Source organism: Streptomyces sp. SID14436, assembly GCF_010548465.1.
Classification (GTDB): domain Bacteria; phylum Actinomycetota; class Actinomycetes; order Streptomycetales; family Streptomycetaceae; genus Streptomyces.
Map to the genome: position 1 here is coordinate 1 of NZ_JAAGMD010000234.1, position 43341 is coordinate 43341.

Annotated in this window: 45 protein-coding genes, 2 tRNA genes and 1 pseudogene; 39 read left to right on the top strand and 9 right to left on the bottom strand. The window is 71.1% G+C overall.

The annotated features are described in order from the left end of the window. Positions 1 to 16: 16 nt before the first annotated feature. A pseudogene (locus G3I53_RS33705) lies at positions 17 to 235 on the bottom strand (hypothetical protein); the annotation flags it as partial. A 151-nt stretch (positions 236 to 386) separates the two neighbouring features. Between G3I53_RS33705 and G3I53_RS08445 the strand changes: the two are divergent. Continuing rightward, positions 387 to 872 carry a ribose-5-phosphate isomerase gene (locus G3I53_RS08445; protein ID WP_164332606.1) on the top strand — a complete coding sequence of 162 codons (486 nt, stop codon included), beginning with the start codon at positions 387 to 389 and terminating at the stop codon, positions 870 to 872. A 214-nt stretch (positions 873 to 1086) separates the two neighbouring features. Continuing rightward, positions 1087 to 1914 carry an Fpg/Nei family DNA glycosylase gene (locus G3I53_RS08450; protein WP_164338783.1) on the top strand — a complete coding sequence of 276 codons (828 nt, stop codon included), beginning with the start codon at positions 1087 to 1089 and terminating at the stop codon, positions 1912 to 1914. A gap of 143 nt (positions 1915 to 2057) precedes the next feature. Here the strand turns inward: G3I53_RS08450 and G3I53_RS08455 are convergent, their stop codons facing one another. Then, on the bottom strand, positions 2058 to 3314 hold the full coding sequence (locus tag G3I53_RS08455) for a GNAT family N-acetyltransferase (RefSeq protein ID WP_164338781.1): 1257 nt from the start codon (positions 3312 to 3314) through the stop codon (positions 2058 to 2060). Positions 3315 to 3477: 163 nt separating this feature from the next. Here G3I53_RS08455 and G3I53_RS08460 point away from each other — a divergent pair, with 163 nt between their 5' ends. Further along, complete coding sequence (locus tag G3I53_RS08460; protein WP_164338780.1) at positions 3478 to 4656, top strand: PP2C family protein-serine/threonine phosphatase; 1179 nt, start codon at positions 3478 to 3480, stop codon at positions 4654 to 4656. Between the two features lie 28 nt (positions 4657 to 4684). Next, a complete protein-coding gene (locus tag G3I53_RS08465) occupies positions 4685 to 5164 on the top strand; it encodes an HD domain-containing protein (protein WP_343240574.1) in 480 nt (159 codons plus the stop codon). A gap of 30 nt (positions 5165 to 5194) precedes the next feature. Here G3I53_RS08465 and G3I53_RS08470 read toward each other — a convergent pair whose 3' ends face one another. After that, positions 5195 to 6397, bottom strand: a complete 1203-nt coding sequence (locus G3I53_RS08470; protein ID WP_164338779.1) for an acyltransferase family protein — start codon at positions 6395 to 6397, stop codon at positions 5195 to 5197. Between the two features lie 637 nt (positions 6398 to 7034). Between G3I53_RS08470 and G3I53_RS08475 the strand changes: the two genes are divergently transcribed. Then, complete coding sequence (locus tag G3I53_RS08475) at positions 7035 to 7229, top strand: hypothetical protein (protein WP_108014675.1); 195 nt, start codon at positions 7035 to 7037, stop codon at positions 7227 to 7229. Positions 7230 to 7379: 150 nt separating this feature from the next. Then, positions 7380 to 7727, top strand: coding sequence for a DUF1330 domain-containing protein (locus tag G3I53_RS08480; RefSeq protein WP_164338778.1), 348 nt, complete (start codon positions 7380 to 7382; stop codon positions 7725 to 7727). Between the two features lie 261 nt (positions 7728 to 7988). Here the strand turns inward: G3I53_RS08480 and G3I53_RS08485 are convergent, their stop codons facing one another. Then, positions 7989 to 8159, bottom strand: a complete 171-nt coding sequence (locus tag G3I53_RS08485) for a hypothetical protein (protein ID WP_164338777.1) — start codon at positions 8157 to 8159, stop codon at positions 7989 to 7991. A 476-nt stretch (positions 8160 to 8635) separates the two neighbouring features. Between G3I53_RS08485 and G3I53_RS08490 the strand changes: the two genes are divergently transcribed. Next, complete coding sequence (locus G3I53_RS08490) at positions 8636 to 9196, top strand: HDIG domain-containing metalloprotein (protein WP_164338776.1); 561 nt, start codon at positions 8636 to 8638, stop codon at positions 9194 to 9196. On the opposite strand, the gene G3I53_RS08495 is transcribed toward G3I53_RS08490, so the two are convergent. Together G3I53_RS08495 and G3I53_RS08500 are read right to left on the bottom strand one after the other, a co-directional pair. Next, the gene (locus tag G3I53_RS08495; RefSeq protein WP_164338775.1) at positions 9184 to 9654 is read right to left on the bottom strand and encodes an NUDIX domain-containing protein; all 471 of its coding nucleotides are present in this window, start codon (positions 9652 to 9654) and stop codon (positions 9184 to 9186) included. The two genes, G3I53_RS08490 and G3I53_RS08495, sit on opposite strands and share 13 nt — an antisense overlap. 28 nt (positions 9655 to 9682) lie before the next feature. After that, complete coding sequence (locus G3I53_RS08500) at positions 9683 to 10414, bottom strand: XRE family transcriptional regulator (RefSeq protein ID WP_164338774.1); 732 nt, start codon at positions 10412 to 10414, stop codon at positions 9683 to 9685. Positions 10415 to 10570: 156 nt separating this feature from the next. Between G3I53_RS08500 and G3I53_RS08505 the strand changes: the two genes are divergently transcribed. From G3I53_RS08505 to G3I53_RS08565, 13 genes are all read left to right on the top strand, one after another. Continuing rightward, positions 10571 to 10924 (top strand): hypothetical protein, encoded by a 354-nt coding sequence (locus tag G3I53_RS08505; protein WP_164338773.1) that lies wholly within the window; start codon positions 10571 to 10573, stop codon positions 10922 to 10924. A gap of 3 nt (positions 10925 to 10927) precedes the next feature. Beyond that, on the top strand, positions 10928 to 12277 hold the full coding sequence (locus tag G3I53_RS08510) for an FtsK/SpoIIIE domain-containing protein (protein WP_164338772.1): 1350 nt from the start codon (positions 10928 to 10930) through the stop codon (positions 12275 to 12277). Positions 12278 to 12320: 43 nt separating this feature from the next. Then, positions 12321 to 12527, top strand: a complete 207-nt coding sequence (locus G3I53_RS08515; protein ID WP_164338771.1) for a hypothetical protein — start codon at positions 12321 to 12323, stop codon at positions 12525 to 12527. Continuing rightward, positions 12527 to 13198: a DUF2637 domain-containing protein gene (locus tag G3I53_RS08520; protein ID WP_164338770.1), complete on the top strand. Its 672-nt coding sequence runs from the start codon at positions 12527 to 12529 to the stop codon at positions 13196 to 13198. The genes G3I53_RS08515 and G3I53_RS08520 overlap by 1 nt, the downstream gene beginning before the upstream one ends. Before the next feature lie 18 nt (positions 13199 to 13216). Next, on the top strand, positions 13217 to 13411 hold the full coding sequence (locus tag G3I53_RS08525) for a hypothetical protein (protein ID WP_164338769.1): 195 nt from the start codon (positions 13217 to 13219) through the stop codon (positions 13409 to 13411). A gap of 1 nt (position 13412) precedes the next feature. Further along, positions 13413 to 13604: a mobile element transfer protein gene (locus G3I53_RS08530; protein ID WP_164338768.1), complete on the top strand. Its 192-nt coding sequence runs from the start codon at positions 13413 to 13415 to the stop codon at positions 13602 to 13604. A gap of 10 nt (positions 13605 to 13614) precedes the next feature. Further along, the gene (locus tag G3I53_RS08535; protein ID WP_164338767.1) at positions 13615 to 13770 is read left to right on the top strand and encodes a DUF4175 domain-containing protein; all 156 of its coding nucleotides are present in this window, start codon (positions 13615 to 13617) and stop codon (positions 13768 to 13770) included. A gap of 21 nt (positions 13771 to 13791) precedes the next feature. After that, on the top strand, positions 13792 to 14124 hold the full coding sequence (locus G3I53_RS08540; protein ID WP_164338766.1) for a SpdD-like protein: 333 nt from the start codon (positions 13792 to 13794) through the stop codon (positions 14122 to 14124). Positions 14125 to 14219: 95 nt separating this feature from the next. Next, on the top strand, positions 14220 to 14771 hold the full coding sequence (locus tag G3I53_RS08545) for a GGDEF domain-containing protein (RefSeq protein WP_164338765.1): 552 nt from the start codon (positions 14220 to 14222) through the stop codon (positions 14769 to 14771). A gap of 85 nt (positions 14772 to 14856) precedes the next feature. Next, positions 14857 to 15042: a hypothetical protein gene (locus G3I53_RS08550; protein WP_164338764.1), complete on the top strand. Its 186-nt coding sequence runs from the start codon at positions 14857 to 14859 to the stop codon at positions 15040 to 15042. Next, positions 15035 to 16417, top strand: coding sequence for a replication initiator protein RepSA (repSA, locus tag G3I53_RS08555; RefSeq protein WP_164338763.1), 1383 nt, complete (start codon positions 15035 to 15037; stop codon positions 16415 to 16417). The genes G3I53_RS08550 and repSA overlap by 8 nt, the downstream gene beginning before the upstream one ends. Then, the gene (locus G3I53_RS08560) at positions 16410 to 16622 is read left to right on the top strand and encodes an excisionase family DNA-binding protein (RefSeq protein WP_164338762.1); all 213 of its coding nucleotides are present in this window, start codon (positions 16410 to 16412) and stop codon (positions 16620 to 16622) included. The genes repSA and G3I53_RS08560 overlap by 8 nt, the downstream gene beginning before the upstream one ends. Next, positions 16622 to 17791, top strand: a complete 1170-nt coding sequence (locus tag G3I53_RS08565) for a site-specific integrase (protein ID WP_164338761.1) — start codon at positions 16622 to 16624, stop codon at positions 17789 to 17791. The genes G3I53_RS08560 and G3I53_RS08565 overlap by 1 nt, the downstream gene beginning before the upstream one ends. 66 nt (positions 17792 to 17857) lie before the next feature. Here G3I53_RS08565 and G3I53_RS08570 read toward each other — a convergent pair. Beyond that, a tRNA-Gly gene (locus tag G3I53_RS08570) sits at positions 17858 to 17931 on the bottom strand. A gap of 163 nt (positions 17932 to 18094) precedes the next feature. On the opposite strand from G3I53_RS08570, the gene G3I53_RS08575 reads away from it, so the two are divergent. The 5 genes from G3I53_RS08575 (at position 18095) to clpX (ending at position 22974) form a co-directional block, all read left to right on the top strand. Continuing rightward, positions 18095 to 18171, top strand: a tRNA-Pro gene (locus G3I53_RS08575). A gap of 181 nt (positions 18172 to 18352) precedes the next feature. Continuing rightward, positions 18353 to 19753, top strand: coding sequence for a trigger factor (gene tig, locus G3I53_RS08580; protein WP_164338760.1), 1401 nt, complete (start codon positions 18353 to 18355; stop codon positions 19751 to 19753). A gap of 329 nt (positions 19754 to 20082) precedes the next feature. Beyond that, positions 20083 to 20688: an ATP-dependent Clp protease proteolytic subunit gene (locus G3I53_RS08585; RefSeq protein WP_030240055.1), complete on the top strand. Its 606-nt coding sequence runs from the start codon at positions 20083 to 20085 to the stop codon at positions 20686 to 20688. A gap of 112 nt (positions 20689 to 20800) precedes the next feature. After that, the gene (locus G3I53_RS08590; RefSeq protein ID WP_164336145.1) at positions 20801 to 21505 is read left to right on the top strand and encodes an ATP-dependent Clp protease proteolytic subunit; all 705 of its coding nucleotides are present in this window, start codon (positions 20801 to 20803) and stop codon (positions 21503 to 21505) included. A 182-nt stretch (positions 21506 to 21687) separates the two neighbouring features. Next, positions 21688 to 22974: an ATP-dependent Clp protease ATP-binding subunit ClpX gene (gene clpX / locus G3I53_RS08595; protein WP_164336149.1), complete on the top strand. Its 1287-nt coding sequence runs from the start codon at positions 21688 to 21690 to the stop codon at positions 22972 to 22974. 79 nt (positions 22975 to 23053) lie between these two features. On the opposite strand, the gene G3I53_RS08600 is transcribed toward clpX, so the two are convergent. Further along, on the bottom strand, positions 23054 to 23989 hold the full coding sequence (locus tag G3I53_RS08600; RefSeq protein ID WP_164336151.1) for a hypothetical protein: 936 nt from the start codon (positions 23987 to 23989) through the stop codon (positions 23054 to 23056). A gap of 138 nt (positions 23990 to 24127) precedes the next feature. Between G3I53_RS08600 and G3I53_RS08605 the strand changes: the two genes are divergently transcribed. From G3I53_RS08605 to G3I53_RS08655, 11 genes are all read left to right on the top strand, one after another. Continuing rightward, entirely contained in the window at positions 24128 to 26752 is a 2625-nt protein-coding gene (locus G3I53_RS08605) for a valine--tRNA ligase (RefSeq protein ID WP_164336153.1), read from the top strand. A 140-nt stretch (positions 26753 to 26892) separates the two neighbouring features. After that, entirely contained in the window at positions 26893 to 28413 is a 1521-nt protein-coding gene (locus tag G3I53_RS08610) for a folylpolyglutamate synthase/dihydrofolate synthase family protein (protein ID WP_164337669.1), read from the top strand. A 6-nt stretch (positions 28414 to 28419) separates the two neighbouring features. Continuing rightward, positions 28420 to 28770 (top strand): DUF4233 domain-containing protein, encoded by a 351-nt coding sequence (locus G3I53_RS08615; RefSeq protein ID WP_164337670.1) that lies wholly within the window; start codon positions 28420 to 28422, stop codon positions 28768 to 28770. Between the two features lie 66 nt (positions 28771 to 28836). Further along, entirely contained in the window at positions 28837 to 29250 is a 414-nt protein-coding gene (ndk, locus tag G3I53_RS08620) for a nucleoside-diphosphate kinase (protein WP_164337671.1), read from the top strand. Positions 29251 to 29544: 294 nt separating this feature from the next. Further along, entirely contained in the window at positions 29545 to 30564 is a 1020-nt protein-coding gene (locus tag G3I53_RS08625) for a rod shape-determining protein (RefSeq protein WP_006133575.1), read from the top strand. 223 nt (positions 30565 to 30787) lie between these two features. Beyond that, positions 30788 to 31729 (top strand): rod shape-determining protein MreC, encoded by a 942-nt coding sequence (gene mreC, locus G3I53_RS08630; RefSeq protein ID WP_164337672.1) that lies wholly within the window; start codon positions 30788 to 30790, stop codon positions 31727 to 31729. 13 nt (positions 31730 to 31742) lie between these two features. Then, positions 31743 to 32414: a rod shape-determining protein MreD gene (gene mreD / locus G3I53_RS08635; protein WP_164337673.1), complete on the top strand. Its 672-nt coding sequence runs from the start codon at positions 31743 to 31745 to the stop codon at positions 32412 to 32414. A gap of 115 nt (positions 32415 to 32529) precedes the next feature. Continuing rightward, complete coding sequence (gene mrdA, locus G3I53_RS08640) at positions 32530 to 34962, top strand: penicillin-binding protein 2 (protein ID WP_164337674.1); 2433 nt, start codon at positions 32530 to 32532, stop codon at positions 34960 to 34962. Beyond that, entirely contained in the window at positions 34959 to 36161 is a 1203-nt protein-coding gene (gene rodA / locus G3I53_RS08645; RefSeq protein WP_164337675.1) for a rod shape-determining protein RodA, read from the top strand. The genes mrdA and rodA overlap by 4 nt, the downstream gene beginning before the upstream one ends. Before the next feature lie 79 nt (positions 36162 to 36240). Continuing rightward, entirely contained in the window at positions 36241 to 37812 is a 1572-nt protein-coding gene (locus G3I53_RS08650; protein WP_164337676.1) for a CYTH and CHAD domain-containing protein, read from the top strand. A gap of 97 nt (positions 37813 to 37909) precedes the next feature. Beyond that, entirely contained in the window at positions 37910 to 39859 is a 1950-nt protein-coding gene (locus G3I53_RS08655) for a TIGR03960 family B12-binding radical SAM protein (protein WP_164337677.1), read from the top strand. A 45-nt stretch (positions 39860 to 39904) separates the two neighbouring features. Here G3I53_RS08655 and G3I53_RS08660 read toward each other — a convergent pair whose 3' ends face one another. Beyond that, on the bottom strand, positions 39905 to 40492 hold the full coding sequence (locus tag G3I53_RS08660) for a hypothetical protein (RefSeq protein WP_343240575.1): 588 nt from the start codon (positions 40490 to 40492) through the stop codon (positions 39905 to 39907). 143 nt (positions 40493 to 40635) lie between these two features. Between G3I53_RS08660 and G3I53_RS08665 the strand changes: the two genes are divergently transcribed. From G3I53_RS08665 to G3I53_RS08675, 3 genes are all read left to right on the top strand, one after another. Continuing rightward, the gene (locus tag G3I53_RS08665) at positions 40636 to 41796 is read left to right on the top strand and encodes a hypothetical protein (protein ID WP_164438191.1); all 1161 of its coding nucleotides are present in this window, start codon (positions 40636 to 40638) and stop codon (positions 41794 to 41796) included. A 156-nt stretch (positions 41797 to 41952) separates the two neighbouring features. Further along, positions 41953 to 42729 (top strand): TIGR03936 family radical SAM-associated protein, encoded by a 777-nt coding sequence (locus tag G3I53_RS08670; RefSeq protein WP_164333831.1) that lies wholly within the window; start codon positions 41953 to 41955, stop codon positions 42727 to 42729. 261 nt (positions 42730 to 42990) lie between these two features. Continuing rightward, positions 42991 to 43341 (top strand): hypothetical protein (locus tag G3I53_RS08675; RefSeq protein WP_164438190.1); only part of this gene is annotated, 351 nt, incomplete at its 3' end.

Consider the following 43341-nt stretch of genomic DNA (forward strand, 5'->3'; position numbering starts at 1 on the left):
CCCCGCCCGGTGCGGCCTACGGAGCCGTCCGGCCCGGCTGCCGCCGCGCCGACCACCACATCCCGGCCGCGCCCGCCGCGAGCAGGGACGCGCCGAGCGTGCCCAGCGGCACCAGGTCACGCGCCGCGCCGGTCCTCGGCAGCTCGTCCGCCCCCGGGTTCACCGGCTCGTTGTCGGTGCCGAGGAGCAGGGGAGTGGCGGGCGCGTCCGGCGAGGGGTTCGTGGTGCCGAACGGGCGGCTCCAGTGAATCCGAGGTGAGAGATTCTCAAGACCTTCGATTCTGGATTGATGCTTGAGGCTTGCCTGAGGTTCTCGATTTCTCCGCACGTTTTCGGCGATGCCACCCCGCGCGCCTTCCCGGACCGTCCCGTGCCACACTCTGTCCATGCGCGTGTACCTCGGTTCCGACCATGCCGGCTACGAACTCAAGAACCACCTCGTCGAGTGGCTCAAGGGCGCCGGGCATGAGCCCGTCGACTGCGGGCCCCACATCTACGACGCCCAGGACGACTACCCGCCCTTCTGTCTGCGCGCCGCCGAGCGCACCGCCGCGGACGCCGACGCCCTCGGCATCGTGATCGGCGGCTCCGGCAACGGCGAGCAGATCGCCGCCAACAAGGTCAAGGGCGTGCGGGCGGCCCTGGCGTGGAGCGAGGAGACCGCGGCTCTGGGCCGCCAGCACAACAACGCCAACGTCGTCGCGGTCGGGGCGCGCATGCACAGCCTCGACGAGGCGACGAAGTTCGTGGAGATCTTCCTGGCGACGCCGTTCTCGGGCGACGAGCGTCACATCCGCCGGATCGACATGCTCAGCGCCTACGAGACCACCGGCGACCTTCCCCCGGTCCCGGCCCACCACCCGCAGCAGTAACCCGGCCGCGCGCCGCCCCCGCCCGGACCGCACGGCCCCGGCGGGGGCGGCGGCGCGAGCGGGAGCGACGGCCCGGCGCGGACGGGACGGGCGGGACGGACGGGACGGGAGGGACGGACGGGACGGGCGGGACGGGCGGGACGGGAGGGACGGACGGGACGGGCGGGACGGACGGGACGGGCGGGGAAGAGGCGCGAGCGAGAAAGGGGACGCGGTGCCGGAGGGGCACACGATTCACCGGCTGGCCGAGGACTACGCGGCCGCCTTCGCGGGCCGCGGCCCGCTGCGGGTCACCAGCCCTCAGGGCAAGTTCAGCGACGCGGCCGCCCTGCTCGACCGCAGCCCCCTGCACACCGCCGACGCCCACGGCAAACACCTCTTCCTCGGCTTCCGCGACCCCGGCCCCGGGCACACCGACTGGGTCCACATCCACCTCGGCCTGTTCGGCAAGGTCGCCTTCGGACCGGCCCCCGCGCCGCCGCCCACCGACACCGTGCGCCTGCGCCTCGCCGGTGACCGCGGCTACGCCGACCTGCGCGGACCCACCACCTGCGCCCTCGTCACCGACGCCGAGAAGCAGGCCGTGCACGCCCGCCTCGGCCCCGACCCGCTCCGCCCCGACGCGGACCCGGCCGCCGCGTACCGCAGGATCAGCCGCAGCCGTACGACCGTCGCCGCGCTGCTGATGGACCAGAAGGTCATCGCCGGCGTGGGCAACGTCTACCGCGCCGAGGTCCTCTTCCGGCACGGCATCGACCCCTACCGCGCGGGCCGGGACATCACCCCGGCCGAGTGGGACGCGATCTGGGCCGACCTGGCCGCGCTCATGCGGGAGGGCGTACGGACCAACCGCATCGACACCGTGCGCCCCGAGCACACCCCGGAGGCGATGGGCCGCCCGCCGCGCGTCGACGACCACGGCGGCGAGGTCTACGTCTACCGCCGGGCCGCCCGGCCCTGCCACCTGTGCGGCGAGGAGATCCGCACGGCAGAGCTGGCCGCGCGCAACCTCTTCTGGTGCCCGGGCTGCCAGCGGACCTGACCCCGCACCCGGACCCCCTTTGGACCGGCGGCTCCACACCGGCCGGCCCTTCACCGGTCCGTTCCGCCGGCGCCGGCTCCACACCGGTCCTCTCCGCCCCGGCCGGTCCCGCACCGTCCCGGTCCGCCCGGGCCCGCGTGCGCTCAGAAGCCGTGCGGCAGCCAGGGGGTGACACCGCCGAACCCGACGGACGCCCCCGCCAGCGCGCCCCGCCCCAGCTCCCGCACCCGGCCCGACCGGGCCAGCGCCGCCAGGCTCACCCCGCCGAGATACGCCGCCGCCAACTCCCGTACCGACAGGGCGAGATCGGGCGCCTCGTCGGTCCGCTCGCAGGACGCCCCCTTGGCGTTGCCGCTGAGCCGCCAGCGCCCCGCGTTCCACGGGCAGAAGGCGTCCTCGACCTCCAGCACGACGTCCACCGGCGCCTGGTAGGTCCGCGCCGCCAGCGCCGCCCCCACGTCGACCAGCCGGACGTACAGGCTGTCCCGCAGCGTCGGCAGGCAGCGCCGCGGGTCGGACACCAGGTACTGCCAGGCGTCGTCCACCGGCCGGTTGTGGACCACCAGCGTCGACGTCAGGTCCACGTCGAACAGGAACCGCCACAGCGCCGCGTCCGCCGCCGGGTCCAGGGCGGCCATGTGCCGCAGCACCACCGTGCCGTCCGGCCCGGCCGGGCCCCAGCCCGGCTTCACGTGGAAGCGCGCGTACCCGACGACCTCGCCGTCCCGCTCGGCCACCACGCACTGCAGGGGCGACCCGCCGTCCCGGTCGCTCTCCGGGTCGAGCAGCGCCAACCGCTCCCAGCCGGGCCGCCGGGCCAGCATGCCCGGACGCAGCGGCACCAGCCGGGCGTAGACCGACTCGCACGCGTCCAGGACACTCGCGGGCTCCGCGTACCGCAGCCGTACGCCGTCCGTCCCGTCGGGCACGGACAGGGTGACCCGGGCGGTGTCGATCGTGGCGCCCAGCTGATGGGTGGCCGCCGCGTAGCCGAACCGGCCGTAGATCGGCGGCTCGGACGCCGTGAGCACCGCCAGCGGCTCCCCCCAGGACCGTACGTCGTCCAGCTGCCGCCGCATCATCGACGTCAGCAGCCCGCGCCGCCGGTGCGTGGCCGCCACACTCACCATCGTGACCCCCGCGGCCGGCACGGACGCCCCGCCGGGCACCGTCAGCCGGAACGAGAACGCCCCCGCCGTGCCCACGCACGTCTCCCCGTCCCACACACCGACGGACCGGCCGAACTCGGTCAGCGAGCGCCACAGCTCCCGTTCCTCCTCGGCCTCGGGTACCCCGCTGAAGGCCCGGACGAGGGTGCCGTACCACCGGTCCCACTCGTCCCGCCGCAGCACCCGTGGTGCGCTCACCGTGCCCGCCGTGCTCGTCCGTTCGCTCGCCATACGCCATGCCTACCAGTGCGATCCGGGAGGAGCGAGGCAATTTTTCCCGGGCGGCCACGCGACGGCGTCCGGTGAAGTTCACTGTGAAGTCGGTCCCCGCTACGAGGGACAACCAGGACCTCCCGTGCCAAGCGGCCGGTCCGATGGATAGGGTCCCGAACTAATGGCAGCAGGACGAGAACGGCGCGCGGCCGCCGAGACGTTCACGGCCCGGTGGAAGAAGCAGTGGCACCGGGCCCGCGTCGGCGTGCGCCGGGCCGCCGTCGACTACTTCCGGGGCAACGGCTCCGACTGGGTCGCCCTCGCCGGTCTGCTCCTGACCATCCCGCTGTTCACGGCGGGCACGCTCGCCAACTCCGTGTGGTGCCCGCCCGCCGCCCTCGTCCTGCCGATCGTCGCGGGCGGACTGCTGCTCCGCCCGGCCAGCCTCCTCGGCCTGTACGCCGTCGCGGCCACCGCGCTCATCGTCGAGGCCGTCCAGCTCGGCCCCTACACCGAGGGCGCCGCCCGGGTCACCCCCGGCGTCGTCCTGGTCGTCGCGGCCTGCGGGTTCTTCGGCCTCCTCGTGGCCCAGTTCCGCAGCCGCGTCGGCGTGCCCTGGCGGCGCGGCGGCACCATGCTGTTCGACCTGCGCGAACGCATCAGGGTGCAGAGCCAGCTGCCCGCGCTGCCCGGCGGATGGCACCAGGAGATGGCCCTGCGGCCCGCGGGCGGCCAGTCCTTCTCCGGCGACTTCGTCGTCGCGGCCCGCACCAACGGCGGCCGCACCCTGGAGGTCGTCCTCACCGACGTCTCCGGCAAGGGCATGGACGCCGGCTCCCGCGCCCTGCTGCTCTCCGGCGCCTTCGGCGGTCTGCTCGGCAGCCTGCCCCCGCACGCCTTCCTCCCGGCCGCCAACGGCTACCTCCTGCGCCAGGAATGGGACGAGGGCTTCGCCACCTCCATCCACCTCGTCCTCGACCTGGACTCCGGCGACTACGAGCTGTACACCGCGGGGCACCCGCCGGGCCTCCAGCTCAGCGCGGGCACCGGCCGCTGGGAGGAGAAGGCCGCCGACGGCCCGCTGCTCGGCGTGTACGACGGCGCCCAGTTCGACCCGGTGAAGGGCTCCCTGCGCCCCGGCGACGTGCTCATGCTGTTCACCGACGGCCTCGTGGAGACCTCCGACCGGGACATCGTCGAAGGCATCGACCGCCTCACCGGCGAGGCCGACCGCTACGTCGCCGGCGGCTTCCACGGCGCGGCCTGGCACCTCATCGAAGCCGTCGCCAAGGACGTCAACGACGACCGGGCCCTGCTGCTGATCTGCCGCGAGGGCCCCACGGCCGCCGCCCACCGCTGACCGGCACCCGCCGGTGCACACTGAACGGGTGACAGACACACCACGCAGCCCCTCGCCGTACCTGTCCGTGGCCGAGGTCGAAGCCGTCGCCCGCGCCGCGCACGACGGCCAGACCGACAAGGCCGGCCGCCCCTACACCGAGCATCTGAGCGCCGTCGCCGAGGGCGTACGGGCGCGCGGCGGCCACGCGGAGCAGATCGCGGCGGCCTGGCTGCACGACGCCGTCGAGGACCACCGGCTGTCCGACGACTGGCTGGCCCGGGCCGCCCTGACGGCGCGGACCAAGGACATCGTCCGCGCGGTCACCAAGCGGCCGGGGGAGCCGCCCGAGGCGTACGCGGCCCGCATCCGGGCCACCCCCGGCGCGCTGCTGGTGAAGGAGGCGGACCTGGCGCACAACGCCGACCCGGCGCGGCTGGCGGTGCTGGACGAGGCCACCCGGACGCGGCTGGCCGAGAAGTACACGCGCATGCGCGCACTCCTCGGCCTCACGGCGGGCGGGCGGTGACCGCGGCCGTCCCGGGATGTCCCGGACGGCTCAGGCGGAGACCTTCTCGCGGGTCCGGTCCGCTTCGTGCCGCTCGCGTTCCCGCGCCGCCTCGGCCGGGTCCCGCTTGAACGCCCAGTCCATCGCGGGCTCCATCACCGGCCGGAACACCCGGCGCACCGGTGCGGTGCACAGCAGCGTCACCATCGCGGCGGCCAGCACGGTCACCAGGATCTCGCCGAACGGCCCCTGGAGCGCGGACACCTCGAACCAGCCCTTGTAGTCACCGGCCTTCACCACGAAGCCGTGCAGCAGGTAGCCGCACAGGGTGCCCGCGCCGAGTGCGGTGAACCACACGCGGCGTCCCGGCACCCAGGCGAAGAAGCAGGCGGTCAGCACCAGCGAACACCCGAAGAGGGCCAGCACCATGACCGGTCCGGCCCACCAGGGCGCTCCCAGTTCCTGCGCGGAGTCGCGGTGGTAGAACCAGCCGGTGTTCATCCGGGGCGCCGCCCACCAGGCGAAGGCCAGCGCGGCGGCGCACACCGGCACGGCCGCGATCCGCACCGAACGGCGGCGCACCAGGTGGAAGTGCTCCGGCTTCAGACACAGGCCCAGCACGAAGAACGGCAGGAACTGGAGGACGCGCTGGAGGTCGAGGTCGTCCCCGATCTCCGGGGTGACACTCGCCAGCATCGCCACCACGAGGGCCAGCGGCAGCGGATGCCGCACGGCCTTCCAGATCGGCGTGGTGAGCCGCCAGATGAACAACGCGCACAGGAACCAGGTCAGGTACCAGGGGTCGAGCAGGCTGATCTCCTGCTGCGGGTCGTTGTCCACGAACCGCTTGAACAGCGGGTACGCCGTCTCGAAGACGATGTACGGCACGGCGACACCGGTGATGAGCCGGCGCAGCCGGTCGGGGCGCATGTCGAAACTGCGCGAGAAGAAGCCGGAGATGAGGATGAACGCCGGCATGTGGAAGGCGTACACGACCATGTAGGCGGCCTGGAGGGACCGGCTGTCGCCCTTCAGGGGCTCCCAGGCGTGGCCGACGGCCACCAGCACGATGGCCAGGTACTTGGCGTTGTCGAAGAACGCGTCACGCCGTTTGGCCGCGGGGGCCGCCGGGCGGCGCGCGTCCCGGCCGCCGCTCCCGGGGGCGGGCGCACCCGGCACCCCGGACGACGGTGACGGAGCCGGGGGGAGAGGCGTACCGCGGTGGTTGCCGTTCGGTCGCGGCGAGGCCGTCACTGACCCTCCCTGCGGGAACTCGGGGTCAGGAGCGGGGAGCTCGCTGCGCTTGCGGGGGACGAGGCAGCGTGAAACATCTGAGGCACCCTAGCGTTGTCCGCGCGTATTCGTAAAACGCCCGACGTCATTACCGGTATTCACCCCGGGTACCCCCGATTCGGTAATGCCGACGGCATGGCGGGCGTGACGGTCGACACACCCTCAACGCGCCGCGCCGGTACGGGTCCTGTGTACCACCTGCGCCTCTCTTGTCAGGATTCATCCGGACCGAACGGTGCATAGGCGGGGCAGCCCGCCCCAACGGAACGATCGCTTCAGCCCGTTTCCCGATCTTTCCGCGGGTGAGTCGGAACGCCCGTGACCGTAATTCGAATTGGCTGCGAACGCGGTGTGGGGAATGTGAAACGATGCGGCCGAATTCCCGGTCCGGGTGGCTCCTCGAATTACCGTGCGACGCCGCGCCGTCGACCTCGTGCCGACGGGGGCCCACCCGGCCGGTCCCGGCCACGGAGGGCGGATGATGCGTCACCTGCCGCATAGCGCGGCCCCGTTGGTGGCACGATGGTTCTGGCGGGGTGCGCGGGGTCGCGTCCCCCGGGCCCGGGAGTGTGCGGACCGATCGAGGGTGTGATCAGTTGTGGCCATTTCACTGTCAGTGGTGCTGCTGTTGGCGATCATCCTTGTGGTGCTGATGAGAGGCGGCTCCATCAAGGCGGGTCCCGCGATCGTGGCGGTGCTCTTCGGCTTCTTCCTCGCCTCGACCGGCATGGCCCCGTCCATCAACCGGTTCCTCAACTCGATAGCGGAGACGATCAACTCCATCAGCTTCTGACCCCCGGGGCGGGCAGCGACGGCACACCGCGGGCCGGCACGAGAGGGGGCGGCTTCCGCCGCCGCCCTTACCTCCGAGGTCATCGACGCGAGAGCGGCACCCCGGCAGGCTCGGACGTGCCCAGCCGAGCCGACCGGAAGGACCCGCCCCATGACCGCCTACGTCATCGCCCACCTCCAGGAGGCCGCCCCGCACCCGGAGATCGCCGAGTACATCGAGCGCATCCCCGCGACCTTCGAGCCCTACGGCGGACGCTTCCTCGTGCACGGCACCGCGCACGAGGTGAAGGAGGGCAGCTGGCCCGGCCACGTCGTCATGATCGGCTTCCCCGGCGTCGCCGAGGCCCGCGCGTGGTGGGACTCACCCGCCTACCGCGCCATCGCACCCCTGCGCTCCCGGCACATCGCCGGCGACATCGTCCTGGTCGACGGCGTCCCCGAGGGCTACGACCCGGCCGTCACCGCCCGCGCCCTGCGCGAGGCCCCGCCCGCCGGGTGAGGCCGGGACCGGGCGATTCCCGCCGGGCCCCGGAAAGCCGTCAGGGCCGGGCGGAGGAAGGAACCTCCGCCCGGCCCTGAGCCGTGCAGAGCGGGCGACGGGAATCGAACCCGCGTAGCCAGTTTGGAAGATCGCGTATGCGGATCCGCCCTGACCTGGATGAACGCTGACCTGCGCGGGAGCGGGCTAGGCACCCTGACTCCCCGTGGTTCCCTCTCCGCTCCCGTTGCGTCGGGCACGTAAAGGGCACGGCTGCTGAGCTCAACCCGACTCCGTGGCGGTGGGCATGATCCACAGGTAGAGCACCCACACCGACACGGCGGCCACCGACTGGCCCTTACACCTGGCCCAAAGATCCATGATGATCACCTTGCCCTTCGCGAGTCCGATCCGGATGGCGGACGACAGACGGGTGACAGTGGCAGAGATCACACATGCAGCGATGAACGTGAACGGCTCGGGAGTCGAGTTCAACTCAGCAACCACTTGGATTGTCGCACGTGAGCATGCGGTCGGCGGAGCGACTTTGGCCGGGAGCTGCTTTGGCGCGAGTGATCATGGCCCCGTAAGCTTCCGGCGCGTCGGGCAGTCTGTGGACCTGCCCGTTAAAGCACGACGTTGGGGCCATGATCTTCGAGGCTCGCGCCAAAGTGGCTGGCTAAAGTCGCGGAGCCGACCGCCCCAGCCACAGCGGACCCCTCCCACCTTTATGCCCGCAGCCGCCAGCGCGCCGCCGGGCGGGGCCGCCGCTGGCGAAGACAGGGCGGCGGCCCCGCCGTACAGGCGGCGCGCTCCCGCGCCGTGCGCGGGCTTGATGAACGTAGGGAAAGTCTTACCGCACCCTTGATCGGCACCTGCCCCGATCAGGGCCTGTCGGCTCGTTGCTCGGCTCGGCTACCGTTCCATGCATGCCTTCTGCACTGGACACGCCCCGGGGAGCGGCCGAACTCGCTGAGTCCCTGCTTCCCCCGCTCGGGAACCGCTGGCTGCACACTCAGGCCGTGGCTGCTCGGGCTCGCGAGGCTTCCGCGGCTGTGTCTGAGGCTGACCGGGATCTCCTCGTCGCTGCCGCGTGGCTGCACGACATCGGCTACGCGCCCGAGCTGCGTGACACCGGCTTCCATCCTCTCGATGGCGCTCGTCATCTCGAATCGCTGGGTGCGCCGGCGCGTCTGGTGCGGCTGGTGGCTCATCACTCCGGGGCCGTGTACGAGGCGGAGCAACGCGGACTCTCGGCAGAGCTGGCCGTCTACGAGCGGGAAGACTCCCCTGTCCTGGACGCGCTGATCTTCGCTGACATGACGACCGGCCCCGCCGGGCAGTCCTTCGACTTCGGCACCCGGATTGACGAGATCCTTGTCCGCTATGAACCGGGCAGCGAGGTGCACAACGCGATCAGCAAGGCTCGGCCTTACCTCCAGGGCGCTGTCGAGCGGACTCGCGGCCGCATGGCTCATCAGCCGATGTAGGGCTCTGCCTGGTCAGCCAGGCCGCGTTCGATCCGCATGCGCATCGACGGGTGGATGTTCAGCTCGTCCAGTTTGCTCGGGTCGACGAAGGCTACTTCCTTGCTCTCGCTGCTCGTCCGCAGCTCGCCGCCGGTGATGCGGGCGTGGAAGCAGATGGAGAACTGCTGACGGACCTCGCCGTCGTCGTACGCCATGACGTGCCCGGGGTTGGTGTAGATGCCGACGAGACCGGTCACCTCCACATCGAAGCCGGTCTCTTCCTTCGTCTCGCGGACTGCCGCGTCCGGGGCTGACTCGCCCAGGTCGATGCCACCTCCGGGCAGGGCCCAGAGGTCGTTGTCGGTCTTGTGGATCAGCAGGACTTGCCCGGCCTCGTTGCGGGCCACGGCGGTCACGGAAGGGACGAGGCTGTTCGCCTTCGGAGCATTGGGATCGTTGAAGTAGTCAACACGGGCCATGCCTTCAGCGTTGCACGTCCGGGGCCTGTTATGCCGTCCGGCCCCGCTCCCATGCGTAGTCGAAGCTCCGCATGTAGTGCCGGAAGGTCCGCGCTCCGGGGAGGTACCGGAAGTGCATCACCGGGTTCTGGCCGGCGGGAGCTCCAAGGACGTGCGGGTTCACGAGAACGTCCTCGTCGAACCGGTAGATCGAGTTGTAGAGGATCGTGTCGTGCAACCGGACTTCGACACCGGGCGTCGACATGGCGGGCTCGAGGTAGCGCCGGGTGATCCGGGCACGTGCGGCCAGGTCGCCGCCGATGCCTTCCTCTTCGCCACGCTGACGGACCGCTTCGGAGTCGGGGTCGCCGAGCAGGATGCGGACCTGGGCGCCGGCCTTCGCCTTCTCGGCCAGATGGTCGGGCAGGTCCGGATTGCTGTCGAAGAGGAACAGTCCGGCGTACACGAGGATGTCGACCTGGTCCGTCGCCTTCTCAATCAGGGATGACCAGAGAGGGGCGGGCACCGCGCCACGGTGCGGGTAGTACGTGATCAGCTCGGACGTGCTGGCCTTCTCTGCCTGCTTCTCCACGGAAGGCCAGATGTAGACCTCGTCGACCCCCAGGAAGCTCGCCGCCTTCCAGCGGTGCCCACGGTGCGGAGTGCGGTTGGTGGTGATCCACCGCTCGACGCTCTTGGGGTCCACTCCGACGTGCTCGGCAACGGACTGGATCGTCTCGCCCTTCGTTGAAATCGCCGCGCGCAGACGCTCGTTCGCCATCACGTTCCCTTTCATGGGACGCCGTAGGGACGTTTTGACGATAGCTCAGACGTCCCTAAACGTCCATACGGACCGTGATGCGTCCACCCCCTCTCGCGGTCTCCTGATCTCGCCGCCGAACGGCGGCTCAACTTCGCCAGATCAGGAGAGACGACGATGCGTCAGATCCCCGTCGACACCGTGAACGCGACCGTGATGGTCGCCAAGGCTCCGCAGCCCAAGGTCAAGGACCGCCGTACCGGTGAGATCGCCATCGACAAGGACGGCACCACCCTGATGGTCGTGGAGGTCATGTTCTCCACGCCCGACGAGGTGGAGATCCTCAAGCTCACCGTGCCGGAGCCCGGTGTGTCCAAGGACCTGGCCATGGGCACTCCCGTGGTCCTGACCGGGCTGGTCGCCTCGCCGTGGGAGAACGAGTTCAACGGTCAGAAGCGGCACGGGATCGCCTTCCGGGCCATCGCGGTGACCTCCCTCACCGACGCTGCCTCGAAGCCGAAGGCGGCCTGAGCCATGACGTGGCTGTTGGTCGCCCTGGTGCTGGTCGTCGCCGCTGCGGGTCTCCTGCGGTGGCGGCGCCCCGCCTGGTACTGGCTGACCTTCGGGGTCACCCTCGCCGCGCTGCGGGTCCTCGTCCGCTACGGCTCGGTCATGGACGCCTGCGGGCTCACCGTCCCGGCTCCCCGCTGGCGCCTGACCGTGGCCCGGATGACCAACCGGCCCGTTCCCGGTCCTCGGGCCCCGCGCATCCTGCGGGTCCGCGTGACCCGTACCGGCCTGGTGCTGCGGCTGAAGCTCCGGCCCGGTCAGGACGCCTTCGACGTCGCCGCCTCGTGCGATCGGCTGCGGCACTCGTTCGCCATGTACGGCGTGACCTCCCGCGAACTGCGCTCGGGCGTGGTCGAGGTGCGCATGACCGGCTATGACGTGCTCAAGCGGGTGCAGATGCCCGCGCACGTCGACACCCGGCCGATGCGGGTCCCGGTCGCCCTGCGTGAGGACGGAGCCGTCCACTACCGCGACTATCGTGCCGTGCCCCACGGGCTCATCCTCGGCGCCACGGAGTCCGGCAAGTCGGTCTATCAGCGCAACCTCGTGGCCGCGCTCGCGCCGCAGCGGGTTGCCCTGGTGGGCATCGACTGCAAGCAGGGTGTGGAGCTGTTCCCGTTGGCGCGCCGGTTCTCCGCGCTCGCCGACAATCCCGACACCGCCGCCGAACTCCTCGATGCGCTGGTGTCCCACATGCAGGGCGTCTATCAGCTCATCCGGGCCGAGCAGCGGATCACCGCCGATGTGCCGGATGCCGAGATCGCCGCCGACATCTGGGACCTGCGCGAGGACCTGCGGCCGGTGCCGATCGTGGTCATGGTCGACGAGGTGGCCGAACTCGCCCTCTTCGCGAGCAAGGAGGAGGAGAAGCGCCGGGACCGGATCATCACCGCGCTCGCCCGGCTCGCCCAGCTCGGCCGCGCGGCCGGCATCTACCTGGAGATCTGCGGGCAGCGCTTCGGCTCCGAACTCGGCAAGGGCATCACCATGCTCCGCGCCCAGCTCACCGGCCGCACCGCGCACCGCGTCAACGACGAATCCTCGGCGAACATGGCCTTCGGCGACATCGCCCCGGACGCCGTCCTGGCTGCGATCCAGATCCCCACCGACACCCCGGGCGTCGCCGTCACCGGTGACTCGGCCGGCGGGTGGGCCCGGATCCGCGCCCCGCACACCTCGCTTCGGCAAGCCGTGAACATCTGCAACCGGCACGCCGACCTGGCCCCGGACCTGCCCGCCCTCGCGCCGTTCCGGCCCGCCCTCGGCACCCTCGCCCCGGTCCCGGCTGTCGAGTCCGCTCCGGCCGCTGCCTGACCCTCACCGCGCACGTCCGATCGAATGAAGGGAGTACCCCGTCATGTGCCCGCGCTCTGAGGACTTCCACCGCACCGTGACGCTGCTCGGCGACCTCGCCCTGTACGCCCACACGTACGGCGCCGACCTCGACTTCGTCAACGAGGTGGGCCCGTGCCTGGCGGTCTCGCTGCCCGAGCCGCCGCCCGGCATCTTCCCGCCCGGCTACGACCCCACCGACGGCCCCCAGTATCCCGGTGGGCAGTCCTGATGGCCCGCCTCCGCATTGATGCCGTCCTGGTCCAAGCCGTCATTGCCGGTGCGCTGTCCTTCGCCCACCTCCACGACCTGGCCGCCGCCGCCGGACAGACGGGCTGGAAGGCTTGGGCCTACCCCATCTCGGTTGATCTGCTGCTGGTCGCCGCCTGGCGTCGGCTGCGGACCGATGGACCGTCCCGGCTGGCCTGGTGCTGGTTTCTCATCGCCCTGGTCGCCTCGCTCGGCGCGAACGTCGCCACCGCCGGACTCCTCGACCTGGACGACGTTCCGGCCTGGCTGCGCATCCTCGTCGCCGCCTGGCCCGCCCTGGCCTTCATGGGCGGCACCCTCCTCGCCCACTCGCCCGCGGGCCACATCCCGGCTTCGCCGGACCCTGCGCCGGTGCCGGACCCCGCGCCCGAGGTGGAACCCGAACCGGCCCCCGCCGTTGAGCCGGAACCGGCCCCGGTCGACTCCGCCGACGCTGCTCCGGCCCTCCCGCCCGTCCACCCGGCTCCGACGGCGCCGGCCGTTGCGGTTCCGGCCGCGCTGGTCGACCACGCCCGCAAGGTCGCCGCCGACCACGAGCACCGGACCGGCGCACCCATCGACACCGACACCCTGCGCGCCCGCCTCGGCGTCCCGCCGCACATGGCCGACGCCATCGTCGCCCAGCTCGCCTGATCAGAAGGGAAACGCCTCGTGCTCGTCGACCCGGCCGACCTGACCGCCGCCGACCACCTCAACGGCGCCCGCGAGATGGCCGACGCGGGCCGGCCCTTCCTCGCCCACCTGCTCGCTGAGGAGGCCGCCCGCCTCACCGCCGCCCCGGCCACCGCCGCCGAGATCCGCGCCACCTACCCCGACCCGAACCTGACCCGAACGGAGACCGACTGACATGCCCGCCCGCGACTTCTTCCACTCCGTGATGCGCATCGGCCCGGTGCAGATCGGCACCCACCGCGACCGCCACGGCACCACCAAGCACGCCGCCGTGTGCAGCGCGGACGGCTGCGGCTGGTCCGCCGACTACTCCTCCCAGTCCGCCGCCCAGCTCGCCGCCCGCACCCACCGCTGCAAGGTCCGCTAGGAGGCCACCCGTGGACGTCCCGCTCTGGCTCGCCCTGATCGTCGTCGGCTGGCTCGGCGTCAAGCTCATCCGCCCGCCCTGGTGGCTCATCGCGGTGCTCCTCCTGGGCGGCTACCTCCTCGCCGACAGCCTGCTGTCCCCGGTCATCGACACCGCCGTCAAGTAGCCCCAGAAAGGAGAACCGTTCATGTTCCGGCCCAAGCTTCCGACCATGCCGCAGCCCACGGGCCTGGTCTCCCCGCCCGCCGTCATCGAACCGACCAGCATCACGCCGGGCACCCCGGCCACGCCGCCCGCCCCGATCACCCCGACCCCGGTCCCGGCGCCGACGCGTCCCACGGTCCAGCTCACCCCCGGCACCGCGCTCGCCCTCATCGGCGGCGGCACCACCGTCGTCCTGGTCGTCGGCGCCGTCCTGGTCTCCCTGCTCCTGGCCGTCGCCGTCACCGGCGCCTCGGTCGCCGTCTGCGCCCTGGTGATCCGCTCCCTGGTCAACACCGACGCCAAGCGCCACCGCTGACCGGACCGAGGGCGACGCACAAGCCGCCAGCACGCCGCCGCCCTCGGCCCCTCGCGCTCCGCTCCTCCAACCGCTCTCGCGAAAGGGGAACACCCATGGACCCGCAGATAGCCGTGACCCTCCTGCCGTTACTCGGCTGGGCCCTGCACGGCGGCATCCTCACCCGCCGTCTCGCCTCCGCCCGCCGCGACCCGCTCACCGGCCTGCACACCCGCGCCGGATGGACCACCCGCGCGGAACGCCTCATCCGCCGGCACTCCACCGCCGCCGTGCTCCTGGTCGACCTCGACCACTTCAAAACCCTCAACGACACCCACGGCCACGCCGCCGGAGACGCCGCCCTCGTCGCCACCGCCGACCGGCTCCGGGCCTGGTGCGGACGCAACGGCACCGCCGGCCGCCTCGGCGGGGATGAGTTCGTGATCGTCGTCCAGGACCTGGCCGCCGCCGACCTCGACGCGCTGACCGCCGCACTCAACCGGCCGCTGTCCTACCTGGGCACACCGCTGCCGTTGGCTGCCTCGGTCGGCGTCTGCCGCCTCGCCGAACTGCCGGTGCCGCTCCTCACCGATGCGCTCGCCACCGCTGATACGGCCATGTACGCGGCCAAGGGCCGTGGCCGCCGGGGCTTCCGCGCCTCTCACTGACCGGCCACCGGGTGGCGCACAAGCCGCCAAGCACGCCGCCACCCGGGGCCGTCCCTTCCAACCGCAATCGAAAGGAACCACCATCATGACCCACCGCACCCCGCTCCCGTCGCGTATCTGCCCGGCCTGTGACGGCTTCGCCTCCGTCGCCGTCACCTCCGGCGGACGCGACCCCCGCGGGCACCTGCGCACCCTCACCGCGCACTGCCCGACCTGCCAGGGCACCGGCACCGTTCCCGCCCGCCGCGTCCGGGAGGGCGCTGGTGCCTGAGACGCTGCTCGACCCGGCCACCCTCGGCGACCTGCTGAGGGTGGCTTCGGCCGTCGACTACCACCGCTGGGAAGAACAGGTCCGCCGCACCGGTGGCTGCGCCGATCCCATCCACCTGACCGGCTGGACGATCCACAAGGACAAGACCACCGGCGAGACCCTGCACCGCTACTCGACCGAGGGCGAACCCGGCGGACGGCTCCGCGTCGCCTGCGGCAACCGCCGCGCCTCCCGCTGCCCGGCCTGCGCCTGGACCTACGCCGGAGACACCTACCACCTGATCCGCGCGGGCCTGGCCGGTGACGACCGCCGCGACATCCCCGCCACTGTCCGCGACCACCCGCGCGTCTTCGCCACCCTCACCGCACCCTCGTTCGGCCCGGTCCACAACCGCCCCGACCATGGCACCTGCCGCTGCGGTGCTCGCCACGCTCCGGACGCTCCGGAACTGGGCACCGCCCTCGACCCGGCGACGTACGACTACGCGGGCGCCGTGCTCTTCAACAACCACGCCGGGCAGCTCTGGCAGCGCTTCACCAACCGGCTCCGCCGCGAGATCGCCGCCCGCGCCGGCCTCACCCAACGCGAGCTGAAGGAGTCGGCCCGGCTGTCGTACGGCAAGGTCGCCGAGTTCCAGAAACGCGGCGCCGTCCACTTCCACGCCGTCGTACGCATCGACGGACCCGACGGGCCCGGCACCCCGCCGCCGTCCTGGGCCACCGTGCAGCTGCTCGCCGACGCGATCCGCGCCGCCGCCGCACACTCCTACACATCGACCTCGGTCCCGGCCACCGCCGACCAACCCGCCCGCACCTTCCGCTGGGGCACCCAGCTCGACGTCCGGCCCGTCAAGGCGTTCGGGGACGGCTCCGACATCACCGAACAGGCCGTCGCCTCCTACGTCGCCAAGTACGCCACCAAAGCGGCCGAGAACACCGGCACCCTGGACCGCCGCATCGGGGAGCTCTCCGAACTCGACCGCCACGGCGTGCCCGACCACACCCGCCGCCTGATCACCGCGTGCCGCGATCTCGACCCGTTGTATCCGGACCGGCGGCTGTGGGCCTGGGCTCACATGCTCGGCTTCCGCGGCCACTTCTCCAGCAAGAGCCGCCACTACTCCACCACCCTCGGCGCCCTCCGCCAGGCACGCGCCGACTACCGCGCGGCCCAGGAACATGCCGCCCTCGGCCTCGACGACCGCGAGCCGGACACCGTCCTCGTCCTCGCCGACTGGCAGTACGCCGGCCACGGCCACACCCCCGGTGAATCCGCGCTCGCCGCCACCATCGCCCGGGATCTCCAGCTCAACCGCGAAACCGCCCGCGAAGAACTCGCAGCCCTGCGTCAGGAAGGAGAGCAAGACCATGCATGAGCGGTACCTCAACGTGGATCAGGTCGCTGAACTCCTCGGTACGACCGTACGGTTCCCGCGTCGCCTGATCGAAGAGCGCCGCATCACGTACGTGAAGGTCGGCCGACACGTCCGCATCCCTGAGAGCGCTGTGCGGGAGTTCATAGCCGCCAACACGGTGCAGCCGCGTCGGCGTGGCACTGCTCTTCAGGGGGTGGCTGCCTGATGGCAGGGAAGCGCCGCCAGTTCGGGCGGGTCCGCAAGCTCCCGTCCGGCCGCTATCAGGCGCGCTACGTCGGCCCTGACGGACAACTGCGCCCGGCGCCGGAGACGTTCCGCACGAAGAAGGATGCGGATGCCTGGCTCGCCGACAAACAGACCGAGCTGCGACGGGGGGACTGGCACGACCCGGACGCCGGAAAGGTTCCGTTCGGACCGTACGCCGATGCCTGGATCAAGGAACGGGAGGTGACCACACGGACGCGGCAGCTCTACGCCTCACTGCTGCGACACCACCTCGCACCCACGTTCGGGGGCGTCAACGTCGCCGACATCTCGCCCCCGCTCGTGCGTCGCTGGCGTGCCGACAAGCTCGCCGCCGGCACCGGTCCGTCGACCGTCGCCAAGGCGTATGCCCTGCTCCGCGCCATCCTGCACACCGCCGTCGCGGACCAGATGATCCGGCGCAACCCGTGCACGATCAAGGGTGCGAGCGTGGTGCACACCCCGGAGCGGCCCACCGCCACCGTGCAGGAGGTGTACGCCCTCGCCGACGCCATTCAGCCGCGCTACCGGGCGCTCGTCCTCATGGCGGGCTTCCTCGGTCTTCGCTGGGGCGAACTGATCGGCCTGCACCGCCGGGACGTCGACCTGGACCACGGTGCCGTGCGCGTCCGCCGGTCCGTCGCCGAACTCAACAACGGCCAGCGTGAGATCAAGGCGCCCAAGAGTGCGGCCGGTAAGCGCACGGTGTCCATTCCGGCCGCGATCGTCCCGGACATCCGCGAACATCTGAAGCGCTACGCCGAGTCGGGTGCGGACGGCCGTGTGTTCATCGGCGCAAAGGGTGCGATCCCGCGACGGAACCACTTCAACCGGCTGTGGCGCACCGCGTGCACCGCCGCCGGCGTCAAGGGCCTGCACTTCCATGATCTTCGGCACACCGGCAACACCCTCGCCGCCTCGACCGGGGCCAGCACCCGGGAGCTGATGGCGCGCATGGGCCACAGCACCGCGCGGGCCGCGCTGATCTACCAGCACGCCAGCGCCGAGCGGGACCGGCTGATCGCCGACGCCGTGTCCGGGCTCGTCGACAAGGGTCGGAAGAAGGCACGGAAGGGCAAGAAGAAGAAAGATCGAAAGCCCAAGGGGCACGCCGGGGACACGACCGACTGATCGGGACCCCGGAAAGCGATCAGGGCCAGGCGGAGGAATGATCCTCTGACCTGGCCCTGAGCCATGTGGAGCGGGCGACGGGAATCGAACCCGCGTAGCCAGTTTGGAAGACTGGGGCTCTACCATTGAGCTACGCCCGCACGCGTGCGCCGCAGGTCGCGGACCAGCGGCACCGACAGGCATCGTAGCGGGTCGGAGGCCCTCGCCGCACACCCCCGCCGGTGTCGTCGCCGCGCCGCACCGTGCCCGGGAAATGCTGCGGCCTCCTCGCCCGGCGGCATGTACCCTACTCGTCGCACCAGACGGGGTGTGGCGCAGCTTGGTAGCGCGTCCGCTTTGGGAGCGGAAGGCCGTGGGTTCAAATCCCGCCACCCCGACCAGTCACCCGATCGTCCGCCGATGATCGCCTTTGGGGCGCCGTAGCCGCTGCCGTTACTATCAAGCTGCACGCCCGTGTCTCTCAGCTCTCCGAGCGTCTGATGAAGTCCTCCGGGCGACGCATCGGCCGGTCCGTTCTGGTACCGGCGGAAACCAAGAAGTCAGCCACAAGGAGACCGAACCGTGAAGAGCGCCGTGGAGACCCTGAACCCGACCCGGGTTCGGCTCACTGTCGAGGTGCCCTTCGAGGAGCTCAAGGACAGCCTCGACGCGGCGTACAAGAAGATCAACCAGCAGGTCACGGTGAAGGGCTTCCGCAAGGGCAAGGTCCCGGCCCGGGTCATCGACCAGCGGTTCGGCCGCGGTGCGGTGCTGGAGGAGGCCGTCAACGACGCCCTCCCGAAGTTCTACACCGACGCGGTCAACGAGGCCGAGCTGAGCCCCCTGGGCCAGCCCGAGGTCGACATCACGGAGCTGAAGGACGGCGAGACGCTGAACTTCACCGCCGAGGTCGACATCCGCCCCTCCATCGAGATCCCGGACTACTCCGGCATCGAGGTCGAGGTCGACGCCGTCGAGGTCACCGAGGAGGACGTCGACAAGTCGGTCGAGCAGCTGCGCGAGCGCTTCGCCTCCACCTCGCCCGTCGAGCGTGCCGCCGGTGACGGCGACGTCGTCACCATCGACCTGGAGGCCAAGGTCGACGGCGAGGTCCTCGAGGACGGCGTCGCCAGCGGCGTCTCCTACACCATCGGCTCCGGCGAGCTGCTGGACGGCATCGACGACGCCGTGAAGGGCCTGTCCGCGGGTGAGGAGGCCACCTTCACCTCCGAGCTGAAGGGCGGCTCCGCGGCCGGCAAGGAGGCCGAGGTCACCGTGAGGGTCACCCAGGTCGCCGAGCGTGAACTGCCCGAGCTGGACGACGAGTTCGCGCAGCTCGCCTCCGAGTTCGACACCCTCGAGGAGATGCGCGCGGACAGCCGCAAGCGCCTCGAGAACATGAAGCAGTTCGACCAGGCCACGCAGGCCCAGGAGCGCGTCCTGGAGAAGCTGCTCGAGCTGGTCGAGGTCCCCGTCCCCGAGAAGCTGCTCGAGGACGAGATCAACACCCGCAAGCACAACCTCGAGCACCACCAGCTCGGCCAGATGGGCCTCGACCTCCCGAAGTACCTGGAGATCCAGGGCAAGACCGAGGAGGAGTTCGAGACCGAGACCCGTGAGGCCGCGGTCAAGGGCATCAAGACCCAGTTCGTGCTGGACGAGCTCGTCAAGCAGGAGAAGCTGAACGTCAACCAGGAGGAGCTCACCGAGCACCTCATGCGGCGCGCCGCCTCCTCCGGCATGTCCCCCGACCAGTTCGCCCAGGCCGTCGTCGAGGGCGGTCAGGTTCCGCTCCTGGTCGGCGAGGTCGCCCGCGGCAAGGCCCTGGCCGTCGTGGTCGAGAAGGCCACGGTCAAGGACACCAACGGCGAGATCATCGACCTGGACGACGAGGAGGACGAGGCCGGCGAGGCCGCCGCCGAGTCCGCCGACGCGGCCGAGGCCGGCGAGGCCGCCGCCGAGGAGAAGAAGTCCGAGGGCTGAGCCGTACGGCACCCTCGTGAGTGACGGGCGGGCCCCGGGTCCACGGCGACCCGGGGCCCGCCCGTCTTCCCCGCGGCGCGGGCCCGCGCGCCCGCCGCTCCTGCGCGCCGTGCCCCGCGCGCACACGCGCCATGCCCCCGCCCTGGTCGGCCGGTGAAAGTACGCCCCCGGCGAACACTCCCGTTACCGGGATTCCCCGGCGAGGCCACCGCGTTAGGGTCCTTGAATACCAGGGCAGGTGAGTCACCGAAACGGCCCCAGCCCCGCAGGGAAACGTGAGACGGCCCGGCGCCGTCGTAAGACGAGCAGGTGGATACGTGACGAATCTGATGCCCTCAGCCGCCGGAGAGCCTTCCATCGGTGGTGGCCTCGGCGACCAGGTCTACAACCGGCTGCTCAACGAGCGGATCATCTTCCTCGGCCAGCCGGTCGACGACGACATCGCCAACAAGATCACCGCACAGCTGCTGCTCCTTGCCGCCGATCCGGACAAGGACATCTACCTGTACATCAACAGCCCCGGCGGCTCGATCACGGCCGGCATGGCGATCTACGACACCATGCAGTTCATCAAGAACGACGTGGTGACGATCGCGATGGGCCTGGCGGCCTCCATGGGCCAGTTCCTGCTCAGCGCCGGCACCCCCGGCAAGCGCTTCGCGCTGCCCAACGCCGAGATCCTGATCCACCAGCCCTCCGCCGGCCTCGCCGGTTCGGCCTCGGACATCAAGATCCACGCCGAGCGGCTGCTGCACACCAAGAAGCGCATGGCCGAGCTCACGGCCCAGCACACCGGTCAGACGGTCGAGCAGATCACCCGCGACTCCGACCGCGACCGCTGGTTCGACGCCTTCGAGGCCAAGGAGTACGGCCTCATCGACGACGTGATCCCCACGGCCGCCGGCATGCCGGGCGGCGGCGGCACCGGGGCCTGACCGGCCCCACGGGGCCCGCCGGCCCCGTGGGCCCCACCGGCACCGCCCGCCGGCGACCCGGTGCGGCCCCAGCAGCCCCAGCCGACCGCCTCAGCCCCCTTCAGGAGAAACCGTGAACGACTTCCCCGGCCGCGGCCTGTACGACCGCATGTCCGCCCAGGACATGAGCGCCTCCCAGGCCCGGTACACCGGCCCGCAGGCCGAGTCCCGCTACGTCATCCCGCGCTTCGTGGAGCGCACCTCGCAGGGCATCCGCGAGTACGACCCGTACGCGAAGCTCTTCGAGGAGCGGGTGATCTTCCTCGGCGTCCAGATCGACGACGCCTCCGCCAACGACGTCATGGCGCAGCTGCTGTGCCTGGAGTCGATGGACCCCGACCGCGACATCTCGGTCTACATCAACAGCCCCGGCGGCTCCTTCACCGCGCTGACGGCGATCTACGACACCATGCAGTACGTGAAGCCGGACATCCAGACGGTGTGCATGGGCCAGGCCGCCTCCGCCGCCGCCGTCCTGCTCGCCGCCGGCACGCCCGGCAAGCGCATGGCCCTGCCGAACGCCCGTGTGCTGATCCACCAGCCCTACAGCGAGACCGGCCGCGGCCAGGTCTCCGACCTGGAGATCGCCGCCAACGAGATCCTGCGCATGCGGACGCAGCTGGAGGAGATGCTGGCCAAGCACTCCACCCGCCCGCTGGACAAGATCCGTGAGGACATCGAGCGCGACAAGATCCTCACGGCCGAGGACGCGCTGGAGTACGGCCTGATCGACCAGATCATCACCACCCGCAAGCTGGACAACTCCAGCCTGCGCTGACACGGGTGGGGGCGTGACGTCTGCCGCCCCTTGGCACGGTTTGACCCGGTCCACGTCACAGCGAACCGTGCCAAGGGGGGCCCGAACGAGGGGCCCGGCAAGGTACCGTCGGACATAAGGCAGCACCAGGAGCCGCTGGACGTTGACGTCCAGTCGTCTCCCAGGCGAAGGGGAAGCACACCGTGGCACGCATCGGTGACGGCGGCGATCTGCTCAAGTGCTCGTTCTGCGGCAAGAGCCAGAAGCAGGTCAAGAAGCTCATCGCAGGGCCCGGTGTGTACATCTGCGACGAGTGCATCGATCTCTGCAACGAGATCATCGAGGAAGAGCTCGCCGAGACCAGCGAGGTCCGCTGGGAGGAGCTCCCCAAGCCCCGCGAGATCTACGAGTTCCTCGAGGGGTACGTGGTGGGCCAGGAGGCGGCCAAGAAGGCCCTCTCCGTCGCGGTGTACAACCACTACAAACGGGTCCAGGCCGGTGAGAACGGCGGCGCGCAGGGCCGCGAGGACGCCATCGAGCTGGCGAAGTCCAACATCCTCCTGCTGGGCCCCACGGGCTCCGGCAAGACCCTGCTGGCGCAGACGCTCGCCCGCATGCTGAACGTCCCCTTCGCGATCGCCGACGCCACGGCGCTCACCGAGGCGGGATACGTGGGCGAGGACGTCGAGAACATCCTGCTGAAGCTGATCCAGGCGGCCGACTACGACGTCAAGAAGGCCGAGACCGGGATCATCTACATCGACGAGATCGACAAGGTCGCGCGGAAGAGTGAAAACCCGTCCATCACGCGCGACGTCTCCGGCGAGGGCGTCCAGCAGGCCCTGCTGAAGATCCTGGAGGGCACCACCGCCTCCGTCCCGCCGCAGGGCGGGCGCAAGCACCCGCACCAGGAGTTCATCCAGATCGACACGACGAACGTGCTGTTCATCGTGGGCGGCGCCTTCGCGGGCCTGGAGAAGATCATCGAGGGCCGGGCGGGCGCCAAGGGCATCGGCTTCGGTGCGACGATCCGCTCCAAGCGGGAACTGGAGAGCAAGGACCAGTTCGAGCAGGTCATGCCGGAGGACCTGGTCAAGTTCGGCATGATCCCCGAGTTCATCGGCCGGCTCCCGGTCATCACGAGCGTCCACAACCTCGACCGCGAGGCCCTGCTCCAGATCCTCGTCGAGCCGCGCAACGCGCTCGTGAAGCAGTACCAGCGCCTCTTCGAACTCGACGGCGTGGAGCTCGACTTCGAGCGCGAGGCGCTCGAGGCCATCGCCGACCAGGCCATCCTCCGCCAGACCGGCGCGCGCGGCCTGCGCGCCATCATGGAGGAGGTCCTGCAGGGCGTGATGTACGAGGTCCCGTCCCGCAAGGACGTCGCCCGCGTCGTCATCACCGCCGACGTGGTCCTCTCCAACGTCAACCCCACCCTCATCCCGCGCGACGCGCGGGGCCGGGGGCCGGGGGAGCAGAAGACGGCCTAGACATCAGTACACGGAGGGCGCCCGGCGAATGCCGCCGGGCGCCCTCCGTGCTGCGGTGGGACAGGCCGTCCCGTGCGGATCAGTCCTCGACGCGGATCTCGTTGCGCAGGTCCGTGGTGATGTCCACGGCGGCGTCCTTGGTGATGTCCTTGGTGTTGTCCCCGGGGGAGACGATGGCGATCGTGCTGTAGTCGGCCCAGGCGCAGAACCAGTTGGTCGTTTCCTTCTTGGTGAGGTTGTTGGTGCCCTGACCCGCCTGGCACTTCATGACCGCACCGTCGATCTCGACCGACTCCGGCTCACCGACCAGTTCGGTCATGAGCTCGTTGTTCTGCTCCTTCTCCGTGTTCGCCTTCAGGGACGCGAAGATCCTGTCGAGCGTGCCCTCCGGATCGGCGACCTTGCCGTAGGCGCCGAGGAAGGTCACGCCCTTGGCGCCGAGCAACTCGGCCTCGGACGGCAGCGTGGAGGGGTCCTGCGGGTCGTACCTGCTGAAGTCGGCGGTCGAGTAGGAGGCGCCGACCGAGGTGCCGTCCTTGATGCCGCCCTTGGCCAGCTTGGCGGCGTCGTTGCTCCCGGTGTTCCCGGCGGGCTGACCGACGCGCGTGTACTCGCTCAGCACCGTCCTCGGCGCGTCCAGCTTGTGCGGCCCGTCGTCCTCCAGCCCGCTGCCCGCGCCGCCGCCCCCGCCTATGACGAAGTAGGCGCCCACGCCGATCGCGGCGACGACCGCCACCGCGCCGATGATGATCCCGGCCTTCTTGCCGCCGCTGCCCGGCGCCGGAGGCTGGGGCGGCATGCCGTACGGCGCCTGGCCGTAGGGGGGCTGCTGCGGCGGGACACCGGGCTGGCCGGGCTGCTGCTGCGGATAGCCGTAACCGGGCTGCGGAGCCTGCTGGGGGTAGCCGTAGCCGGGCTGCGGAGCCTGCGGCTGCTGGCCGTAAGGACCCGGCTGGCCGTACGGCCCGGGCTGCTGGGGCTGTCCGCCGTACGGGCCCGGCTGGTTGTAGCTCATCTTCTGGGTTCCCCTCCAGATACTTACGTGTCGTTGACATCCTGGCTCAGGAGGAAACCCTTCAGACCGGCGGGGGGCGCACCGTTACAAAGGAATCGCGTTTCGGGACTGGGCCGTGACACCCGTAAACTCATGCCCGTGACCGAGAACACTCAGCAGCCAGCATCAGCGCCCACCACCGAACTGCCGACCCAGTACGCGCCGGCCGACGTAGAGGGGCCGCTGTACGAGCGCTGGGTAGAGCGGGGGTACTTCGAGGCCGACGCCAAGAGCGAGAAGCCTCCGTACACCGTCGTCATCCCCCCGCCGAACGTCACGGGCAGCCTGCACCTGGGGCACGCCTTCGAGCACACGCTCATCGACGCCCTGACCCGCCGCAAGCGCATGCAGGGCCACGAGACGTTGTGGCAGCCGGGCATGGACCACGCCGGCATCGCCACGCAGAACGTCGTCGAGCGGGAGCTGGCCAAGGAGGGCAAGTCCCGCCACGACCTGGGCCGTGAGGCGTTCGTCGAGCGGGTCTGGCAGTGGAAGAACGAGTCCGGTGGCCAGATCAGCGGCCAGATGCGCCGCCTCGGCGACGGCGTCGCCTGGTCGCGTGAGCGCTTCACCATGGACGAGGGCCTGTCCCGGGCCGTCCAGACCATCTTCAAGCGGCTCTACGACGACGAGCTGATCTACCGCGCCGAGCGCATCATCAACTGGTGCCCGCGCTGCCTGACCGCGATCTCCGACATCGAGGTCGAGTACCAGGACGACGACGGCGAGCTCGTCTCCATGAAGTACGGCGACGGGGACGACACCATCGTCGTCGCCACGACCCGTGCCGAGACGATGCTCGGGGACACGGCCGTCGCCGTCCACCCCGACGACGAGCGCTACCGGCACCTGGTCGGCAAGCTGATCAAGCTGCCGCTGACCGACCGCTCGATCCCGGTCGTCGCCGACGAGCACGTCGACCCCGAGTTCGGGACCGGCGCGGTCAAGGTGACCCCGGCGCACGACCCGAACGACTTCGAGATCGGCCGCCGCCACGACCTGCCCGCCATCGCGGTCATGGACGAGCACGCGGTCATCACCGCCCACGGCCCCTTCCAGGGCCAGGACCGGCTGGAGGCCCGCTCCGCCATCGTCGCCGCGCTGCGCGCCGAGGGGCGGATCGTCGCCGAGAAGCGGCCGTACGTCCACTCGGTCGGCCACTGCTCGCGCTGCAAGACCACCATCGAGCCGCGGCTGTCCATGCAGTGGTGGGTCAAGGTCGGCCCGCTCGCCAAGGCGGCCGGTGACGCCGTCCGCGACGGCCGCGTCAAGATCCATCCGCAGGAGATGGAGAAGCGGTACTTCGACTGGGTCGACAACCTCCACGACTGGTGCATCTCCCGCCAGTTGTGGTGGGGCCACCGCATCCCGGTCTGGTACGGGCCGGACGGCGAGGTCGTCTGCGTCGGACCCGACGACGAGGCGCCCACCGGCGAGCGCTGGCACCAGGACACCGACGTCCTGGACACCTGGTTCTCCTCCGGCCTGTGGCCCTTCTCCACGCTGGGCTGGCCGGAGCAGACCGAGTCGCTCGCGAAGTTCTACCCGAACTCCGTCCTGGTCACCGGCTACGACATCCTCTTCTTCTGGGTCGCCCGGATGATGATGTTCGGCCTGTACGCGATGGACGGCACCCCGCCGTTCCACACCATCGCCCTGCACGGCATGGTCCGCGACCAGTTCGGCAAGAAGATGTCGAAGTCCTTCGGCAACGCGGTCAACCCGCTGGACTGGATGGACAAGTACGGCTCGGACGCGCTGCGCTTCACGCTCGCCCGCGGCGCCAACCCGGGCGTCGACGTGCCGATCGGCGAGGACTGGGTCCAGGGCTCGCGCAACTTCGCCAACAAGATCTGGAACGCGACCCGGTTCGCGCTGATGAACGGCGCGACCGTCGAGGGCCCGCTGCCGGACGCCTCGGCGATGTCGCCGACCGACCGCTGGATCCTGTCCCGGCTGAACACGGTCGTCGCCGAAGTCGACGCGTACTACGAGGACTTCCAGTTCGCCAAGCTGTCGGACGCGCTGTTCCACTTCGCGTGGGACGAGGTGTTCGACTGGTACGTCGAGCTGTCCAAGACCACCTTCCAGGCGGGCGGCGAGGCCGCCGAGGTCAGCAAGCGGGTCCTGGGCGAGGTCCTCGACGTCACGCTGCGGCTGCTGCACCCGGTCGTCCCCTTCGTCACCGAGACGCTGTGGACCACGCTGACCGGGGGCGAGTCGGTCGTCATCGCCGACTGGCCCACCGACAGCGGCTTCCGGGACGCCGACGCCGAGCGCGAGATCGCCACGCTCCAGTCGGTGATCACCGAGGTCCGCCGCTTCCGGGCCGACCAGGGCCTGCAGCCCGGCCAGCGGGTCCCGGCCCGGCTGACCCTCGACGGCACCACGCTGGCCCGCCACGAGGCGGCCATCCGCCAGCTGCTCCGGCTCCAGCCGGAGGGGGACTCCTTCACCGCCACGGCGACCCTGCCGGTCGGCGGCGCCGAGGTCGCGCTGGACCTGTCCGGCACGATCGACGTCGCCGCCGAGCGCAAGCGGCTCGCCAAGGACCTCGCCGCCGCGCAGAAGGAGCGCCAGCAGGCGGAGGCGAAGCTGGGCAACGAGGCGTTCCTCGCCAAGGCGCCCGACCACGTCGTGGACAAGATCCGCACCCGCCTCGCCAAGGCGGAGGAGGACATCGTCCGCATCGACAACCAGCTCTCCAAGCTGCCCGAGAGCTGACCGCCGGCGCGTGGCGCGGGGCCGCCGGCCCCCGCCGCGGTACGGGGACGGGCCCGGTGCGCACGCGCCGGGCCCGTCCCCGTACCGCTCGCGGGAGCCGTGGCCGCGTCCGCCGGCCGCCCTTCCGTAGACTGGCTCCCGTGAGCGACCTCCCCCCGAACAGCGATGCCGACGAGCCCGACCCCCTCGACTCCTTCGAGGAGATCATCGAGGCCGAGACCAGCCGCGACCCCGACCTCGCGGTGATCGAGGCGGGCAGCCGCACCCTGCGCACGCAGGGCGGCCCGCCGGAGGCGGGGGTGCCCGCACGGCCGGCCGACCCGGAGGTCGACCAGGCGCTGCGCGAGGTCGAGGCCGAGCTGGCGACCCGCTGGGGCGAGACCAAGCTGGAGCCGTCGGTCGCCCGGATCTCCGCGCTGATGGACGTGCTGGGCGAGCCGCAGCGCGCGTACCCCTCGATCCACATCACCGGCACCAACGGCAAGACCTCCACCGCCCGCATGATCGAGGCCCTGCTCGGCGCCTTCGAGCTGCGCACCGGCCGGTACACCTCGCCCCACGTGCAGTCCGTCACCGAGCGCATCAGCCTCGACGGGGCGCCCATCTCCGCCGAGCGGTTCGTGGAGACGTACCGGGACATCGCGCCGTACGTCGAGATGGTCGACGCCCGGCAGGAGTACCGGCTGTCGTTCTTCGAGGTGCTGACCGGCATGGCGTACGCCGCCTTCGCCGACGCGCCGGTGGACGTCGCCGTCGTCGAGGTCGGCATGGGCGGCAGCTGGGACGCGACCAACGTGATCGACGGCAGTGTCGCCGTGGTCATGCCCATAGACCTCGACCACACGGACCGGCTCGGCACCACCCCCGCCGAGATCGCGGGGGAGAAGGCCGGCATCGTCAAGCGCGACGCCACGGTGATCATGGCGCAGCAGCCGGTCGACGCGGCCCAGGTGCTGCTGAAGAAGGCCGTCGAGGTGGACGCCACCGTGGCCCGCGAGGGCCTGGAGTTCGGGGTGGTGTCCCGGCAGATCGCGGTCGGCGGCCAGCTGCTCACACTGCGCGGTCTGGGCGGCGAGTACCCCGAGGTGTACCTGCCGCTGCACGGCGCCCACCAGGCGCACAACGCGGCCGTGGCGCTCGCCGCCGTGGAGGCGTTCTTCGGCGTCGGCGCCCAGCGCGCCGAACCGCTCGACATCGACACCGTGCGCAAGGCCTTCGCCGCGGTGGCCTCGCCGGGCCGCCTGGAGGTCGTGCGCCGCTCGCCCACCGTGGTGCTGGACGCCGCCCACAACCCGGCGGGCGCGCGGGCCGCGGCCGCCGCGGTCGGTGAGGCGTTCCAGTTCACCCGGCTCATCGGGGTCGTCGGCGCGAGCGGCGACAAGAACGTGCGCGGGCTGCTGGAGGCGTTCGAGCCGGTCTTCGCCGAGATCGTGGTCACCCAGAACTCCACCCACCGGGCCATGGACGCCGACGCCCTCGCGGCGGTCGCCGTGGAGGTGTTCGGCGAGGACCGGGTCCAGGTGGAGCCGCGGCTGCCCGACGCGCTGGAGTCGGCGATCACACTGGCCGAGGAGGAGGGCGAGTTCGCCGGCGGCGGCGTGCTCGTCACCGGTTCCGTCATCACGGTCGGCGAGGCCCGGCTGCTCCTGGGGAAGGGCTGAGTAACGGTGCGTACGCTCTGCGCCTCGACGCTGATCGGGGAGTTCTTCATCATCGGCTTCGCGGGGCTGGTGGCGATGAAGGACCCGGACATGTCCATGAGCACGGTGTGGACGGTGTGCGGGGTCGCCATGTTCCTGTGCGTGCTGCTGTGCGGCATGATCACGCGGCCGGGCGGCGTGGCCCTCGGCTGGGCCCTGCAGATCGCCCTGGTCGCCGCCGGGTTCTTCGTCCCGACGATGTTCTTCCTCGGCGCGGTGTTCGCGGCGCTGTGGTGGGCTTCGGTGCATTACGGGCGAAAGGTGGACGAGGCGAAGGCCCGGTTCGCCGAACAGGCGGAGCAGCCTGACGCTGCGTGACAGGGGCGGCGACACGCCGGGTAATCTCGTGTCCCCGCACACCTTTGACCCGCAAGGAGCTCCGCCGTGACCCAGCGCACCCTCGTCCTCCTCAAGCCCGACGCCGTCCGTCGTGGCCTGACCGGCGAGATCATCAGCCGCATCGAGCGCAAGGCCGGCTGGCGCATCACCGCGCTGGAACTGCGCACCCTGGACCAGGACACGCTGGAGCAGCACTACGGCGAGCACAAGGGCAAGCCGTTCTACGAGCCGCTGATGGAGTTCATGGCGTCGGGTCCGGTCGTCGCCCTGATCGTCGAGGGCGACCGGGTCATCGAGGGCGTGCGCCAACTGGCCGGTCCCACCGACCCGATCGCCGCCGCGCCGGGTTCGATCCGCGGCGACTTCGGTGTCATCGTGCGGGAGAACCTGATCCACGCCTCGGACTCGGAGGAGTCCGCCGAGCGCGAGGTGAAGATCTTCTTCCCGGGCCGCGCGTAACGATCTCGTCGCGACGGCCCGCGACGGCTTCGGCCGCCTGTCGGATGGTTCGGGGGTTTTGCCCCCGGACCATTTTTTGGCATATGCGCGGCGTTCGGGGGAACGCATGCCCCCGATGGACCGTCTCCACACGCAGCGGGGGACGCCATCTGATGACAATGGCGAAGACCCTCGCACAGTGTTCGCGAAGGCGCGTCTACCATGGAAGCCATCGCGTCACCGCACCCACCTCGCCAACCTGAAAAGCCCTCAAAAGCTCGTGGGAAGGCCAGACGAATCCTGATGGGGAACTCAATGTCGTTCATCGGCCGTGACATGGCTGTCGACCTCGGGACCGCCAACACGCTGGTGTACGTCAGGGGTCGCGGGATCGTACTCAACGAGCCGTCCGTCGTAGCGATCAACACCAATACCGGTGGCATCCTCGCGGTCGGTGCCGAAGCGAAGAAGATGATCGGCCGCACGCCGGGGAACATCGTCGCCGTGCGTCCGCTGAAGGACGGCGTCATCGCCGACTTCGAGATCACCGAGCGGATGCTCCGCTACTTCATCCTGAAGATCCACAAGCGGCGGTATCTGGCTCGTCCGCGGGTCGTCGTCTGTGTGCCCTCGGGCATCACCGGCGTCGAGCGCCGCGCCGTCATCGAGGCGTCGTCCCAGGCCGGCGCCCGTCAGGTGCACATCATCGAGGAGCCCATGGCCGCGGCCATCGGTTCCGGCCTGCCGGTCCACGAGGCCACGGGCAACATGGTGGTGGACATCGGCGGCGGCACCACGGAGGTCGCGGTCATCTCCCTCGGCGGCATCGTCACCGCCCAGTCCATCCGCGTCGCGGGCGACGAGCTGGACAACGCGATCATCCAGCACATCAAGAAGGAGTACTCGCTGCTGCTGGGTGAGCGGACGGCCGAACAGATCAAGATCACGATCGGTTCGGCGTACGACCTGGACACCGACGAGCACACCGAGATCCGCGGCCGGGACCTCGTCTCCGGGCTGCCCAAGACCGTCGTCATCTCCGCCGCCGAAGTGCGCAAGGCGATCGAGGAGCCCGTCAACGCCATCGTGGACGCCGTGAAGACGACCCTCGACAAGTGCCCGCCGGAGCTGTCCGGCGACATCATGGACCGGGGCATCGTCCTGACCGGCGGCGGCGCGCTGCTGCGCGGCCTCGACGAACGGCTGCGCCGTGAGACCGGCATGCCGATCCACATCGCCGAGGACCCGCTGGACAGCGTGGCGCTCGGCTCCGGCAAGTGCGTCGAGGAGTTCGAGGCGCTGCAGCAGGTGCTGGACGCCCAGCCGCGCAGATGACACAACGTTTTGATTCCGCCGTACGGGACGATCTCCTCTCGTACGGCGGATCGTTGATATAGAGGCATAAGCTCCCACAACGTGGCGTACCGTCCGAACGGGGGCAGAACACCCGCACCACCGCACCACCCGCACCACCGCACCACCCGCACATCCGAACATCCACACCTCCGACCCGTTCTCGACACAACCGATCTCGACGAGGAAGGCACGGCCGCCGCACGTGAGGGACACACGAGAGAGCCGGCTGCTCCTGGTGCTGCTGATTGCCATCGCGTTCGCACTGATCACGGTGGACATCCGCGGCGGGGAGGACTCACCGGTCGACGGTGCCCGGGGGGCCGCGGCGACGGTCTTCGGCCCGATCGAGAACGGCGTGTCCAGCGCGGTCGATCCGATCGGCAACGCGGTCTCCGCGATCCGCGACTCCGGCGAACGCCACGACCGCCTCGCCCGCCTGGAACAGGAGAACGCCGCCCTCAAGGCCGAGCTCGGCAGCGACGACCGCAACCGCAGCCGCCTCAAGCAGCTCGACAAGATGCTGAAGGTCGCCGGCCAGGGCCAGTACGGCATCAAGGGCGCCCAGGTCATCGCCATAGGGGCGGCCCAGGGCTTCTCCTGGACCATCACCATCGACGCCGGCGCCAACGACGGCATCGAACGCGACATGACCGTCCTCAACGGCGACGGCCTCGTCGGACGCGTCACCACCGTCGGACCCGACACCGCGACCGTGCTGCTCGCCAGCGACCCCGACTTCACCGTCGGCACCCGCATGGAGGCCGGCGACGAACTCGGCTTCGCCTCCGGCCAGGGCGACCGCCCGCTGCGCGTGGAACTGCTGAACGGCAAGGCCGAGATCAAGAAGGGCGACCGCCTGGTCACCTTCGGCTCGCAGGCCGACAAGCCCTTCGTGCCCGGCGTCCCGGTCGGCGTGGTCTCCCGCGTCGACCCCTCCGGCGGCGACCTCACCCGCACCGTCTACGTGACGCCGTTCGTCGGCTTCACCAAGCTGGACATCGTCGGCGTCGTCGTCCAGGCGCCCCAGAAGGACCCGCGCGACACGGTGCTGCCCCGCAAGCCCAAGCCGACCCCCACGCCGACCGTGACGGTGACCGTCACCCCGTCCGCCCCGGCCGACGGCCAGGTCCAGCCAGAGCAGTAGGAGCTGTCACCCCATGCGCGTCAACCGGATCCTGCTCTCCAGCGCACTGCTCGTCGTGGCCCTGGTGGTCCAGGTGAGCGTCCTCGCCCGCCTCCACCTGCCGGGCGCCGTCCCCGACCTGCTGCTGCTCACCGTCCTCGGCCTGGCCCTGGTCTACGGGCACGTCGGCGGCGCCCTCGTCGGCTTCGCGGCCGGACTCCTCGCCGACCTCGCGCCGCCCGCCGACCACGCCGCCGGCCGCTACGCCCTGGTGCTGTGCGTCATCGGCTACCTGGCCGGACTGGTCAAACCCGAGACCGGCCAGGTCAAGTCGGCCACCGGCCCCATGGTCGTGGTCGTCGCCGCGGCCGTCGGCTCCACCCTGCTCTACGCCGGGGTCGGCGCCCTCGTCGGCGACACCGCCGCCCGCCATGTCGGCCTCGGCAGCCTGCTGTTCACCGCGGCCCTGTACGACCTGCTGCTCGCACCCTTCGTCGTCCCCGGGGTCATGGCACTCGCCAGACGCGCGGAGAACGACCCGCTCGCCGAGAACACCTCCACCAAGTCCGGCGGCGACATCGCCTCCGGCTGGCTCTCCGGCGGCACCGGCCTGCGCATCGGCGACCAGCGCGGCGGACTGCGCGTGAAGACCGCCCGGGCGCGCGTCGCCCGCGCCGGACGCATCAAGGGGGTCAAGCGCCTGTGAACCGGGCGAAGTTCACCCCGACGGGTGAAGGTCGACGGAACCGGGGGCCGGGTCCCCGCCGTTCCACACGCGTCACCGCACACACGTCCACGCAGCGAGAGGGGGAGAAGCGCGCGTGACCAACATCCCCGAGACCGGCCGCAGCTCACGGGTCCAGATCCGGCTCGTCGTCATCCAGGTACTCGTCCTCTCCCTCCTCGGCACGCTCGGCGGGCGCCTGTGGTACCTCCAGATCCGCGAGGGCGCCGAATACGCCAAGGAGGCGTCCGGCAACCACGTCCAGCAGGTCGTCCAGCCCGCCGTCCGCGGTTCCATCCTGGACGCCCGCGGCGTCGCCCTCGCCGACAACGAGACCCGGCTCGTCGTCTCCGCCTCCCGCACCGACCTGATGAAGATGCCGGACGACGGCAAGGCCGTCCTCACCAAGCTGGCCGGCGTCCTGGACATGGCCCCCAAGGAGGTCATGGAGAAGGTCCGGCTGTGCGACGCCAAGACCCCCCAGCCCTGCTGGAACGGCTCGCCCTACCAGCCCATCCCCATCACCGACGAGGCCACCGCCAAGCAGGCCCTGCAGATCCGCGAGCGCGCCGAGGACTTCCCCGGCATCACCGCCGAACCCCAGGCCGTGCGGCGCTACGCCGGACCCGGCAAGTCCAACACCGCCCAGGTCCTCGGCTATCTCTCGCCCGTCACCGACGAGGAGATCACCAAGGCCCAGGACACCGAGTCGCCCTACCTGCGCTCCGACATGGTCGGCCGCTCCGGACTGGAACGGCAGTACGACAAGCAGCTGCGCGGCAAGGCCGGCGTCACCCGCTACGAGGTCGACAAGCTGGGCCGCGTCATCGGCCAGGCCGAGGCCGACCCGGCCCAGCCCGGCGCCAACCTCGTCACCAGCATCGACGCCCGCGTCCAGCGCGTCGCCGAGTACGAGCTCAACGAGGCGATGAAGGCGGCCCGCAAGGAGCACGACCGCAACACCAACCGCAACTACGAGGCCGACTCCGGGGCCGTCGTCGTCATGGAGGCCAAGACCGGCCGCGTCGTCGCCATGGCCTCCAATCCCAGCTACGACCCCAACGCCTGGGTCGGCGGCATCTCCTCCAAGGACTACGCCCGCCTCACCGGCAAGAACAGCAACTACCCGCTGCTCAACCGCGCCATCCAGGGCCAGTCGGCCCCCGGCTCCATCTTCAAGGTCATCCCGACGGCCGCCGCGATCAACGCCGGGTACTCCTTCGACGGCCCCTACGAGTGCTCCAGCTCGTACTCCATCGGCGGCCAGGTCTTCAAGAACTTCGAGTCGCAGAGCTTCGGCGGGATCAGCCTCGGCCGGGCCCTGGAGGTCTCCTGCGACACCGTCTTCTACCGCCTCTCCCACGAGGAGTGGAAGCGCGACGGCGGCAACAAGCCCAAGAAGAACGCCAAGGACTGGTTCTACAAGACCGCCCACCAGTTCGGCCTCGGCCAGGAGACCGGCATCGACCTGCCCAACGAGGTCACCGGCCGCGTCCCCGACCGCCAGTGGAAGGCCGACTACTGGAAGGCCAACAAGGACGCCTGGTGCAGGACCGGCAAGAAGGGCGGCAGCTACGCCGAGCAGATCGCCTACGAGAACTGCCTCGAAGGCAACCGCCTGCGCGCCGGTGACTCCGTCAACTACTCCATCGGCCAGGGCGACACCCTCGTCACCCCCATCCAGATGGCCTCCATCTACGCCGCCATCTCCAACGGCGGCACCATGCACAGCCCCACCGTCGGCAAGGCCGTCATCAGCCCCGACGGCCGGACCGTCACGGAGATCAAGCCCGAGGCGCAGGGCAAGCTGCCGATGACGAAGACGACCCTCAAGCGGATAGACGAAGCCCTCGAGGGAGTCGCCACCCGCGGCACGGCGGCCTGGCGCTTCGGCGGCTGGCCGCAGGACAAGATCCCCATGCACGCCAAGACCGGTACCGCGGAGGTCTACGGCAAGCAGACCACCTCCTGGTTCGCCACCTACACCAAGGACTACGCGATCGTCATGACGATCGCCCAGGGTGGTACGGGTTCCGGCGCCTCCGGCCCCGCCGTCCGCAACATCTACAACGCGCTGTACGGCGTCTCCCCGGACGGCGAGATCGACGAGAAGAAGGCACTGCTGCCCACCCCGCAGAAGAAGCTGCCCGCCATCCGCACGGACGGCACCATCGCCTCGCCGAAGATCGCCAAGGACCCGGTGAAGGAACTGCAGGCCGCCCAGGAGGCCGCCCAGGAGGGCGAGGGCACCCCGGACGGCGGACAGGCACCCGACGACGGGCAGCAGGACGGCACCGTCAACACGCCTCCGCCCGCCAACCGCGACACCCGGCGCAGAAACGCCCGCCGCGGCCGCGGCCGCCAGACAGGCGGACCCGGGGAAGACGGACCCGGGGAAGACGGCTGCTCCCGCGCCGGCCGCCCCGCTGACGGGCGGTCACCCGCCGGGCCACCACACCGCGGAGCCCCGCCCCGGGCCACCGCACCACGACGGCCGCGCGGCCAGGCACAGCGGAGGTCCGCCCCATGACCGGCGGCGTGAACAGCTTCCAGGTCTCCGGATACGGACCCGAGCGGGGCGGATGGACCCGCGTCTTCGCCCGCGACTCCCTGGTCCGGCGCCTCGACTGGCCGATACTGCTGTCGGCGCTCGTCCTGTCGCTGCTCGGCTCCCTGCTGGTCTACTCGGCGACCCGCAACCGCACCGAACTCAACCAGGGCGACCCGTACTACTTCCTGGTCCGGCACTGGCTGAACACCGGCATCGGACTCGCCCTGATGATCGGCGCCATCTGGCTCGGCCACCGCGCCCTGCGCACCGCCGTGCCCATCCTGTACGGCGCCTCGGTCTTCCTGATCCTGCTCGTGCTGACGCCGCTCGGCTCCACCATCAACGGCGCCCACTCCTGGATCAAACTGCCCGGCGGCTTCTCCCTGCAGCCCTCCGAGTTCGTCAAGCTCACGATCATCCTCGGCATGGCCATGCTGCTGGCCGCCCGGGTCGACGCCGGGGACAAACCCCACCCCGACCACCGCACCGTCCTCCAGGCCCTCGGCCTCGCCGTCGTGCCCATGCTGATCGTGATGCTCATGCCCGACCTCGGGTCGGTCATGGTCATGGTCATCATCGTGCTCGGTGTGCTGCTCGCCTCCGGCGCCTCCAACCGCTGGGTCTTCGGCCTGCTCGGCGCCGGAGCCATCGGCGCCGTCACCGTCTGGCAGCTCGGCGTCCTGGACGACTACCAGATCAACCGTTTCGCCGCCTTCGCCAACCCCGAACTCGACCCCGCCGGCGTCGGCTACAACACCAACCAGGCCCGCATCGCCATCGGCTCCGGCGGACTCACCGGCTCCGGCCTCTTCAAGGGCTCCCAGACCACCGGCCAGTTCGTGCCCGAGCAGCAGACCGACTTCGTCTTCACCGTCGCCGGCGAGGAACTCGGCTTCGTCGGCGGCGCACTGATCATCGCCCTGCTCGGCATCATCCTCTGGCGCGCCTGCCGCATCGCCCGCGACACCACCGACCTGTACGGCACCATCGTCGCCGCCGGCATCGTCGCCTGGTTCGCCTTCCAGTCCTTCGAGAACATCGGCATGACCCTCGGCATCATGCCCGTCACCGGCCTCCCCCTGCCGTTCGTGTCCTACGGCGGCTCCTCCATGTTCGCCGTCTGGCTCGCCGTCGGACTGCTGCAGTCCCTCCGCATCCAGAGACCCATGTCGGCCTGAGCGAGGCCGTCACCCGGACAGCCGGGTGCGGCGCGGCCGTCCCCTGCCGCTCCGCACCCCCGGCGACTACAGTCACGTCATGGCGGACACCAAGCGTGAGATCGAGCGGAAGTACGAGTCCCGCGACGGCCGGCTGCCCGACCTGACCGGCGTCCCCGACGTCACGACCATCGCCGACCGGGGCGTCGCCCACCTCGACGCCACCTACTACGACACCGCCGACGAACGCCTCGCCGCGGCCTCCATCACCCTGCGCCGCCGCACCGGCGGCTCCGACGCCGGCTGGCACCTCAAGTTCCCCGTCTCCCCCGGAGCGCGGGACGAGATCCACGCCCCCCTCTCCGACGAACTCCCCGACGCCCTCGCCCGGCTCGTCCGCTCCCGGGTCCGCGACCGCGCCCTGACCCCCCTCGTCCGGCTCCGCTCCGACCGCGACGTCCGCCACCTCCTCGACCGCGACGGCCGGCTCCTCGCCGAGGTCAGCGTCGACACCGTCCACGCCGAACGCCTCACCGGCCACGGCGGCACCGCCCACTGGACCGAGATCGAGGTCGAACTCGCCGACGACGGCGACCCCGCCTTCCTCGACCACGTCGACCGGCACCTGCGCGACGCGGGCCTGACCCCCTCCGCCTCCTCCTCCAAACTGGCCCGCGCCCTGACCACCACGGCACCCGCCGCCACCGCACCCCGCTCACCCGCCGCCGCGGCCCCCGCACCCGCCCCGTCCCCGGCCGCCGCCCCGAAGAAGAAACGCAGGACCCGGCCCGTCAGCGAGCCCGTCACCGCCGGCGACCACGTCCTCGCCTACGTCCGCGCCCAGCGCGACGCCCTCGTCGAACTCGACCCCGCCGTACGCCAGGACGTCCCCGACGCCGTGCACCGCATGCGCGTCGCCACCCGCCGCCTGCGCAGCACCTTCCGCAGCTTCCGCTCCGTCCTGCACCGCGACACCACCGACCCCATCGGCGCCGACCTCAAGTGGCTGGCCGGCGAACTCGGCCTCGAACGCGACCAGGAAGTCCTCGCCGAACGCCTCACCACCGCCCTGGACCGGCTGCCCGACGACCTGGTCCGCGGTCCCGTCCGCGACCGCCTCGCCGCCTGGTCCGGCGCCCGCCGCAGCAGCGCCCACGGCCATGTCACCGGCGTCCTCGACTCCGCCCGCCACCTCGCCCTCCTCGACACCCTCGACGCCCTGCTCGCCGACCCGCCCCTGCGGAAGAAGGCCCACGCCAAGCCCGCCAAGGTCCTCACCCGCGCCGTCCGCAAGGACCTCGACAAGCTCTCCGGCCTCGTCACCACCGCCCTGGAACTGCCGCCCGGCCACGACCGCGACCTCGCCCTCCACGACGCCCGCAAGAAGACCAAACGCACCCGCTACGCCGCCGAGGCAGCCGTCCCCGCCCTCGGCGGCACCGCCAAGGACCTCGTCAAGGTCATGAAGTCCCTCCAGGAACTCCTCGGCGACCACCAGGACAGCGTCATGGCCCGCCAGACCCTGCGCGAACTCGCCGCCGTCGCCCACGCCGCCGGCGAGGACACCTTCACCTACGGCGTCCTCCACGCCCGCGAGGAACGCCGCGCCGAGCTGACCGAAGCGGCCCTGCCGGACACCTGGAGGTCGATCACCCGGGGCATCGCGCTCTGAGGGGCGTACGGGGGACCCGCCGGACCGGGTTAGGCTGGATGGTCACCCCTCCCGGCCGCGCCGGGAGATCCCCCGTCAGCACACGAAGGTTCGCGAGATGCCTGCCGAAGCCGCCGAGTCTGTGTTCCCGCAGCTCGAAGCGCTCCTCCCGCATGTGCAGAAGCCGATCCAGTACGTCGGCGGAGAGCTCAACTCCACGGTCAAGCCCTGGGACGGCTGCGACGTGCGGTGGGCGCTCATGTACCCCGACGCCTACGAGGTCGGACTGCCCAACCAGGGCGTCATGATCCTTTACGAGGTCCTCAACGAACAGCACGGCGTGCTCGCCGAGCGCACCTACAGCGTCTGGCCGGACCTCGAGGCGCTGATGCGGGAGCACCAGGTCCCGCAGTTCACCGTCGACAGCCACCGCCCGGTGCGCGCCTTCGACGTGTTCGGCCTGAGCTTCTCCACCGAGCTCGGCTACACCAACATGCTCACCGCCCTGGACCTGGCCGGGATCCCCCTGGAGTCCAGGGACCGCACGCTCGACGACCCCATCGTCGTCGCCGGCGGCCACGCGGCCTTCAACCCCGAGCCCATCGCCGACTTCATCGACTGCGCCGTCATCGGCGACGGCGAGCAGGCCGTCCTGGAGATCACCGGCATCATCCGCGCCTGGAAGGCCGAGGGCCGTCCCGGCGGCCGCGAGGAACTCCTCTTCCGCCTGGCGCGCACCGGCGGCGTCTACGTCCCCGGCTTCTACGACGTCGAGTACCTCCCCGACGGCCGCATCGCCCGCGTCGTCCCCAACCGCTCGGGCGTCCCGTGGCGCGTGTCCAAGCACACCGTCATGGACCTCGACGAGTGGCCCTACCCCAAGCAGCCCCTCGTCCCGCTCGCCGAGACGGTCCACGAGCGGATGTCCGTGGAGATCTTCCGCGGCTGCACCCGCGGCTGCCGCTTCTGCCAGGCCGGCATGATCACCCGCCCGGTCCGGGAGCGCTCGATCACCGGCATCGGCGACATGGTCGACAAGGGCCTGAAGGCCACCGGCTTCGAGGAGGTCGGCCTCCTCTCCCTGTCCTCCGCGGACCACTCGGAGATCGGCGACATCGCCAAGGGCCTCGCCGACCGCTACGAGGAAGACAAGATCGGTCTCTCCCTCCCCTCCACCCGCGTCGACGCCTTCAACATCGACCTGGCCAACGAACTGACCCGCAACGGCCGCCGTTCCGGCCTCACCTTCGCCCCCGAGGGCGGCTCGGAGCGCATCCGCAAGGTCATCAACAAGATGGTCTCCGAGGACGACCTCATCCGCACCGTCGCCACGGCCTACGGCAACGGCTGGCGCCAGGTCAAGCTGTACTTCATGTGCGGCCTGCCCACCGAGACCGACGACGACGTCCTGCAGATCGCCGACATGGCCACCCGCGTGATCGCCAAGGGCCGCGAGGTCTCCGGCTCCAACGACATCCGCTGCACGGTCTCCATCGGCGGCTTCGTCCCCAAGCCGCACACCCCCTTCCAGTGGGCCCCGCAGCTCTCCGCCGAGGAGACCGACGAACGCCTCGGCAAGCTGCGCGACAAGATCCGCGGCGACAAGAAGTACGGCCGCTCCATCGGCTTCCGCTACCACGACGGCAAGCCCGGCATCGTCGAGGGCCTGCTGTCCCGCGGCGACCGCCGCATCGGCGCGGTCATCCGCGCGGTCTACGAGGACGGCGGCCGCTTCGACGGCTGGCGCGAGCACTTCTCCTACGACCGCTGGATGGCCTGCGCCGACAAGGCCCTCGCCCCGTTCGGCGTCGACGTCGACTGGTACACCACCCGCGAGCGCACCTACGAGGAGGTCCTCCCCTGGGACCACCTCGACTCCGGCCTCGACAAGGACTGGCTCTGGGAGGACTGGCAGGACGCCCTCGACGAGACCGAGGTCGACGACTGCCGCTGGACCCCGTGCTTCGACTGCGGGGTGTGCCCCCAGATGGACACCAGCATCCAGATCGGCCCGACGGGCAAGAAGCTGCTGCCGCTGACCGTCAAGAACAGCGCTCCCGCCGGCTGACCCGGGGGGAGCGCGGGCCGGCATCCGCGCGGGCGGAGGAGAGCCTCACCGCCCGCCGAGCCAGATGACGACCGACAGGTACAGGCTCATGCTCACCGTCACGCACAGGAACGCGACGACGGTGTGGACGACGAGTCCCCGCCCCGGGGCGAGACCGAGATGCGCCATGGCCGCACGGCTCACCCGGGGCCCGGGGGCCCCTCGTCCGGCGTTCCGCTCCGCGTTCTCGACGGCTCGCCGCAGATGCTCGTGGCTCCGCCCCGTCGTCAGCCCCAGCCGCACACCGTCGGCGTCCCGCACCACCACGGTGCGGTAGACGCCGGCCTGCGAGAACGTCGTCACCAGCCGGACGGCGGCGATCCGGTCGAGGTCGACCGTGCGGTGGCCGGTCAGGGTGCGCGCCGTCAGACTCCGCCGCGCGTGCCGGTACGGGGACCGCTCCTCGCTCAGCGCGGGGAGGAGCACGTAGCCACCGATCATGGCCAGCACGCCGACGGGGATCGTCGTGGCTTCGGCGACCACCCCGGCCCGGGCCAGCGCCCAACTCCCGAAGGGCAGCAGCAGCACCGCCACCGCCAGCCCCGACCCCACACGCGCACGCAGCACACTGCGCGCCGCCGCGGTAGCTCCCACGCCCTCCCCTTCCACCAGCGCATCAGCCCGTGACCGGGCTCGACTCTACGCAGCGCGGCTCGCCGGCCACCTCCGGCACCGGGGCCGAGTGACGGACCTGCGCGTTGTGCATCCGGCCGGCCTCCCGGAGCGTCCTCATGGATATGGATCTGGAGAAGCAGAGGGACGTCCGGGCGCCGGAGGGTGAGGGTTGTCTGGTCGCGGCGGTGCGTCTGCCGGTCCGGATCGTGGCGCTGGTGGTGGTGCTGCCGGTGCGCATGCTGTGGGACGCGCTGGTGGCCGCCGGGCGGGTGGTGAACGACACCGTGCTGCGTCCGGTGGGGCGGGCACTGCTGTGGCTGGGGCGGGCGGTGTTCGTGTGGCCGTTCGTGGCGTTGTGGCGGTATCTGCTGGTGCCGCTCGGCCGGGCGCTGGCGTGGCTGGTCAATGTGCTGGTCGTGGTGCCGTCGGTGTGGTTGTACCGGTATGTGCTGGCGCCGGTGGGGCGCGGTGTGGTGTGGGTGCTGCGGGCGGTGGGTGTCGTGGTGGCCGCGGTGGGGCTGGGGGTGTATCGGGGGCTGGCGTGGCTGGTCAATGTGCTGGTCGTGGTGCCGTCGGTGTGGCTGTACCGGTATGTGCTTACGCCGGTGGGGCGCGGTGTGGTGTGGGTGCTGCGGGCGGTGGGTGCTGTGGTGGCCGCGGTGGGGCTGGGGGTGTATCGGGGGCTGGCGTGGCTGGTGAACGTGCTGGTCGTGGTGCCCTCGGTGTGGTTGTACACGTGGGTGCTCACCCCGGTCGGGCATGCCGTGCTGTGGTGCGGGCGGGGTGTCGCATGGGCGGTGGGGGTGCTCGTGGGCGGCGTCGGCACGGTGCTGTACTGGGTGGCCCGGGTGCTTCTCGTGCTGCCCGCGCTGGCCGTGTGGCGGTGGGTGCTGGTGCCGGTGGGGCGGGTCTGTGCCGTCGTCGGACGTGAGGTGTGGGACGCGCTCGGGCACGCCTGGCGGGTCGCCGGGCACGTCTCGCGCGCGGTCGGGCGCTTCCTCGTGTCCCTCCTGCGGTGGACGTTCGTGGAGCCCGCGCGGTGGGTCTACCGGAGCGTTCTGACGCCGGTCGGACATCTCCTCCGGGACGCCGTGCTGCGTCCCGTCGCCGAGGCGGCGCGGAGCGCGGGGCGGGCCGTGCGGCAGGTCCTCGCCTCGGCCCGGGCGTCCGTGCGCCAGGCCCGTGCCGACGTGCGCCGGGCGCTGCTGGGCGCGCCGGAGGAAAACCGGTCGGCGCCGCCCGTCCCCGTCCGGGTCCCCGGGACGCAGGGCATGCGGAAGTGATTCCGGCCGGTGACGGGGAACCCGGGGGACGGCTTGGACGTACTCTGGACAGGACAACGAATGCATCAGAGGGCGGCGCCCACCGCGCCTCCCTTCCGACGAGGAGAAGAACCCCTGGGCAAGCGACAGCCCGAAGGCCCGCCGCCCGCACCCGCGGTGCAGCGCATCCGACTGCGCTACACCAAGCGCGGCCGCCTCCGGTTCACCAGCCACCGTGACTTCCAGCGGGCCTTCGAGCGTGCCCTGCGCCGCGCCGAGGTACCGATGGCGTACTCCGCGGGCTTCACCCCGCACCCCAAGGTGTCGTACGCCAATGCCGCACCCACCGGCACGGGCAGCGAGGCGGAGTTCCTGGAGATCGCGCTCACCGAGCCGCGCGAACCCGAGCGGCTCAGGGCCCTTCTCGACGATTCGATGCCGGCCGGCCTCGACATCATCGAGGCGGTGGAGGCCCGCACCCCGGGCCTGGCCGACCGGCTCACGGCTTCGGTGTGGGAGCTGCGGCTGGACGGTGTCGCTCCCGAGGACGCCCGCCGTGCGGTGGACGCCTTCGAGGCGGCCGGGACGGTGGAGGTGCAGCGCCGGACCAAGAACGGCATGCGCACCTTCGACGCCCGTTCCGCGGTCGTCGCCCTGGAGAGCGTGGAAACGCACACCTCTTCGGCCGATAGGCCGAGCGACCGGCCCTGTGCGATACTGCGGCTGGTTGTTCGGCACGTGACGCCTGCCGTACGACCCGACGACGTCCTGTCCGGTCTCCGCGCCGTGGCCGACCTGGCGCCGCCGGTCCCCGCAGCGGTGACCAGGCTGGCGCAGGGGCTGCTCGATGAAGAGACCGGCACGGTGACCGACCCGCTCGCGCCCGACCGCGAGGCAGCAGTGACCGAGCCGCAACCGGCCGGCGCCACTGCCGCCGCGACGGCGCCGGTGTAAGGAAGGTCCCGCGTAGGGACGGACGTCGTAGCGCCGCCCTCGTACCTCGGGAGCCACCTGGGTCGGGCAGCGCACCGACCAGAAGACTTTCGCCAGGCCGTGCGCATTCGGTGTACGGAACCGGCGAGACAGGACACAGAGAGCTCCCGTGCGGCGCCCGCGCCCCGGACGGCGGCCATCGCGCATCGCGCGGGCCGTGGACGTCACCGGCATCGCCGGACCAGGTGCGGCGCCCGGGAGCCTGACGGGAGAAACGCCCGCATGCTCGAACCGACCGAGCCCACTCAGGGCTCCGAACAGAACACCCCCAGCGACACCCTGCCGCCGCGTCGGCGCAGGCGTGCCGCGTCGCGCCCCGCGGGACCGCCCGCCGGGACGTCCGACAGCACTGCGGAGACCGTGGCGCCCGTGGCGGCCACCGGCCCGTCCGAGCCCGAGGCGGACCAGGAGGATACCGAGGCCGTAGCGGCCGAGGAGACCCCGGTCGCCGACGCCGGGACGTCCGAGGCGCCCGCCGAGGCACCGGAAGACGCCGCTCCGCGCCGTCGCCGCCGAGTGGTCCGCCGCGCTGCGGCGCCCGCCGGTGCGCCCGAGTCGGCGGAGGCCGCCGAG

Bases quoted from the DNA above. Each gene is read 5' to 3' on its own strand.
- G3I53_RS08515 (WP_164338771.1), top strand. From the start codon at position 12,321: ATGTGCCCGCGCTCTGAGGACTTCCACCGCACCGTGACGCTGCTCGGC.
- G3I53_RS08520 (WP_164338770.1), top strand. From the start codon at position 12,527: ATGGCCCGCCTCCGCATTGATGCCGTCCTGGTCCAAGCCGTCATTGCC.
- rodA (WP_164337675.1), top strand. From the start codon at position 34,959: ATGACCGGCGGCGTGAACAGCTTCCAGGTCTCCGGATACGGACCCGAG.
- G3I53_RS08585 (WP_030240055.1), top strand. From the start codon at position 20,083: ATGCCCTCAGCCGCCGGAGAGCCTTCCATCGGTGGTGGCCTCGGCGAC.
- G3I53_RS08500 (WP_164338774.1), bottom strand. From the start codon at position 10,414: ATGGCGAACGAGCGTCTGCGCGCGGCGATTTCAACGAAGGGCGAGACG.
- G3I53_RS08600 (WP_164336151.1), bottom strand. From the start codon at position 23,989: ATGAGCTACAACCAGCCGGGCCCGTACGGCGGACAGCCCCAGCAGCCC.
- G3I53_RS08550 (WP_164338764.1), top strand. From the start codon at position 14,857: ATGACCCACCGCACCCCGCTCCCGTCGCGTATCTGCCCGGCCTGTGAC.
- G3I53_RS08445 (WP_164332606.1), top strand. From the start codon at position 387: ATGCGCGTGTACCTCGGTTCCGACCATGCCGGCTACGAACTCAAGAAC.
- G3I53_RS08540 (WP_164338766.1), top strand. From the start codon at position 13,792: ATGTTCCGGCCCAAGCTTCCGACCATGCCGCAGCCCACGGGCCTGGTC.
- G3I53_RS08455 (WP_164338781.1), bottom strand. From the start codon at position 3,314: ATGGCGAGCGAACGGACGAGCACGGCGGGCACGGTGAGCGCACCACGG.
- G3I53_RS08490 (WP_164338776.1), top strand. From the start codon at position 8,636: ATGCCTTCTGCACTGGACACGCCCCGGGGAGCGGCCGAACTCGCTGAG.
- G3I53_RS08530 (WP_164338768.1), top strand. From the start codon at position 13,413: ATGCCCGCCCGCGACTTCTTCCACTCCGTGATGCGCATCGGCCCGGTG.
- G3I53_RS08505 (WP_164338773.1), top strand. From the start codon at position 10,571: ATGCGTCAGATCCCCGTCGACACCGTGAACGCGACCGTGATGGTCGCC.
- G3I53_RS08545 (WP_164338765.1), top strand. From the start codon at position 14,220: ATGGACCCGCAGATAGCCGTGACCCTCCTGCCGTTACTCGGCTGGGCC.
- G3I53_RS08650 (WP_164337676.1), top strand. From the start codon at position 36,241: ATGGCGGACACCAAGCGTGAGATCGAGCGGAAGTACGAGTCCCGCGAC.
- G3I53_RS08560 (WP_164338762.1), top strand. From the start codon at position 16,410: ATGCATGAGCGGTACCTCAACGTGGATCAGGTCGCTGAACTCCTCGGT.
- G3I53_RS08625 (WP_006133575.1), top strand. From the start codon at position 29,545: ATGTCGTTCATCGGCCGTGACATGGCTGTCGACCTCGGGACCGCCAAC.
- mreD (WP_164337673.1), top strand. From the start codon at position 31,743: ATGCGCGTCAACCGGATCCTGCTCTCCAGCGCACTGCTCGTCGTGGCC.
- G3I53_RS08565 (WP_164338761.1), top strand. From the start codon at position 16,622: ATGGCAGGGAAGCGCCGCCAGTTCGGGCGGGTCCGCAAGCTCCCGTCC.
- G3I53_RS08460 (WP_164338780.1), top strand. From the start codon at position 3,478: ATGGCAGCAGGACGAGAACGGCGCGCGGCCGCCGAGACGTTCACGGCC.
- G3I53_RS08480 (WP_164338778.1), top strand. From the start codon at position 7,380: ATGACCGCCTACGTCATCGCCCACCTCCAGGAGGCCGCCCCGCACCCG.
- G3I53_RS08655 (WP_164337677.1), top strand. From the start codon at position 37,910: ATGCCTGCCGAAGCCGCCGAGTCTGTGTTCCCGCAGCTCGAAGCGCTC.
- G3I53_RS08510 (WP_164338772.1), top strand. From the start codon at position 10,928: ATGACGTGGCTGTTGGTCGCCCTGGTGCTGGTCGTCGCCGCTGCGGGT.
- G3I53_RS08495 (WP_164338775.1), bottom strand. From the start codon at position 9,654: ATGGCCCGTGTTGACTACTTCAACGATCCCAATGCTCCGAAGGCGAAC.
- G3I53_RS08665 (WP_164438191.1), top strand. From the start codon at position 40,636: ATGGATCTGGAGAAGCAGAGGGACGTCCGGGCGCCGGAGGGTGAGGGT.